Below are 57,671 nucleotides of genomic sequence, written 5' to 3' on the forward strand. Positions count from 1 at the left end.
GGAAAGTTTTTAAAAAAAATGTAGATAAAATTTGCTTGGTTTGTAGATAGCTATTGTGAATAAACAAAAAACATTCACGGAAAGGATAAAGACGCCGAGCATGACATCTACAGACACTGAAATTTCTCAAAATGCAAAGACCAAAACAAAATCTGGATATTTGATATAAGAGCGCCGGTCAGGTTGAATTGAATTCCGTTATAACCAGCAATTCCTGAATCTGGTTCCTGAAAGTTGACATCCACTCCCTCTGTTTTTATATTATAAGATATAATAATCCATAAAACAGGAGGATATCCAAATGGCCGATAAAAAGGAAAATAAAGACTACTGTGATGCAGAAGACCAGAAAAAGGTGGTTGATAAAATGGCCGACTGCGACAAGAGTGCCAAAACAGATAAAGAAAGAGACGACTGCTATTCCGAGGTCGTCAAAAAGGATGACGGCTGCATGTCCTGATATTGTTTTGTGATAATTAAATTCAGTTCATCCGGTCATATGCGGCTTCTGCCGTAACAGGATCTCCATGAGCGCCTGCTGATAATTATCCTAAACCCACCATCTAATGTTTTATTTCTCTTTTAATTCAAAAAGTTAACAAAGTTTATGTTTCACCAAATAGGTGAAACATAAATGCATCTAATCAATTAATTTTACATTAAAATCAGAAATTATATGGTGGATTTGGGATTATCTTCAGGGCTTGTGACTGACCAATGCCCAGGATTTCATTTTTCTTTTATTGTCCTAACAAAAATGCTGGGCTTGATCATAACTTCGGCCAGTTTGTGCTCATCTTTTCAGAACCTGAAAATACCGACGGAATTACAAGCGGTTAAAAGTGCCCTGAATCGGGTTCTCTCATAAGTGCCCCATCTTATGATCAACCCCAAAATAGAATGAAAGGAAGTCCACTATTTCTTTTATTAAACTTTTGGGACGGCTGATAAATGAGGAATATTTTTCCGGCGGCGGCCATGTGGGCTGTGCCCTGGCCGTTGCCCCAGAGATAAGCGCCATTAAATACAGGAAAATGAAATCCGTCATATGAGGGATCTGTGAGTTTGGTAACATTATACAAAGGGCATTTTATCGATACGCCCACACCGGGCGAATTCAGGGTGAGAAAAGACGCTGTCGCCATCGTTGAAGCGGGCAAGCTTCTCTTCCTGGAAAAGGCGGTGCCGGAACGGTTTTCTTCTCTTCCAGTAAAGGACTTGGGAGAGGGAGTGGTTATTCCTTCTTTTATTGATCTGCATGTCCATGCACCCCAGCATATGCAGATGGGGGCGGGGCTGGATATGGGATTGCTCGATTGGTTGGAAAATTATACCTACCCAGGAGAGTCCAGCTTTGCCGATGAAGATTATGCCCGAAAGATTTATCCTTTGTTTGCCGCCGAACTGCTGCGGCAGGGCAGCCTCCGGTCTGTGGTTTACGGTACGGTTCATTTGGTATCGACCCTGATTCTGGCCCAGGTCCTGGAAAAGGCCGGACTGATCGCCTTTGTGGGCAAGGTCAACATGGACCGGAATACGCCCGATTATTTGAAGGAGACCTCCGAAGCCTCGTTCAAAGTCACTGAAACCTTCTGCCGGAGGTTAGTGGGCCGGAATGGGGTCCGGCCCATCGTTACGCCCCGTTTTGCCCCGAGCTGCACGGAAAAGCTCATGGAAGACCTGGGCCGGCTCTCTCAACGGTTGGACCTACCGGTCCAGTCCCACCTTTCCGAAACCCTCTCCGAAGCCCAATGGGTCTCTCAGCTTTTCCCCGAAAGCCGCAGCTATACCCATGTCTATAATGACTGCGGCCTCCTGGGGTCAGGTAGCCTGATGGCCCACGCCATCTTTTTAAGTGATGAGGAAATTGATTTAATCATGGAACGGGGAGCCACATTGGTTCACTGCCCCAGCGCCAACATCAATTTGAGCAGCGGCATCATGCCCCTGGGCCGCTATTTGGACCGGGGCGTTAACCTGGGACTGGGCTCAGATGTGGGCGCCGGGCACACCCTTGCCATGTATCGGTCGGTTGTCCAAGCGGTACAGAGCGCCAAGCTGCTTCGGATTTTGCGGCCCGAAGAGAATCACAGAGCGGTAACCCTTTCCGACGCCTTTTATCTGGCGACCATGGGAAATGGTAAATTCTTTACCAATCAGGGATGGGGGCCTTGTGGTGCCTTTGAGCCGGGTATGAGTTTTGACGCCCTTTCCATTGATATGGGATTGCCCGAAGTGGTAGAGATGTCTCCTCTCAATCAACTGGAGCGGTTTCTCTACGCCGGGGACGACAGACATATTAAAATACGGATTTTAGCCGGAAGGGAATTATGAAAAAACGCTGTCGATTTATTTTAAACGACAAAGAGATGGAATTTTCCCTGTCGCAGGGCCGCTCGGTTTTAGACCTTCTGAGAAAGGATTTGAGACTGTACGGAACCAAAGAAGGCTGCCGGGAAGGGGAGTGCGGTGCCTGTACGGTTATACTGGGACGAAACCCCTCGGTTGCCTACCGGCCCATGCCATCCTGTCTGATGTCGGCAGGACAGCTCAACAACACCCATCTTGTAACCATAGAAGGACTTCAGGGGGAGAGGCCCAATCGGCTTCAGCAAGCTTTTATCAATCAGGGAGCGACCCAATGCGGATTCTGTACCCCCGGATTTATCATGTCCCTCACCGGTTATCTTCTGGAGGGCAGGACCGTTACCCTCCAGGAGGCTGTGGATGCCCTGGACGGGAATCTCTGCCGATGTACCGGCTACGGCTCCATTCGGCGGGTTGTGGCGGAGACCGTTACCCCCCTATTGGGTACAGTGCCCTCACTTCAGGAATTGATTGAACTGGACCTGATTCCTGCCTATTTTGCCGGCATCCCCCAGAGACTTACGACGCTGAGGTGTAAGTCCCTATCGGATTCACCAGATTTGACCTTTGACCGGTCTGAAAAAAATCGGCTCCTTATTGCAGGGGGCACCGATCTGTATGTCCAACGGGGAGACGCCCTGAATAAGTCGGCCCCCCGGTTCCTCATACCCGAATCCGAGCCGATCCGGGTAACCGATGGGATGATAGAAATTCCCGCATCGGCCACCATGGAGCAGATGCGGCGAGATCCCCACTTAATTGATCAGTTTCCCGGGTGGCATGAAAAGCTGCGGGTTTTGGCCTCCCATATTTTACGGAATCGGGCCACCCTGGGGGGCAATCTGGTCAATGCCTCACCCATTGCGGACGGTGCCGTGCTTTTGCTCGCCTTGGATGCCCAAATTCAACTGGTTTCGTCCCAAGGCTTTCGACGTCGACTTTCTCTAAGGGCGTTTTTTCTGGGCTACAAAGAGCTGGATTTAAAGAACGATGAGCTTGTGGAATCCCTTTGGGTGACAAAACAGGATGGCCCCCAATTATGGAACTACGCCAAAGTGAGCAAGCGAGAGCGATTAGATATCGCCAGCTGCAACTCTGCGGCGGTTTTTAAGGTTAATAACGGGTCATTCACTTTTGTCGGTTTAGCCTTGGGCGGTGTGGCGCCCATCCCCTTTACGGCCCGCCGGACCATGGCGTGGCTTAGGGAAAAACCCCTGACCATGGAAACATTTCTGGGCTCCCTGGAAGTCCTGCAGGAAGAGATTTCTCCCATAGACGATGTCCGGGGCAGTGCCGATTATAAAAGGCGATTGGCTTCTGCCCTTATGGCGGATCATTATCTGCACTGCTTTTCCGATATCTGTTCCTACAACGATTTTGTAAAGGAAGAGGCGTTATGATCAATCCCGATACCACCTATCATGTGATGGGGCTTACCCGCTATGTGGATGACAGGGATTTTCCCGCCCGGGGATTGCATTGTGTTGTTTTCTTCTCTCCTCTGGCCAGGGGAAAAATTCGGGATGTGGATACCTCCGCCGCCAGGGACGTGCCGGGTGTGGCGTTCATCCTTACCGCAAAAGATATTCCCGGGGTAAATCAGATCGGCGGCATAATTCCGGACGAAGTGCTCCTGGCCGAGGATGAGGTGGTTTTTGTGGGTATGCCGGTGGCCGCCGTTTATGCCTGGACCGAGGAGGCTGCCCGGGAGGCGGTGGGGCTCATTAAAATTGATATTGCCCAAGAAATCCCTGTTCTGGATCCCCGGGAAGCCTATAACCGGAATGAATTGATTGCCCCGGTACGAACTTTTACTCTGGGCGATGTGGAAGAAGCCATTGCGTCTGCAGCCTATGTGGCCAAGGGGAGGGTCGAATCGGGCGCCCAGGAGCACTTTTACCTGGAGGGCCAGGTCACCGTAGCGACTCCCTCGGAGGAGGGGAATCTCCATCTCTCTTCCGGTACCCAGGCGCCCACTTCGGTGCAGCGATGCGTTGCCAAGGTTTGCGGATTGGCCATGAATCGGATTGAAGTGGATGTTCGACGACTGGGAGGCGCCTTTGGGGGCAAGGAGGTCCAAGCCAATACCTGGGCCTGTTTTGCCGCCCTGGGGGCTCAAAAATCGGGCGTCCCCTGCCGTATGGTTTTAAGACGTTCCGACGATATGTTGGCCACAGGCAAGCGGCATCCTTATAGCTCGGATTTTACCCTGGCCCTGGATGGGGAAGGAAATTTTTTGGCCTTCAAGGTTATGTATTATCAGAATGCGGGAGCTGCGGCCGACTTGTCTACGTCTATTTTGGAACGAACCCTGTTCCATGCCACCGGATCTTATTACGTGCCCAACGTACATGCCACGGCAGCCTCCTGCCGCACCAACATAACCCCGAACACCGCCTTCCGGGGATTTGGTGGTCCCCAGGGCATGTTCGTCTTTGAATCGGCCATCCGGGAGGCCTCCCGCATCAGCGGAATTCGTGTCGAAACACTGCAGCGGAAAAACCTTCTTAAAACCGGGGATTTTTTTGCCTATGGTATGGCTGCGGAGAATGCCCAGGCCCAACACTGTTGGGACAGGGCATATGACCATTACGACCTGCCAAAACGAATGGGTGCCATTGACGCCGCCCAAAGAGCGGAGAAGGCTTCCGGTCAGGTCTCCCGCTACGGCAAAGGGTATGCCCTGATGCCCGTATGTTTCGGCATAAGCTTTACCACCATATTTTTAAACCAGGCCCGGGCTCATATCCACGTTTACACAGACGGTAGCGTGGGCGTAAGTACGGGTGCTGTGGAAATGGGTCAGGGGGTAAACCACAAAATTCGCGAAATAGTCGTCAACAGCCTGGGAATCGCTCCTGGGCAGGTTAAGCTTGAATCCACCAATACCACCCGTGTTTCCAACACCAGTCCCACCGCCGCCAGCAGCGGAACTGACCTGAATGGAGCGGCCGCCCTGATGGCCTGTGAGATGATAAAAGCGCGTCTCTTTAAATTTATGGCCGAGGAATATCAATGTACCTCGGAGGATTTTTTCCTTAAAAAAGGCCGGTTATATAAAGCGGGTAAAGCCTGTGGGGTCGCTTGGGAGGATTTGGTGATCCAGGCCTATGGTTCCCGGGTGCAGTTAAGCGCCGAAGCCCACTATGCCACGCCGGACCTGTTTTTTGATACATCTATTGAGAAGGGTCGTCCCTTTGCATACCATACCTACGGAACGGCTTATTTTGAGGCTGAAGTGGACCGCTTACTGGGCACCTACAGAATCGAAAAGGCCTATGTGGTGCATGACCTTGGGAGATCCATCAATCCCCTCATCGATCTTGGTCAGGTTGAAGGCGGCATGGTCCAGGGCATTGGATGGATGACCATGGAAGAGATGCGTTACGCAGAGACGGGCAGACCCCTTACGGCCACTGCGGGAACGTATAAAATGCCTGATATCTCTTCTGTTCCTTTGGATATGCAAGTAAAATTTTTGGAAGATGACTATAACGACAGAGCCGTTAAGGGGTCCAAGGCCGTGGGGGAGCCGCCTTTTATGTACGGCATCGGGGCTTTTTTTGCCATAAAGATGGCCGCCGGGTGTGAGACACCCTCCTATTGTGCGCCCATGACGCCCGAGCGTTTGTTTGGGGAATTGAGGGGAATGGTATAGGGTTAGATCCCGATACCATTCGATCAACGTTTACAAAGACTTGTTAAAATTTTATAACGCCGCAAATCGGCTGATCCCCGCGTCTTTTGCCTCTTGGACAGCTTTGTTGAACTCAGTCTCGGAGACAGACTTTTCTAAGCCTTTCACATGGTGTGCCTTCCCACAGGGTCTATATTGATCCATGATGTTAACATAGGTGTTTTTTGAAACATGGTTGGCAATAAATGACATCACTTTTCCAGTTCCAGCCATCCCGGAGGGCATGACCAGGTGCCTGAGCAACAATCCTCGTGTGGCAATACCGTTTTCATCAAATTGCAAATCACCAACCTGTCGATGCATTTCGGCAACGGCTTTTGCGGCCACGTCGGGATAATCCGGCGCATTGCAGGTCTGTTCGGCAATCGCCGGATCCCAAAATTTAAAATCCGGCATATAAATATCGATGATCCCCTCCAGCAGTTTTAACGTCTCCACCTTGTCATATCCGCTGGAGTTGTATACCAAGGGAATGCTTAACCCCCCGTCAATGGCCATATCAAGGGCAGACAAAATTTGTGGCACCACATGGGTAGGGGTCACAAAATTAATGTTATGGCAACCGTTATTCTGCAGGATCAACATCATCCCGGCCAACTGCCCGCGCCCACACTCCTCTCCGCTCCCCTCGTGACTGATCTCGTAATTCTGGCAAAAATTACATTTCAGGTTGCAGTGGGAGAAAAAGATGGTACCGGAACCAAAAGCCCCGACCAATGGCGACTCTTCTCCAAAATGGGCGTTGAAACTTGAAACAACGGCTTCCTCACCGGTAGAACACTCACCCAACTCCCCGGAAAGACGGTCAGCCTTACACGCTCTGGGACAAAGTTCGCAGGATTTTAACCGATGTCGCGCTTCACTGATTTTATCCCGGAGCAACCCTTTTGCTTTGGTTTTAACATAGGCTGGTTGAAAGGCTGCCATTTGCATACTCCTTTATCTTCTATTATCAATAGATTAAACTAAAAATTAGAATCACTATTTTCATATTGAAGATTATCCTAACCTCACGAGCAAAATAATGCAATTTTTGGGAATCGTCGAGCGGTTGAGCGCCATAATGCCTAAGAGTTATAACTAAGCGTCACCTGCGGATGTTGTCGTCCTGTGTGATATCCTGGGACTGTTCGCATTCAAATCCCTGCAATGGCAGCCACTGCAGCCACCATAAAACTTCTTTTCCATTTCTCTATTCGTTTTTCCTTGCTTTGTCCGCACACTTAAAGAATCGCAGAACAGGTGCTTGACGCCATGCCATGGATCTGATACGCAGAAACGTTTAGCTTGTTTCAACGGGCTTAAACCACGGAGAGGCAGGCTTTCCGGCCAAGGTATCAGCCTGCCTTTCCAGCCTTTTATGAGGGCATCAGGCAGACACCTTCCCGGCAGCAATTTGTGCAAGTTCTACAAACAGTTCCCGGGCGTCTGCCAGATCTTTTTTATCCGGGTGTTTGGCTGCCTCTTCAAGCCTGGCCCTGCGTTCCGGTGTCATGCTGTGATGGGGATCGTCTTTCATCTTTGTTTCCATCATTTTAATCAGGGCCGGGTCCACCTTGCCCTGGCATAAAAATTCCCCCAGGATTTCATTACCCTGGACAAGCTCCCTTGCTTTTTTCAGGCACTGTTTGGCATGATCAGAGTCGGGATAGGCGCCCAGGGTGCCGAACAGTCCGATTTTTTTACCTTTTACTGTTTCCATGTATCTGGCTGAACTGGCATTAGCCGTCCCCTTATCCACCCAGAAGCCCAGGGCTAAAAAATCATAGTCTGACGGGTCCGGAGCGTCTTTGGCGGAAAAGATATCTTTAGGTTCGGGTAGGGCATCATATATTTCCCTGGCAACCTTTTGGGTGTTGCCGGTTCTGCTGGAGTAAACAACTAGGGATTTCATAATTTTTTCTCCTTACGAAGTGGTGCTTATTTCTTTATAATAGTCAATCATGCCCTGGGCCAGGTTGGTCTGCCAGAATTGTCCGGCCAGGGTCAGGGTGATCCATCCTTGCTCCCGTGTGATGAGTCCAGCGCTTTCCCACTGGTCCGTCAGGGGGGCAAAAATGGTTTCAAGGTCCAGTCCCAAGGTTTTTCCGGCACCCCGCAGGTCCATATATCCCAATTCCAGACTGCCTGAAATCAGGCGGGTCAGGTTGTCATGGGCAGGCGGAGTCATGATGCGTGTCACGGGCTTGATTTTCCCTGCTGTTTCAAGGTAGGTATCAAGATTTCCGTCCAGAAAAATCATGTGTCCGTTTACACTGCCGCCTGCCCCGGAGCCATAGGCCAGGCAGTCTGTCTTTTCCTTCATGGCCAGGTTATAGATATTTCGTTCCCGAAATTTTCGACCCCAGTGGCTGATGGACAGCCTCCGGTATCTGGCCTGGGTCATACGCGTCACGCCGCTTTCAAACATCAACGCCCGCTGGGCCTGGTCCGCCAGGGTTTTGAACCGTCCCGACCTGGCGGCCTTGTCAAGTCTGCCGCCGGGGAAACGAATAAGCTGATACAAGTCCACACCGTCCAGCTCTATATCCAGCAAGATGTCAATGTCTTTTTCCCAGATCGCCATGGTCTGATCGGGCAGCCCGAAAATCAGATCAATGATGATGGCGGCATGGTTGGTTTGTTTAAGGCGTAAAAGGCTTTCTATGACGGTTTGTCTGTCTGCCAAACGGCCTAAGCTTGTCCGGATATCGGTATCAAAGCTCTGGACCCCAAGGGAAAATCGGTTAGCCCCAGCTTTAATGCAGGCTTGAATTTTTTCATCCGTAAGGTCATTGATCCTGCCTTCAACGGTGATTTCGCAGTCATTGGCCAGGGGCAGACAGCGGCGCACGGTGTCAAGCACCTGTCTTAAATCATCACTGTCAAGGGCTGTGGGCGTGCCGCCGCCCAGATAAACGGCATTCACCGGGTGGCTTTGTACCAGGTCCAGATCCTGGTCCGCCTCAAGTTCCCGAATCAGGGCTTTGGCATAGGCATGCATGGTCTCTTTTTGGGCCGGGTTGGTAAAAAAACCGCAATAAAGGCAGTGAGTGCTGCAGAAGGGAATGTGGATATATGCACAGGTTTTATCCCGGCGTTGTGTCGTTGAAAGGGTGTGCCATACCCCGGCAGTCTTTTCCTGTGGCACAGGCGTGCTCCCAAGCCCTGCATGCACCACGGTTTTTTTCTTAAATGCGCCGGTGAGCGGGTTATCGGAGATTTCGGCAAAATAATGGCGGTCAAAAGAGCTGTCGCCAAAGGTCTCCAGCAGTTTGAGTTTTGCGTTGGCATTCTGCCGAGCGGTGCTGATTTTTTGTTTCATGGTTAAGATAAAAACTCCTTTTCCGGGGTGTGGTTGAAAGGAAGATTGCTCCAATTGTTCTTCTTGGTTTTGAAAGTCATGTATAGCAAACTATATATGATGTCAAGTTGGTTTTGTTGTTTGGGCGGGCTGCTCACGATAAAATCATTTTTTGAGGGTTTCCGGAGAAAAAGACACAAATTTACCGTCAGGCCGGAGATACTGAACACTGACAATTCGGATTAATTGTTTTAGCGAACTTAATATATACCACAATCCCCCCCCCCCCCTATTATCCCCCCAAAGGGGGGAGGAGGATGCCAAGGCATGGGGCGGTTCTTGCTGTTTACCGATGTGCCTGTTCTTTTTTCAAAAAATCCTATTGAACAAGTTCATTCTTTTCTCAGATTATGTAATGATACGTGGTGTTTTTAGATGTTATGGCGGTACTGTACGGAAAGAATTTAGAATAACCTGTCGATAACATAAAAAATCAGTTTACAACCCATACAGTACAATCGGCAGCCGATTGAACGACCTTTGTCGAAACCGAGCCAAACAAAAACTCTTCAGCTTTGGTCACTCCGCGCCTACCGATTACAACTGTATCGTAATTTCCTTCTTCCCTGATCCTTAAAATATCCATACCGATACTGCGTCCGGTAGTACATATATCCGTATCATGAAATGGAGATTTGCAACTAGCAAAATATTGATAAGTTACAACATCAGCGGAAACACCTTGTTTTATGAGTGTTTGTTTTGCCAATGACAGCTTTTCAGTCATCTCAATTTCATTCTTTTTACACTGACTGACCCAAGTTTCATCATCACGGTAAAGATCCTTATCCGGTAGCCTTTCGACATAAAGAATTAAAATTAGGGATATGGGGTAATTCTTCATTATATTACCTACATATTCAACCGCGTTGAAAGAATTTTCAGATCCATCAAATGCTACCAGAATTTTATTAAGAGTCATAATTTTACCTCCCTGTTGAATTGAATAGATTTGGCGTTATAAAGACCGAATTTCTTTTAAACTTTTATTCATATCAACCAGCATTTCATCTACCGACTCATAGAAAACCGAACTTGAAGATGATAGATGCATCAAGATATTATTTAATGAGTTTGGAATATAATTATATATTTTTTTCACATTAACGACACGGTTGCCTATAACTACAGAATAATCACCTGAATTCAGTGTATTGAGAATAGAACTTTCTGTTCCGAGTTCCAGCAACGTCTGCATAGTAAAATTTGCTTTACCAACAAGATAGACAAGAATGCTTCCTAATCCGAAGATATCCAGACCGAAGGGATTTTCGTAAAGTTCAAACGCATAATCAAAGTCGATCCATCGATATGCTCCGGTTTCACTTTCAACCCACAAGTGATCACGCCGGACATCACCATGTTTTTCATCGTGGCGGTGCAAAAAATTGATTGCTTCGCACGCACCAATAAACTTTTCAAGTATATCAGGAAAATATTCATAAAAATAAGTTTTATGATCGACCGGGATATCGTGCACGACAACGTCAAGCCGCTTTCCGCGAATGATATCCAAGACCCTGACATTATTTCCTGCTATGTCATCATTAGAATATCCCTGCATGAAACGCATATCCCCTTTAACAAGTTTCAGGATTCTATCTTCTTTACGAGGGCTTCTATAACACTTGATTTCGAACGGCCCAATATGCATTGGAAATGTTTCATAAAAGGCTAATTTTAAAATTTGAGTCCGACCGGATTCAAGATGCTTAACGCGCTTTACCCAATATTTCGGGTCAACCAAACCAAACCGGCGCTCCTGCTCATTTTTGAGTACAAGAAAATGTTCATTTCCAAGTTTAATGACATCACTGTAATCAATATTCATAAATTCAGTCGTATCAGTGAAGATTTTCCCGAAACGGGACATTGGGGAATCAGGCATATATTTATGGATAAGTTTTTTAACGTCACTAGTCATAGCTACTCCTAAGATTGTATATGAAGTAACAAACACCGTTTATAAACTCATTAAAAGGTTACCACAGCAGAGTTAAAAGTAAAATAGAAAGGCTAATTTATTTCAGCTCCCAGGATCAGCCTATTTTCAGGACCTTTGCTCCCCTTATCAAAAATAAAACAAAAAATACTTTCCCAGATCGTCGAAGTGCTCGGTGTCTTCAAATTCACAGCCAAAGCTGTATTCGGAAAAAGCTTTCCGGACCCTTATCGGCCTATGAATCTCGGAGCGGTTTGGATTGTCCAGGGTAAACTTGACCTCAGCCGTGTGATCCACTTTGATAAGGGCCTTTTCTTGGGTTTTAAATTGGATGCCGTTGCGGGAGAGGTCCGTGACCACTCCGGGGTAGTTCTTTTGGTTTTGGATGAGCACTCCTTTAAGGGTGACTTCCTTGCGAAATACCCGCCGTCTTTCTAATATCACGCTGGAAGTATGCCCGCACTTGCACTTGTATTTCAAGCGGACCCGGGCTTTGTGCATAATGAATTTGGCCACATCCTTAGTATAGGACTGTCCGCATGATTCACAGGCAAAGGTGGCCGTTAGTTCCTGGGTCACGAAGATCGTTGGTATTGTCATTCTTCCTAATTCCAATATATGGTATGCGGTTATGTTTTGAACTTATGGGGTTTTTATAAAGAAGGCACCTTGGTTTCATTTTTAAGATCAAAGTAAAATTTTATTGCAAGGGAGAGTGACGCCAGTTTTGATCGTATTGAATCCCCCCTTGACGTCAGGATCAGGGGCATATCACCACATAGAATAACTCCGGCAAGTGCTGCCCCAGACTGGGTCGTCAGGGTTTTCCATAAAATATTGCCCGAATCAATATCCGGCAGGATCAGCACATCGGCATTGCCCCGGATTCGGCCTGTGTAATGCTTTTCTTCGGCAATAGCAAAATCCATGGCCACATCCAAAGATAAGGGACCTTCCACAATGCAGTCGTCCCTGTCTGCAAAATGGGCAGCAATACGTTCTGCTTCCATGGAGCTGTCCACGCTGCGGTTTACGTTTTCAACGGCAGAGATTACGGCCACCTTGGGTACCTTGATATTCAGATTGTGCACCACTTTTAATGCATTTTCAAGGATCGCCATACGTTTTTGTTCGTCAGGGTACGTGTTTAACGCACCGTCTGAAAATGCCAGCAATTTATTTCGGGTGGGGATATCCACAATGGCGGTGTGGCTCATGACCTGGCCTTTTTGAAGTTGCCCACTGGATTTCAGGTATTTAAAAACTCCTCTGAGAAGATCTTCCGTATGGATACGCCCTTTCATAAGGATATCAACCTTGCCTTGGTCCAAAAGGCTGACAGCATCTTCTACGGGTGTTTCCGTATCAATGATGGTGTAGTTGTCATTGTCAATGACAAGGTCGTATTCATAGGCCATTTGGCTGATTTCCTGGAAATCACCAAGGAGCACAAATTTGGAGATGCGGAACCGGCCTTCTTCGTTGGCTCTTTTGGCCGCTTGGATTGCCTCTTCGTTGTCCGCGCCCACAATGGCGATGGTCGGCGCATAATTTTCTTCGACCGTCAGGTATGCCGCATCAATGATATCGTCCAAGGTGGTCAAAGGGGCGCCTTTTTTCTTGAACCTGATTTCGCGTTTGAATACGGGGGTGTCAATCAATACATCTTCATCATGCCTTTTCTTTGCCAGGGCATCCCGTTCAGTTTCGTAGTCCTTAAGTGTTTCAGGGGCATAATATCCCCGGATCTGTCCGGCAGCCAATGCTTCATGTTCAAAGTAACCGGGCAGGATCACCACGGGGTAACGCCCTGCGATATTCTGCTTGACCCGGTTCATCATGTCCGGATTGGCGGCAAGTCCGCCGGTGATTGCCATTACCCTGACATCTGCCCCGTCCGCAGTAAGCTTGAGCATGCCCCCGGCAATCTTTCTTGCCAGAAAGTTTTGAACCAGGTCTATTTTTTTGCGCTGTACAGGGGTAGCGCCCTGGCGCAGGAACCCGATCATAGCATAGAAATCATTGGTGCCCACAAGGGAGATAAGTCCGCCACGGCTGTTCAGAACCTGTTCAAGGTCCCGGATGGAGATATCCTTGGATTTTATGGCTTTGATGACCCGGTCGATATCTATGGCGCCACTTCTGCTTGTTGACGGCAGGCCGGAATAGGCATCTATGAGCATGGTGACCTGTCCCTGTCTGTGCGCGGCAAGGGAGGTGCCCCCGCCCAAATGGGCAGTGACGGCGTTCACATGTTCCGGTGTCTGATTCATCAAAGATGCCACGATTCGCCATGCAGCTTTGTGACTTAAATAATGTGCCCCGGCCCCGTTGCGCTTGATTCTTACAAATCCTGTAACCCGGTCCACCAGATCTAATTCGTCACAGACAAAGGGATCTGTGGTGGTCAAAAGCAGATCCTTTTGACTGCCTGCCATCTGGGCCAGTTCCATGCCCATGGGAATGCCCATATTGCTGGCATGGGACCGTAACGGTGCTTCCACAAGGTCCCTGACCATTTCAGGGCCCACCCGGTAGGTTCCAGATGGAATGGGCTTGAGAAATCCTCCCTGGCAGGCGATGCCGTCAAAGGATGCAAGCGCAATCCCTGCGCGTTCCAGATGGGCTGCCACAGCCTTTATTCTGCGGTCTATGCTGTCTTCCTCATCGGGAAGAACATGTATTTCAAAACCATGCACCTGTTCCAGCCCCTGGAATACAGCAATTCGGGTGGAGACAGTGCCCGGATTCAGTAAAAGAAATCGCATCTCTTCCCGTTGCGCTTCCTGGGCCAGGGATGGACCGAGAAGCCGTCGTATCGCCGGGGATTTTTCCTGGCCCGCACGTTCCATTTCCAGCATCAGGGTCAGGGCATTGCCCACAATGGTATTGATATCGGGGGAAGGAGGCGATTTAGTCAGGACCTCGATGATTGCTGAAAGATCGCTTTGTATTAGTCTGGCATCTGACGCATCCACGCCTTGTTTTATCTGTTCTGAAAGATCGGCCAGCCATAATTCACTTGCCACTGTCAGATCCCTTTCGAAGGCAGACATGGAAACATTTATTTTTCCGATTTCAGCCACGGCTTCAATTATTTTATTACGAAGTTTCGCGCTCACTTTTTAGGGTTCCCTTTATTTATCGTGAATTAATTTGCAGGTTTTCGCCTCTGGACGGACATGTCAGTCCAGGGTGGCTTCTCCGGCGGCAACGCGGCGCAAAACAGACCTGAATAGTTTTCCTGTGGGGGTCTTTGGCAGCTTATCCGTGATTATAATTTTTTCCGGTACGGCAAACCGTCCGATTTTATCAGTAATATAATCTTTTATCTGGTTAATACATTTTTGTTCATCCTGGATTGTTTTATGGGGTACCATGAATACCACAATTTCCTCTCCGGAATTGCCCTGGCCGCTGATAATAGCAGCCTCGTCAACCAGGGGATGGGAGGAAAGCACGCCCTCGATCAAGGATGCGCCCAAGCTTTGCCCTTTGACTTTAATGCTGTCATCAAGACGTCCCATGAACCAGAAAAAACCGTCTTTGTCGGACCTTACCCCGTCGTAAGTAAAAAAACAGCCAGGAAATTTTGATAAATAGGTCTTTTTAAAATGTTCGGTTGTGCCCTTCGTGGCCGTTGGCATGGCCGGCCATGACCGGGCAAAAATCAGGTTTCCACTGATGTTTGTTTTACAGGGTTCACCAAAATCGCTCATGATCAGGGGCTCCACCCCTAAAGCGCCAAATCCGAGGGCACCGGGACGGTTCAGTTCCGGGGTCGGATATGAATTAAGCAGTGCGGTACCACTTTTGTTCTGCACCCACAGATTTACCATCCGTTCCGGACCGTTTACCAGTATGCCGTCTGCATATTTAACCAGTCGGGGCGGAAGAGCATTCCCACAGCAGGCAATAACGGGAAACCGTTTGGCCGTGTTTAGCTGCTCCTGCCCCAGTTGTCCCCTAAGTTCTGAAATCAAATTGGGCCGGCACAACAGCGCCGGATTTGGCTGTTCATTGAGAATTTTTTCAATGGTATTCACCCGGATATCTTCATTAATGAGGATAATACCTGTGCCATTGGTCAAAGGTCCCCACAGGCCGTATGCTTGGGTCGGTGCTTTGCACATATCCAGGGTGTTGACAATCATCTTGGGTTTGTCCTGAACAAGGGCTTTGTTGAAAATATCGTCAAAGGAGGCGTGGGCCTGGACCAGAAATCCGCCGGTTGGAAAAACAGACCCCACATGTTTATCAGCCAGGCGATTTTCATAAATAGCAAACAGGGGGTGATCCGCCCGGGGACAGGCCGGCTCAAGTCCGGAAGGATCTGCCTGGGTCATGTATTCTTCAATTGTTTGCACCCCTTCAAACTTTTCATCTGAAATAAGAATGGTTAGGTCGTCAAGCAGGGCGCGGACTTTTAGGGCATGGTCCTTTTTTTCTTCGTAAGCGTTGCTGTTTGCCATGATTACAAGTTTTGCCCCTGATGCAATGACATCATCAGCCACAATGGAAGGGGGCAGATGGCAACCTATGGGCAGGTAGGTGATCCCAAGATAAGCGGCTGCCAGGGCGCTGATGATAAATTCAGGGCAGTTGGGCAGATTTAAGGCGATGCAATCCCCCGGGACAAGACCGGTCCGGTGGAAAGCCGCAGCAAGCATGAGCACTTTGTCTTTAAGCTCATTAAATGTCAGGGTGCCGGCATGGCCGGATTTTTGATAAAAGACCAGGGCTGGTGTCTCTCCCTTCCCTTTTTCAATTATTCTGTGGAGTGCGTTTTGCGCGGCATTGATCTGTCCGTCACAGAACCAGGATACCAGGGGCTTGGAAAAATCTTCCTTGAGCACACAGGAAAAAGCAGTCTGCCAATGCAGCCGTTTTGCCTGGGTCGCCCAGAATTGTTCACGATGGTCAAGCGTGTGCCTGTGCAGCTGGCGGAATGCGTCAATACGTGTGGGTAATTTTTGGTCAAGGTCGGTGCTTTCCATGGTTTTACTCCCTAATTAGGAATATTCAAGGGGGGGGCCCTTATTGTAATAACAACCACCATCATATCATGATTGCCATCATACAAGTTAGACTAAATACCATTAAAATGGGTGTCAACACAAAACCAAATAAATATTCAACATGAAGCATTGCTTAGGAAAATACAAATAGGGTAGGAATACCTTGGGTGAGCTTTATAAAATACGAACAATGACAAAACAACTATATGGAGGCTTTTGGGGGCAGTCTCTGTGACAGTAGTGTTGTCATTTCTGCCTGAGGTTCTCTCAACATTGAAATCTTTTGCCGGATGATTATTTTTTTGAATGTATCATTTAATATGCTGCCGCAGCCCATTTACCGGAGCTAAAAGTTGAAGGTGATCCTCTATTATTTCAAAAAGAATTTAAGAAAGATTGCTGCGGGCGTTTTCTGTATGATTGTGGTGGATTTGCTCCAGCTTGTGGTCCCCCAGATTGTCAGCAGGGCTGTTGACATTCTGGCCGATGCTCATTTTGACCGTCATGTGCTTTTCGTGCAATGCGCCGTCATTGTGGGGGCCGGACTTCTCATGGCCCTGCTTCGTTCCGGGTGGCGTATGCTTTTAATGGGCTCGGCCCGGGATCTTGAGCGGGGTATTCGGGATGACCTGTATGCCCATATGCTGAGCCTGGACACGGCCTATTATGATAAAACCCGTGCCGGAGACATCATGGCCCATGCCACGTCGGACATTCTTCATGTTCGCATGGCTTTTGGTTTCGGTATCATCGCCCTGGTGGACACCCTGCTGCTCGGCAGTGCCTGCATCGGTATCATGGTCTGGACAAGTCCGAAGCTTGCAGCCCTGTGCCTGATTCCACTGCCTTTTTTGGTTTTGGTCACAAAAAATCTGGGCAACAGGATGCATCAGTATCACAACACAGCCCAGGAGGCTTTTTCGGCACTCACAGAGCAGGTCCGGGAAAGTTTTTTCGGTATCCGGGTCATCAAGGTGTTCAATTTTGAGCCCCAGGTCCGCCAAAAGACGGAAAACAGCGCCCGGGGCTATTTTAGAAAAAATTTAAAACGGGCTTATATCAATGCCCTGCTGCGCCCTTTGTTGGGACTTTTTTTTAATACCTCCACCCTGATCATCATTCTTTACGGCGGGGGGCTGGTCATGGAAAATCGGTTAAGCCCCGGAGAGTTTGTGGCCTTTATTCAATACCTGGGAATTCTGGCCTGGCCGGTGATTGCCATCGGGTGGATGACCAATCTGTTACAGCGGGGAATGGCATCCCTGAAACGAATCAACGTTCTTTTGAACACCCGGTCCGAAATCACGTTCCCGGAAGATACGGTGATGCCGGAGATTGTGAGCGGCCATATTCGATTTGAAAAGGTCAGTTTTTCCTATGATAAAAAAGTGAATGTGCTCTCTGATATTTCAATGGAGATTCCGGCAGGGGTCAGGATCGGGATTACCGGACCACCGGGCTGCGGAAAAACGACCCTGCTTTCATTGATTCCGCGCCTGTATGACCCCATGACCGGCCGGATCTGCCTGGACGGAAAAGATCTGAAAACCTTTGATCCTGAATTTTTAAGGCGTCATATCAGCTTCATGGCCCAGGAACCGTTTTTATTTTCAGGTACTCTTGAAGATAATATTCTTATGGGCGAACGTTTTTCCGGGGGCAACGCGCGTGAACTTTTGGACCAGGTCATTCATATTTGTGCTTTAGGCGACACCATTGCGCAGATGCCTAAAGGTCTTGGTACCCTGGTCGGGGAACGGGGGGTTACCTTATCCGGCGGGCAGAAGCAGCGGGTAACTCTGGCCCGGACCCTGGTGCAGCCCAAGCCGGTGATTCTTTTGGACGATCCGGTCAGCCATCTGGATACCCGTACCGCAGAGGGGGTGATTCGGGGCATCAGCCGGATGAACCGGGATGCCGTCATGGTCATGGTCTCTCACAGGCTTTCGGCCCTTGCCGACTGTGACAGAATTTATGTGATGGACAACGGCACAATTACGGATCAGGGAACCCATGAGCAACTCAAGGCATCCAATGCCTTTTACCGGACATCCTTTAAGGTCCAGCAGTCTGAAAGACAGCTCTTGGGAGATGGGTCATGAACCACCAGCCCCACGCCTTTTCCGACGAGGAGAAAAAGGTCAGTCTGGCGAACCTGGCCCTGTTTAAAGCATTGAGCCCCTATGTTCGACCCTATGCCTGGATGCTTGCTTTAACTACGTTTCTGGTTTTCATGGTCACCGGGTTTGAACTGTTTCAACCCTGGCTCATCCAGCAGGCTATTGACGGGTTCATTCTTGTTTCAGGCGATCCGGGTTTTAATATCATGGGGTTTGAAATAGAGCAGTTTTCTGTCTTTGGTCTCTGGTTTGGCGTGGTGATCCTGGCAGGTTTTATTCTGGATTTCAGCCAGGCCATGTTTATGGAGTATACGGGCCAGAAAATTATGCTCAATCTGCGGTGTCGTTTGTTTGATCATATGACGGACCTGCCCGTGGCCTATTTTGATAAAAATGCCTCGGGAAGACTTGTGGCCCGGGTGGCCGGGGACATTGAGAATATGAACGAAATGTTTACAAGCGTTCTTGTTTTTATTTTCAGGGATCTTCTGCTCATGGCCGGGGTCTTTGCCATCCTGTTTTTCACCAATCACCGGCTTACCTTTTATTTAAGCCTGATGATCCCCATCGTTTTTTGGGGTGTGGTTTATTTTTCGGGTATTCTGCGCAGGGTCTTTCGGACGCTGAGACAAAAAAATGCTGAAATTAACCACCGTTTTTCCGAAGCTATTTCCGGTATCCGGGCCATCCAGACCAGTATGGCCGGCCCGCACTTTATCCATGAATTTAAACGTTTGAATCTGGCCCATTTCAAGGCCGCCATGTCCCATATTCGGGTGTTTTCCGTGTTTATGCCCATGGTGGGGCTTATGGGCACCCTGGCAGTGGCTGTTATTCTCTGGAACGGCTCTTTTATGGTGCAAAGCCAAGGCCTGACCCTTGGTGAGCTTGTGGCGTTTTTGACCTATATGAAATTATTTTTCAGGCCCTTGAGAGAGTTGTCCGAAAAATTCAACCTTTTGCAGAACGCTTTGGCCTCAGCTGAACGGATAATTACGGTATTAAACACGCCCAAAGCCCGGCAGGATACGAAGTTAAGGGGGGCGGACCCCGGTGGTATCGGGCACTTGGCATTTGAAAACGTGTCTTTTTCATACACGTCCGGTGTTCCGGTATTGAAACATATCAGTTTCAGCCTTGAAAAGGGTAAGGCCATGGGGATTGTGGGGCAGACCGGGGCTGGGAAAAGTACCATCATCAATCTTACGGCCGGGTTTTACAGCCCCACAGGTGGGCGCATCCTCATTAACGGTCAGGACTATGTGCACATGGATATCGCCGGCATCCGGCATCACACCGCCCTGGTCATGCAGGATCCTATCCTGTTTTCGGGAACCGTGCGGGAAAATATTGTACGACTCCCGGATGGTGATTCCCGCCGGGATGATCAACGTCTTAGCGCTGCCTTGAGAAAGGCCAACTGTTCATTCCTGTTTGATAAATTTTCAGGACTTGACACCATCCTTCAGGATGGTGGCCGCCCGCTGTCTTCGGGGGAGAAACAACTGGTCTGCATTGCCCGGGCCTTTGCCTTTAACCCGGATTTGATTATCTTTGACGAGGCGACCTCTTATATGGATTCCCAGTCCGAGGTGAAAATTCATGACGCTATGAAAAAACTGATGGAAGGGCGCCTGTCCATTATCATTGCCCATCGCCTTTCAACCGTAAAATCGTGTGATCACATTTTGGTGTTAAGGGACGGGCAGATAATTGAACAGGGGGGCCATGAACAGCTTTCCCGGGCCGGCGGCGAATATGCACGGCTTCTTGAAAAGGAGCGGATGTGAAAATTTTCCGTCCATGACAAATTTATTGCTGAATTCAGAGCGGCTTGTTTTATTCAACAGTCTCGTTGATCTGGTTTCGCAGTTTACCGGAACATTTGAAGGTCACAATTTTTCTGCCACCCAGCATCATGATTTCACCAGTGGCTGGGTTCCGGCCTTTTCTGGGTGCTTTCTCGTTTACCTGGAATTTTCCAAACCCTGATATCATGATGTCGTTTCCGGATGCCAGGGTGACTTTGATAATTTCAAGCATCTCTTCCATCGTTTCTTTGGCCTCGGGTCCTGATAAATCAAGTGTTTCTGATATTTTTTCAACAATATCCATTTTGGTAAGTGTCAATATTTTTTCCTCATTTAACCTATTGAAAATATTTAAAGATTGGCCCTAACTACTGTGATTTAAGCCGGATGTCAAGAAAAAGGAATGAAACCCGGTCACAAATCGTTGCCGGTTACCGTCAACGGAACCAACGGAACCGAAAGAAAATTACAAAAGGAACAAAATGGGTTTAAAACATTTCATGAGAATTATGTATAAAGTATTACTTATTTTTGCCGATAATTAATTTTAAGAATTCATGAATACGGCCAAAAAGAAAAAGAACTGATACAAAAATAAAACCCAATGACTGCACGATATTAAGAAATGGGCCTATGCAGTCTTATGCCCATAAATTTTTAGTGCAACTTAAGGATGACGAAAGTCAGGAGTTGCAAAAAGGAGCGTTAAACTAATTATGGTATACAATGCCCTCAGTTCCTATCAGAAAGTCCAGGTCAGCAGTGAAATCAATCCACAAAAATTGATCCATATGCTTTACGACGGCGCCATCAAGCGTATTAGCTTTGCCCGGGAAGGCGTCATTAATAAAAATCCCAAGCAAAGAGGTGAGAATCTGAGTAAGGCCATTGCCATTATCTCAGAACTCAACGCGTCTCTGCGTAATATTGAGGGTGAAGAAATTTCTTTTTTAAGAAGCCTTTTTCTATCCATGATGCAGGAACTTTGTAAGGTTTCCATCACCAACGACATCCAAACCCTGGACCGGGCAACCAAATACCTGATGGAACTCAAACGGATATGGGAAACCAGTGTGATGGGGCAGGCAGATACTGCCGAAAATACCAATCCTAAGACTGCACAAAAAAAAGAAATTCCTTCCATGAGCTATTCAGGGTATGAAAGACATGGTCAAAAAACAACAAGTATTGCAATTTAAGCGGTAAGGACAATATATGAAAGATTTATCAGAGCAAATTGCAAAGCAGTGCAGTGAATATGAAAATCTTCAGAACAGACACTTAGATTTGCTAAAGGCAGAACCGTTGCCGGATTTGGCCCAGATGACCATTGAGCGCCGGGGGGCTTCGGAAAAGCTGAAAAGTGCGATTAATGAATTTATCAGTACAACGGGTCAGTTTGAATTTTCATATGATGCTCACAAGATGGCGACACTTAAACAACGTCTTGGGCTAATCCTAAAGGTTGACGGGACCATTGGGGTTGAGATACAAAGACACAAGAATCAATTGGAAAAAAGCCTTAAATCTCTCAAGCATGGAAAAACAACTCTGGAGAGTTACCGGCCGGCAAAGGGCAGCCCAAGCCTTCTCAGCATCAGCCGGTAGGAATTGTTTACCGCAGGAAGGCGAGAAACATGAATGTAACAGGAAATGCAATAACCAATACAGACAGACTTGACACCGGCATTCGGGGTCAGGAAACTGTTGCCGAGACAGTAAGTGCAAAAATTACTACACTGTCCGAGTTAAAGCAGGCTGAATCTTCTTCGGCAAACACCAACCGGACTGAAAGCCGGACATCTGCACAAAAAAGTAAGGATACCGGTAATCAGGCCCAATTGACCAGAAAAGATGTTGAAGATATGGTGGAAGCCCTTGAGGACTTTGCCAATACTGTTCAGACAAGACTGAATTTTAGCATTGATGACGATACCGAGGATGTGGTTGTCAAAATTGTGGACAAAGAAACCGATGAAGTCATCAAGCAATTTCCTGCAGAAGAACTTCTTGAGCTTCGTGAAAAAATGCAGGACTTAAGCGGCCTTCTTTTCAGTACGAATGTTTGATTTTTATTTTAAAAGCAGCTGCTGGTGTGAGTAAGGACTGCCCTGGAGGATCAGCTGCATCCCTTCTTTTCTTTCATTGTTAATCACAATCGGTGCCATAAAGTTCGCCGTCATATCTTCGGGTTTGCCTTTGGGGATGGTGATGATGACAAAACAGGAGAGCTCTTCCTTTCCAAATTCCCATTTAATCGTCTTATCAAAGTCCTTAACGGACAGTGTGTACTCAGGGTAGAAACGAAGGGGGTCCATGACCACAAATGCAAGATTCGGGTCATCCACACATTGAAACAAATAAAAAGGAAAGGTTTCCTTTTTTTCAAGAACAACATATCGTTTCTGCTGCCCGAATCCGGGAATACCATCCGGCATATTGATGATTTTATCACCATCAATACTCACTTCACCGAATTGCCTTGTATTAATTTTCATCACCTTTTATTTAGACTCCTTGTCCTTAGGGACTCGGGGAAAATAAATTCCACAAATTTTGCGCCGAATTTTTGTCTGTATCCAAGGCGCGTCAAGGGGAGCATATTCAAAATATGTGCCGTTTGGCGCAACGCGGGATACGGACAAAAAGGCAAGCAACATTGAGGATTTATTTTTTTTCGAGGCCCTTGTTACCTATCAGTTTGGCTGCGTTTGCAATATCAATGTTATCTGTTCCCTGGGAGGAAAGGATATTTTCCTTTTGAATGGCGTCAAACACCTCTTGCCGCAGAATAGATATTTCCCGGGGCGCATCAATACCTATCCGAATGCTGTTTTTGCCGGTTTCAATCACCTTTACGATGATGTTATTAGCAATGACGATACTCTCACCAACTTTTCGTGTTAGAATAAGCATAGGCGTAACAAACAATCCACCAGACTGACATTAATAATTATAGCGGTTGAATTCAAAAAGGCCTTACATGCCGCCTGCATTGATTTTTAAATTCATAACTGGACGTGCTATTGTTATAATCATATGTGCCATCAGAGTCAACCTTGTTCACGTTCAATTTCTCAAAAGGGATCTATCAAGCCATGCTACACCTGGGCCATGAAAAGGCAGTTGCTCTTTTTCCCCTGGGTCACCATCCCTTTGCCGGTATACCGGGTTTGTACAACATTATTTCCAATTAAATCCATAATGTTATCCACAACGGACAGGTGCTTTTTAACCTGAGTTTGATTTGATTTTATAAAATGGGCTACGATGTCTTTTTCCTTGTCAATGGTGCGCTTGATCTGTCTTATATCGCTTTTGCGTTTATTGGTCAGCGGCAGGGCATGTACCAGATGGTTCAGGGAAAAGGAATTGGGTTCTTTATCCATTTCTTTGTCCATGCCGGGAAAATGATTTTGGCAGGTCACAAGAATATTATTTCGTAATGTTTCGATTTTCCCGACAAGATCTTTTTTGGCCCTGGTTGTCTCCCAGATCATGCCAAGGTCAATGGTTCCGATTGCCTTTTTTTCAGCCTTTAATACCAGATGCAGCTCTTGGTAGCAGGCCAGTTTTTCATTAAGCAACGTTTGGATAATATCGGCAGCCTTTTTCATATCCCTTCTCCCTGTCTTATTAATATCAAATACGATATTCAGTTTTTAAGAACGAAATCAATTCACAAAATCAGGAAATATTTTCCGGTGTTCGCTTTTGTGTAGATATAAAAAGCAACTATTATGCCATATGTGTCAACAGGCTGTTGCAGAATGTCGATTTTTGTTCAAGCTCAAGACGTATGAAATATTTAACCATATGAATATATAACATATTTTGAGGATTGAAAATTTAATACAACGTAGAGATTGGACAAGAAGTGACGTTCTGTGGCAGCCTGTCAAGCTGAGTCCTGAAGCTGCTGGTATAAGAACTCCTTGAAGCCGGTTACACGACGGCCCTGGGATAAATTTTCCGTAAGATACTGGTCATGCAGGGACTGGTAGATGTCAGACGCATTGCTTTCGGGGAAAAGGCTGTCTCCGGGCAGGGTATCGCGCATGCCCTGCATCAAGGTATCGAGCATCAACGCTTCAAACCCCTGGCAGGCTTTTTCAAGGTCTTTTTCCCGTTGGAGCTGCCGGGCCGCATTTGTGGACTCCTGGGTATCCGTAACAGGCGTCATAACGCCGGGCATTTGAATTGACATAATTTTATTCCTTTGTTTTACCGAATCATGTGAACGACGTCTGAACACAAACCCGTGTTTGGACGGCTTGTCCGAGGCGCATGCCACAAAGTGGTCCGGCTGCAACGCCGCAGATAGGTGGTTTTGCGTTCAAACGTTAAAGTATCTCAAGACTGGCCTGCAACGCTCCGGCGGCCTTTATACTTTCCAGAATACTGATCAGATCCCTGGGCTGAACGCCTAAAGAGTTCAGTCCATTAACCAGTTCTCCAATTGTGGACGTGCCGGGCAGTTCCATAATATATTCGGGATTTTGTTCTTGAATAACTACGTTCAGATCCCCATGGGCCACGGCCACATTTGAAATGGTCACTTCACTGCCGATAACCACAGTGCCGGTTTTTTCATTAATCACGACCTTGGCAATGGTATCCGGGACCACCGAGAGTCCTTCCACGTCGGCAATAAACTCCGCCACATGCTCCTGTTGCATGGACTCAGGTACATTCAGGCGGATGGCGCTTGCATCAATGATTTTTGCAATGCCTTCCCCTAAAGCGGCATTGATGGTATCTCCTACCCGCCGGGCCGTGGTGAAATCGGGCCTGAACAGGGACAGGGTTAATTTCTCTTTTCCTTCCAGATGAAAGGGGATCTCACGTTCCACAGTGGCCCCGTTGATAATCCGGGCGGTGAGAAGATGACTGCTTCGGTCGTTCATTCCGGCGGGGATCGCAAGACTTACTGCGCCCTGGGCAATGGCATAAACGTTACCGTCGACCCCTTTCAGGGGCATCATTAAAAGGGTCCCGCCTTTAAGACTTGTGGCATCTCCTAATGACGAAACCGTGATGTCAATGCGGTCCCCGATCCGGGCAAAGGGTGGAATATTTGCCGTGGCCATGACGGCTGCCACATTTTTCACCTTGATTTGGCTTTTGTCAAAATGAAGATTCATCTTTTTAAGCATATTGGTCAAGGACTGACGGGTGAACAAAATATTGTTTTTATCTCCGGTGCCGTTAAGTCCTACCACCAGGCCATATCCGGTGAGTTGATTGGAACGGACCCCCTGGATGGCGGCCATGTCCTTGATTCGTGTGGCCATGGCAGGCACCGAAAGGGAAAGTACCCACAGCACGGTTCCCATAACGATCGTTATTTTTTTAAACTGATTGTTCATGATGCCCGCTCCTTTATTCTACAACTTTACCAGGGCCAGATATTATCAATTATCCGTGTTCCCCAGCCCGGTTTCTGTTTGTCGGCAAGGGCTCCTTTGCCGTAGTATTCAATGCGCGAGTCAGCTAAAGAGGTGGACTCCACCCGGTTGTCCGAATCAATATCGTCGGGTCTCACAATACCTGAAACCATGATGTACTGAACCTCATTATCCACTTTCATGGCCCTGCGCCCGAAGATGCTCAAGTTCCCGTTGGGCATGACTTCCGTAACCCGGGCCGCAACAGAGGCCGTTACCTGACCTGACCTGTCACTTGTGGCCTCTCCTTTGGTGGAATTTTCAAAACTGGTGTCAATGAGTTTGTCACCGACAGTACCGCCAAGATGGGTCACTTTTCCAAATGCATTCAAAGTCGGCACTCCCACCGACATGCTGGTTGTCCGTCCACCCTCGGAATTTACCTCCATTTCAGATGAGGAATTCTCCACAATATCCACGATCACCGTGTCTCCAATATAAGCGGCCTTGGTGTCATCCAGCAGGAATCTGTTCTGGGCCGTCCAAAGTGAACCTTCCGCAGGCGTCGCCATGGTGTATTGGGGTTGCACGGCGGGTGCAGGCATTGCGTCCTGTGGAACAACGCTTAAGTCAGGCTCCCGGCCACCGGATATACAACCGGTAAACATGCCGGGCATCAGAATCAGCATAAATGCCAACGTCCTTCGCATAAATTTTTTTTGAATTGACCACATACCAAACCTCCTGGCTAAAAAACGACTTCCACGGTGCCGTCTGCTGTAACAAGGCCGCGCACCAGTTTTCCCGATGTTAAGTTTTGCACTGTCACAGGCTGCCCCGGATAGCCGTCTTCCTTGCTGATCCCTAAAGTAATAATGGACAAACGATTCTTTTTGGCCACTATTTTTATCACGGCCCCTTTTTCAATTGCCGGCGCCCGTTTGAATTCGCCCTGGGTCACACAGTCCCCTTTGTCAATGGTCCGGGTTATTACCATGCCGCTGACCTGATCAACCGAAGTCATTGCATCCGGCTGCAGCCCGAACACGTCCATATCCCGCAGGGTGACATCCGCCGGAGTAATGGTCTGTCCTCTTTCCAGGCGTGTTGTCGCGACAACTACAGGTCTCATCTGTGACAGGCGACCTGTGACAGTCAACCGGTCCTCTTTGACGCCGTCCACCCAGACTTCGGCATGAATGGACAAGCGGCCATTGCCCGAAGGGGTATAGCGCTTGTCAAACACCAGGGATAAATCGCCCAGGGGATAGGTCTCAATCCCCCGGACTCTGAAGGCCTTTAGATCGAATTTCCCCTTTGGCAAAAATTCGGATAAAAATTGTCTAAGCGCCTTTTCTACGTATGAGGGTTCAAGCACCTGGCTGGCGCGTTTGATAAACACCCGTTTCGGCACTTGAATATTAATGTCATTGTCATTAAGCCCCATGGCATTTATGGCCGCTGTAATCCTTTCGCCTGAAAGCTGTTTCATCCGTCCGGCCCGGGGGGATTTTCCAAGATCAATGCGTGTCAGCTCCGCCTTGAAAAAATCAGGCGCTGTTATACTTGCAACCTCACCTAAATATATGACAGGACTTTTAACTTCTGCTGTCCGGGCAACCTCAATAAGAATTTTTCCCGGTGTGGCGGCCAATACCGGCAGGCTGAAATGGAATATGCAGGCCAGGCAGGACACTACCATCAAATATTTTTTATAAATTTTGTGGGTATTCATGGCGGTATCCATTCACAGTTCATTTAAGATTTTAATTGGACGGCTGTTGCCAGCATATCATCGGCTGTGGTGATGGATTTTGAATTGGCCTCATAGGTGCGCTGTCCTGAAATCAGACTGACCATTTCTTCCACAACATCCACGTTGGAATTTTCAATATAGTAGTTTAACACTGTTCCGGTACCGTTTTCCCCCGGTGTATTTTCCTGTGGGGCGCCCGAACCTTCGGTTTCCCTGAACAGGTTGCCACCTACGGCATATAGTCCGGCGGGATTTACAAAGGTTGTTACAAGAACCTGCTCTGTAGCCAGAATGGTATCATCGTCGGCAAACACGCTCAGAGTGCCGTCATCGTCCAGGGTAATCGTAACAGCCTCCGAAGGGATGGATATTTCGGGTTGGAGACGGTCTCCTGCCTGGGACGTAATGTATCCCTCACTGTCCAGGGAAAAATCCCCGGCCCGGGTATACATATCCTCGTCCCCGTGCAGGACCCTGAAAAATCCCTCGCCCTGGATGGCAAAATCCAGCTGATTATCCGTTTGGAGATAATCGCCCTGGGTAAATATTTTTTGAATACCCGCCGTATTTACGCCCATGCCCACCTGAATTCCCGTTGGCACCTGTCCCCCGCCGGGAGTTGTCTGTCCCGCGACCCGCTGGGTCATGTACATTAAATCTTCAAATGCTGCCCGGGATTTTTTAAACCCGGTGGTGGAAGAGTTCGCCAGGTTATTGGAGGTCACGCCAATCTGCGTATCCTGGGCCATCATTCCCGTCGCTGCCGACCATAGTGCCCGTATCATAAATTCACTCCTTTATGTAAACTGCCCGACTTCATTTATTGCCTTTGAATCAATTTCATCAAATGTTTTCATAGACTTGGTGTAAGTTTCAAACATTCGCTGATAATCAATCATTTTCGCCATTTCCTCTACGACCTGAACATTGGCCTGTTCAAGTGAACCTGCTTTAACTCTGATATTTTCAAGGGTAATTTCATCTGCGGTGTCCCCTGTATAGACAAACAGATTATCCCCGGCTTTCTCAAGTCTCTCCATATTCTCAAAGGAGACTACATCAAGGGTATCAAGAAGCTCATTGTTTAAAAATATCTGCCCGTATTCATTGATATTTACACTTGTATTGGGGTCCACAGTATCCATGAAAACGGCACCACCCTGACCCATGAGAGGATTACCGTTTTTATCCACAAGAATGCCTTCACTGCTCAACGAAAAATTGCCGTTCCGCGTGTATTTGATCCCGTCCGGGGTTTCCACTTTGAAAAGACCCTGGGGTCCTAATGCCACATCCAGGGGGTTGTCGGTTTTTATCACATTTCCCTGGGTGAAATCCTGGTCCACCCGGGCCCTGAACGCCTTATCAAAACTGACGACATCTTTTTTAAACCCAATGCTGGACGCATTGGCCAGGTTATTGGAGACTGCTTCGAGTTTTCGTTCCTGCCTCAACCCGCCCTGGGTCGGCCGCGTCATTTCAAGAATCATAGGGCAGTTTACTCCTTTGCATGATTTGCCGATGTTCCTACGGCATTGATTGGTTTAATTCTACCTTATTCACACTTTATGCAAATGGGATGCCATATTTTTTTTCAATTACGCTCAGATCCTGAACCGCGCTCTTTTCAAGAGAATCCTTATGCAACTGTGGAGATATGATCAAAGGGAACCGACCTGAATTTAAAATAATGTGCCAAAAGGCCGACATCTGAGATCGCCGAATTTGACGCACCCAGAAATTTTTTCCCACCGGTTTGGAATGGGTTCCAAAAAAACTTCATTGAGAAAGATCATTGTCAGATCCAATCAGGGGTGACAATAAAAAATCCCCTTGCATCCTGCCCCCGTTTAGGTATAAAGCAAAAACTGCATCCATTGAGGATGCAAGAAAAAATAAGAAGGAAATTTATGACCGACGAAGGCGATTACCCTGACATAGCGCATCTCTCTTTCGAACACCCTGCAGGGAGAGAGACTTCACGAACAGAATCATCTCAACATCCATCCGGCCTGGAGGAAGACCCGACGAAGCATGCGGAACAGGCGTTTAAAGATTATTTTTGTCCGTTTTGCGGTGACAGATTATTCCGGGGTAAGGTCCGGGATTATAAAATGGTCTGCCATAAATGTAACCGGCTTGTTGACAGTACAAAGCTTGAAGAATAATGATCCTGGACCATATTAGGATTTTTTTTTAAATTCCTCAGCATTGGCCCCATAAACAAAAGCAAGAAGTTCGGCCACTGCCACATATATTTCAGCCGGAATTTCCTGGCTGATGTCGAGGGACGCCAGGACCTCCACCAGGTCAGGATCGTCCTTGACCGGTACCCCATGGGCCAGCGCCAGGGCAATGATATTTTCAGCCACCTTTCCCTGACCTTTGGCCGTTACCGTCGGTGCAGCGTCCTTGAGCCTGTCATATTTCAGGGCAATTGCTTTCTTCTTGTTGTCTTTAGGTGCCATAGTCAAACCACAATATTCAGACCTTGCATATCATCGGGCGTTTTCATGGAAAGCATTAAGCTGGTTGGGGCAATCTGTTCCGGCCGGGCTACCTGGCAGTCGATATTTCCTGCCTGATATCCGATTCCGGACAGACGCTGTCTTAACTCTGAAACCTTTGGGGTCAGGTAATTACAGATTTCCTGGTTTTCCAATAAAAATCGGCCGGTAATGGTTTTGTCCAAAATGGAAAAATCCGCTCGTAAAGGACCAAGGGCCGTCATATTCAATAAAAAGGAAACACTGAGTATTTTTTTTTCTGTCTTTGTTGTGCCTGTTTTTCCCATGTCCACCATGAGCTGACCGAAATCAAAGCCATCCTCCCGCCAGACAGGGAAGGGCAGTAGAAACCGTATGCCATCCTGACTTTGTCCGCTATCCCCGGATTTAACATTTAACTGGGCAAAGTTATCCAGCGCATCTGAGATATGTTTTAATACAGTAGCCTTGTTCGGGTCGCTTTCCATGCCGGCAAGGGACAAAGAGGCCGCTTTCAGATCCTGGCCCGCTAAGTGTTTGATCACGTGGGCAACCGTTTTTTTATCCAGGGCATTTTCAAGACCGTTTGCCAGTTTTTTTTCAAAGCTTAGGCCCATATTCTCTATGATTTTGGGTAGAAATTGATCATCTCGAACATCGGATTTCAGGGAAAGTCCCATTAGGATATCATTCAGAACCGGTTCGCGAACCTGGCTAAGCGCGTCTAAACCCTGGAAAATTTTTGCCGGGGAAAAGGATTGAAAGGAAGCGGTCTGCAAAGATTTTTCGGTCCCGTTAACAGCGTTTGAGTTCGGTAAGGTGGTCGGCACGGAAGCCGTCGGGCTTTCAGTATTCATCGCAGGCCTTGCCGTATCAGTGGATGTTGGCGAAGGCGGGGTCGTAAAAAACGGCTTTAACACAATACCGTCCTGGGAACGGACAACCTTCATGGGGATATCCATGCCCAGGGTTAGAGGAAGCTGGGTGGAAACAGTCAGTTTCTGACCGCCAACAAGCAATTGGACCCGATTTGGGGCGGTAACATCAAGAACTTTTGCATTGACAATCCGGCCGGGCTTTAAATTCATGATATCTGACAGCTCGGATTTTTCCAAATTGCCGCCGATAATTTTCAGGGCCGTAATGGGCAGGCTGGGGATCATCTGGCTTTCTCCATTGCAATAAATTTTTCCTTGAGGTCAATGACAAGCGCAACCTCCCCTTTGGGTATGGAAAGCTTTTCTGCGATGGTGTCAACATCCATCTTCTGATAGTAAAAATCTATGATCCGTTGTTGCTGATCAAGGACATCGGTTTCTTTGTGAAATAAGGCCGCACCCCCCTTGGGTAGGGCATTAAGCAGGGAATTATGCTGATTTTCAAGTTGGCTGTAAAGGGTGTTGGCCCGGGACAAAAGCAGATTGATGCTGATGATTTTTGAATCCAGGGACTTATCAAGTCTTCGGGTCAGTGTCTGTTTCTCCTGTACCAGTCTCTCAAATTCCATAGCCGCATCCTTTGAGGCTTCCAAAATAGGTTCGATCATCTCAGAGGTTTCAGTCAGAACCTCCCTGGCCACAACCTGGGCTTTTTCACGGGACTGGGCGGCGATTTCTTCAAGATCATTTCCCTGGGTTAGGTTTGGATTTCGTTGGAGCCGGTTGGCCCGCCGGATAAAAAGAAACAGCAGGAAGATTAAAAACAGATCAATGATAAGTGAAAGGACGACAAGGAATTCAGTGGGAATCTTCAGCATCATGCCGTGGTATCTAAAAGTCGGCCCGGTCCATCCGGGTCCGGCGGCAGGTCATCTTTGGGGGGCTGTTTTTTTGCACGTTTGGTTTTACGGGCTTTTTGCCGTTTTTCTTTCTCTTTTTCCTGTTTCAAAGAGAGTGTTTCTTCGCTTTCCTGAACCGTTGTATTTTCCAGCACCTGCTGATTTTGATGTTGTACTGCTGCCTGATCAGGATCCGGTTTGGGAGACTGAAGCTGGTGGCTCAAATCCTGGGCAATACCGGATTGCTGAAAAATCTGGTTATGTCCATGAACTGTGGTCATTTATCCCCTGCGTTAAGTTGCTTTAAACGATTTAAAACTGATCTTGTCAATATATTGGGGCGGCAATACCTTTTTTAATGAGGCTTCCACATCCCATAGCAGATCCGCTTCAGTTACCTCATTGTTCTTTTCCGATACCAGCCGGGTCTGAATAGCTCCGTAAATTAAATCCCGGTAAAAGGCAAGGTTACTGTTTATTTCATCATAGGCCCTTTGGTCTGAATAATCAATAGATACATCTGCATACACATAGGTCATGGTCCGGCTTTGATCGGATGCCAGAATGATAAAATCTGTTAACAAAATTGTTCCTGACTTGCGGCTGGGCGGCAGAACCGGCATGTTTCCAGAAACATTAGCCTGGCCGTCCCGGATAAGATCAATTTCCGTCAAGGAGGCGGTCTGTCTTTCCGGCAGTGGCGGTGGCTCACTTGAAAAAAATAAAAAATAACTTAAAGGAACGGATATACCCATGAACAGCAAGACAGAAGCAGCAGCAAGTATTATTTTTGATTTGAGAAGGGCTTTTATCTTTTCGCTTTTTTTAGGCGATTCTGCCGACAAAGATTTTTTTTCGCCGGGAATTTCGGCTTCTTCAATGCCTTCCAGGACCACTTGATCCGAGTCGGATTCCAGGTCATCGAACTGGTCCTCCAGATCAGACGCATAATCTTCTCCGTCGATATCGCCGAGTACGTCTTCATCTTCCTGATCTGCGGCCATGAGCAGGGTGTTAATGTCGTCCTGGGATATGAGGATGTCCTCATCGTCATCCAGCAAATCATCCGTCTCATTTGACTGCTGGAGAAGGGCATCAATATCTTCCTGGGTGACGTCATTTTCCTCTTCCTGGACGTCATCATCCGCCCCTCCGTCATCTGTTGCAGACGTCAGGCCTATCCCGTCCGGCAGGTTATCCTCTCCGGCATCTGCTTCAGGTTCCCCGGTATCCCCTTCCGTAACATCCGGGGCCGGAAGGCCGGCCTTAATAAGGGCCTCCATGGTTTCCTGGGTGAGCATGCAATCCGTCACGTCTGCGGCCTGGTCTTCATCTATGGGGTCGTCAAAGGGGTCTTCTTCCTGGCCAGATGCTTCCACAACCGGGGCATCGTCAACGGTCTCGTCGTCCAAGGCCTCGGGTTCAAGTCCAGAATCGGAGGCATTCTCCTCCTGGGTATCACCACCCATGGCGCCTTGAATATCTTCCAGTGAGATCAACTCGTCATCATCACCGGAACCGGAATCCTGGGATTCATTCATGGACGGACCAATTTCATCCTGGTCCAACTCGCCAGCATCGTCCTCTTCGGGACTGTCATCGTCATCCAGAGCATTGCCCGTCATCATGCTGTCAATGTCGTCCTGGGACAGTTCGCCTGCATCCTCTTCTTCGGTGTCCCACTTTTCTTCATCCTGGTCGGGCCCATTTAGCAGACTGTCTATATCATCCTGGGATAACTCGCCGGCATCGTCATCTCCTGAAGAGATATCCAGCATTTTATCAATATCATCCTGGGAAATTAGATCGTCTTCTTCCAAAATCGGGTCTGACATAACTCCCCCCTAAAATATAAAAAAATAAAGATTACTTAAAATAAAGCAACGTTCAGGCCAAACAGATCAAATTATTTCCCATAACTATCCAGGCCGACGTGCAGTTTCACCAGAACAGCCGTATGGATCTGACAGATCCTGGATTCAGTCAAAGACAAAACCTCCCCAATTTCTTTCAAGGTCAGTTCGTCATAATAGTAAAGGGAGATAACAATCTGCTCTTTTTCCGTCAATTTTTTGATGGCCTTCACCAGAACGGATTTTAGTTCTGCCCGGTAGAAGTCCTCTTCGGGATTTTCGTCACCCCTGAGACCGGCCTGAAAACGGGTATGGGAAGAGACATCATTTCTTTTCGTCTTTATGAAATCATCCAGACTGAGGACCGCAGCCCCATGGATATCGGTCAGCATTTTCTGGTAAGTTTCCAGATCCACGCCCAAAACCTCACTTATTTCATCGTCATCGGCTGGCCGACCTTTTTCATCCTCAATGGTTTTTGCCGCTCGCGATATGTCCTGAATTTTTTTTCGCATGGACCTTGAATAGGTGTCCATGTTGCGCAATTCATCCAGAATGGCTCCCTTGATACGATACCGGGCATAGGTCTCAAGGCTGACATGTCTGCCCGGATCAAATTTGTCCACCGCATCAATGAGCCCCAGAGAACCTGCTGACATCAATTCGTCAAAAAGCACGCTGGAGGGCAGACGCATGGCAAACCGGGAGGCAATGTACCGGACCAGATACGCGTAATTTACAATACTCTCCTGCCGCCATGCTTCCCACTCCGCCTGATTTTTTTTACTAGGGTATTTCATGGAAATGTTATTGTTTCCTTTTATAAAATGACCATAATCGCTCATTGGGCCGCTGCAAACACCCGGTTCATAAAAAAGGTCAGATTTCCCTGGTTCTGGTTTGTCCTGCTGTCGTTGAGCAGCGTTTTTGCAAGGTCGGACACGGCATCGGCTGCAGGACTGTGCTTTACGGTATCCATAAGGATACTGCGATTTCGTACAGCTTTTTGCAGGGCCGGATCAAAGGGGATATGCCCGCAGTATTCCAGAACCACATTTTTTAAAAATTTATCCATGGCATTGCTCAAGGATCCGTAAACTTTTTTGGCCCCGGTCCGGTTGTCCGCCATGTTTACCACCAACTTGAAATGCTTTATTCCGTATCCTTGGGACATGACCTTCATCAGGGCATAGGCATCGGTAATGGAGGTGGGCTCGGTGGTGGCAACCACGAGGCACTGGTCCGCAGATGCATTAAAATAGAGTACATTGGATGAAATACCGGCCCCGGTGTCCAGTAAAATGATGTCTGCCATATCGGAAAACGCCTCAAATTCAGACAGCAGCGTTAGTTTTTCACCTTCACTGAAACGGGTCAAATCTGCAAACCCTGATCCTCCGGGTAGAATGCCGATGCCATGATCCGTTTTTACCATCACCTGAGACAATGTTTTTTCCCCGGATATTAGATGGCGGATGTTATATTTGGGTCTCAGGTTAAATACGATGTCAATATTGGCTAGACCCACATCCGCATCTATGATCACCACCCGTTTTCCAAGCCGTGTCATGGCAACGGCCAGGTTTCCCACAATATTGGTTTTGCCCACCCCGCCCTTGCCGCTGGTTACCGCAATGACCCTGGGGTATGAACTGCCATTGGAAGCCTTGTTCCGTTCACGTTTTTGCATCGCACTTGTCTTGGCCATCTGCCGCAGTCCTTTTGCCTGATCCACCTAATCTCCTTTGGGCTCTTTTTTTAGAATTATCTTCAAAAGCTCATGGCGGTCCGGGATAATCAAATCCTCGGGCACCTTTTGTCCGTTGGTCACCAATGACACCGGCAAGTCATGGCTTGCCACCTGGTCAAGAATTTTCCCGCATCTTTTTGTTTCATCTATTTTTGTAAACACATAGGTGTCTGGATTGAATACGGAAAAAGCAGATGCCGCTTCCTTCATATTAATCAATTCAGAGGTAACACTCAAGGTTAAATGAACGCTGACCTGGAAATCATTTTTAATCAGCTCAAGGATTTCGTCAATTTTTTCCTTGTCATAATGGCTGTGTCCGGCTGTATCAATAAGTACCAAATCCATGGATTTCATTCGGTCCAGGGCGCATGCCAAATCCTGTCGTGAAAAGGCCGGCACACAGACAAGCCCCATGATCCCGGCATAGGCCTTGAGCTGCTCAAAAGCCCCGATTCTGTAATTGTCGATGGAGACCAGCCCCACCTTCATTTTCCGGGTAAAGCTCAGGCAGGCGGCCAGTTTGGCAATGGTGGTGGTTTTTCCCACACCGGTCGGCCCTACAAAAGCCGCGACCTGGGGAAGCCCGGAAGAATTGCGCCGGGTGAAAAAATCCTTGGTGCGAAATTGATCCAGGCAAAGGCCCATAACTTTTTTTTTCAACTGCTTCATTTGTGTTACCGTATCAAGGCTTTGATCCAGATCAGCGGCTGCTTTTTGAACAAGCTTTGCCGCCAGGCGTTCGCTGACACCGCAGCGAAGCAGGGAGGCCAGCACGCCTACAGATTCGAAATGGTTGCACAAAATGGACTGCACCCCGGAACCAAAACCGGCCACAGAAAGTATGTCCTTTATTTCCGCAATATCTGACTTAAGAGATTCCACATCCTGCAGAATAGGTATTTCAGGCTTATCATCACCGGCCGAAGGGAGTGCCGCCTCAACTTCGAACATGGTCTTTGCGTAGGGATCTTTGGGCGATTTGGGCACCTTTCGGGTGGAAAGGATCATGGCATCGGGCCCCAGCTCTTCCTTGATGCGGGCTAATGCAGCCTGGATATTCGGAGCCCTGAAATTTTTTTTATTCATTCTTTAAACTTACCTTTCCGACAGCCTGCAGATTTATATCATCCACGATCTCTGCGTGGGATACCACAAATACGTTGGGAAGAGACGGCTCAATCAGTCGACGGACATGACGGCGCAATGTGGGTGAGGTCATGAGCACCGGCTGGGTATTCAATGTGATGAGCTTTTCCACCTGTTTGGATACGGCGCCGACAAATTCCGTGATCAGGACAGGCTCTAAAGCCAGGTAGGTACCATGGTCGGTCCGTTTAATATTTTTTGTTAAAATTTCTTCAAGCTTACGGTCCAATGTCATGACCTGCAGCTTTTTACCGGGCTGCAGGTAGGACGCCAGCATGCCTTTGGCAACCCGTTGGCGGACATATTCGGTTAACAGGTCCGGATCCTTGCCTGCCGGGGCGAAATCTGCCAGGGTTTCCACGATGGTTAACAGATCTCTGACCGAAATACGTTCCCGCAGAAGATTTTGTAGCACTTTCTGCACCGCGCCGACACTTAAAAGATTGGGCACCAGCTCCTCAACCACCTTGGGGCTGGTTTTGGCCAGGTTATCCAGAAGATGCTGGACATCCTGTCGGCTAAGCAGGTTGTGGGCATTGTTTCTGATGATCTCCGTCAAATGGGTGGCAATGACCGTTGAGTTGTCCACCACCGTGTATCCGGCAAACTTGGCCTCCTCTTCCCTGGACATGGGTATCCACAGGGCCGGCAGGTTAAAGGCCGGTTCAACCGTCTCAATTCCGTCAATTTTTTTGGCCGCACCACCTGGATCCATGGCCAGATAGTGATTGACCATAAGCTCTGAACCGGCGGCCTCAACGCCCTTGATCATAAGGCGATACTGGGCCGGGCTTAAATTCAAGTTATCCCGGATATGGATGGGCGGCACAATGATACCCATCTCCGTGGCAAATTGTCGGCGGATGGCCTTTATTCGTCCTAACAGCGTGCCGTCCTGCTGTTTGTCCACCAGAGGAATCAAACCATATCCCACTTCCAGTTCCATGGTATCCAGACGCAGCAGATGATCCACATCCTCGGGCTTTCCGGGCGCCTCTTCCTGGGCCTGCGTCTGGGCCTTTTCAATTTTCTGCTGTTTTTCTTCAGCTTTTTTTCCCTCTTGTCCTAAAAAATACCAGGCAATGGTTCCCATGGTAATTCCTAAGGTCATAAAGGGGATGGTGGGCAGGCCCGGAATTGCGCCCATGAGAAAAACAACCACCCCCCCCACCATGACCGGGGTAGTACTGGAAAATAGATGTTTGGCAAAGTCTTGTCCCATCTTGCTTTCTGCGCCGGACCGGGAGACCAGAAGACCTGCTGCCGCAGAGATCAAAAGCGCCGGAATCTGGGAGACAAGCCCGTCACCCACGGTCAGCAGGGTGTAATTGGTCAACGCCTCGCCAAGCGGCATACCCTGCTGCACCACGCCGATGATAAAGCCTGCGCCGATATTAATCAAAGTAATCACAATGCCAGCAATGGCGTCACCACGGACAAATTTGGAGGCACCGTCCATGGCGCCATGAAATTCCGATTCCCTGGCAATGGCGGCTCTTCGCTCTCCTGCCTCTATTTCGTCGATCATACCGGCATTGAGATCTGCATCAATGGCCATCTGTTTGCCGGGCATGGCGTCCAGGGTGAAACGGGCGGCCACCTCTGCAATACGGCCGGCACCCTTGGTGATTACCATGAAATTGATGAGCACAAGGATAATGAAAATAATCAAACCCACCACATAGTTACCGCCCACCACAAAGGCTCCGAATGACATGATGATTGCCCCGGCAGCTTCCGGTCCCTCGCTGCCATGCAAAAGAATCAACCGGGTGGATGCCACGTTCAACGAGAGCCTGAAAAGGGTGAGCATCAGAAGCAGGGAGGGAAAGATACTGAAGTCAAGTGGTCTTTGCGTATACATGGTCGTGATCAATACCACAATGCCAAGGGAAATATTCAGGGCCAGAAAGAAATCAAGGATAATGGGGTGTAAAGGCAGGATCATTGCCATCAGAATGCCGATAAAGGCCAGAACCATCAGAATATCTGATGACTCTTTTTTCATCGTGGCCATTATCCCGACGTTTTCCGTCGCCATGTATCCTCCTTGCTGATAGATGCTTGACATCTGGTGCCAAAAAATTGACTATTGTTTGAAACTAAAGTCACCCATCTGCGGCGTTGCAGAAAAATTTGCAATCCTTACAACCGAGAGGTTGCTCCGGTTACAATTTTTTCTGCGCCTTGCATCTGGGCAACTTTACGTCCAAACACGGGTTTTCGTTCATGCACTATTTATGATTTAACCCGGTTGGGTTTACGTCCCCTGACCGTTCTTAAGCCCGTAAACATAGGCAAGCAGTTCCGCTACAGTCTGGTAATATTCAAATGGAATCTGGTCACCAATATCTACTATTCTATACAAATTTCGGGCCAACGGCTTATCTTCTACGACCGGCACATCATTTTCCCGGGCAATTCTTTTGATATTTTCGGCCACGGCGCCTGCGCCCTTGGCAACAACGCTCGGGGCATCCATCTTTTCTTTGTCATACTGCAATGCTACGGCAAGGTGCGTCGGGTTGGTCACAACCACATCTGCCTTGGGCACGGCTGCCATCATGCGTTTTCTGGCTGCGGCCATCTGAAGCTGACGAATCCTGGATTTAACCGCGGGGTCTCCTTCTGTTTGCTTTCGCTCGTCTTTTACCTCTTTTTTGGTCATTTTCTGGTCTTCTAAAAATTTCCATTTTTGGAAAGAAAAATCCAGAATGGCAACCAAAACCATTACGATACAGACTTTTATAAAAATCCAGAACGATTTAATAAAAAGAAAAAGCAGGATCTGGGCTGTGGAGTTATCGTACAGGGTAAGCACCTCGGATAGGTCTCCCTTTGTGGCCAGATAGCAGACCAGTGAAATTACAGCAAGCTTGAGCAGTGATTTTACAAATTCGACGACGGCCGAGGACGAAAATTTTTGTTTAAATCCGTTAATGGGATTCAGTTTGCTTAATTTGGGTTCCAAGGCTTTCCAGGATATATGGAATCCAACTTGTGCCACGTTGGAAATGACCGCCACAACGCAAACGGCTGTAAATACAGGCAGGCACATCAAAAACATTTTTTTTGCGTGATAAATCAGCATTACGCTCAGATCTGCCGGGCCCAGTTCCGGTACCCGCTTAAAAATAAAATTATAATGAAATATTTCCACGCAGTTCTGATAGAAAAAAAATGCCGTGACATATAAAGCTGTAACACCGCCCAACACGACAAAAACCGAAGGAATTTCCATGCTTTTGGCAACCTGGCCTTCCTCCCTTGCCTTGCTGAGCTTTCGCCCCGATGCGTCCTCGCTCTTTTCGCCGCCACTCTCTGGATCTTCGGCCATCTCTTATCCTCCGCCCATATAAAACAATAATGCCAGAAATAATTTTCTGCACGGTTCAAGGTAATCCCGGGTAACAATGGCGATGATGGGCAGGGTCATGGAAAAAAAAATCAGGCCCACGACGATCTTCACCGGAAACGCCACAATCATGACATTGGTCTGGGGTGAAAATTTTGCAATCAGTCCGAAACCGGTATTGACAAAGGTCAGGGCGGCAATGACCGGAGCACTGATTTTAACGGCAGTCACAAACAACCCGGCTCCCACATCCATAATCCGGGGCATGAGTGCGGAATGCATCACAAACCCGCCCACAGGAACCAGTTCAAAGCTGTCAATCATGGACATAATAATAATATGGTGTCCGTTGAGTACAAGAAAAATGACCAGACAGACCCAGTAACCGATTTGGTCCATAATAGACACATTCTCTCCGCTTTGGGGATCCATGACATTGATCATGGCAAATCCGATCTGAAAGCCGATGACCTGGCCGGCCATCTGGATCCCTGCAAAAAAAATTCTCAGGCAAAGTCCCAGGGTAAATCCCACCAGAATTTCTGCCCCAAACATCAGGCCAAAGGTGGGGACATCCCCTGGAAAACGAGCTGGATCCACAGGTACCACCGTATAAAACAACAGGGTTAAAACCAGGGCAAGCGCAATTTTCAGGCTGTTGAGAATGGCTGATGAGTTAAAAACAGGGAACAAGAATAAAAACACGGATACCCGTGCCAGAACCAGCATAAAGGTTCTAAAGCGAATGGGATCAATGAGATCAAGCAGTTCCAAAGTCGTCCTTTCCTAACCCCAACGTTGGGTAATTTATCTGATATACATGGGAATATTGGTAATAATATTGGTTGTAAAAGCCATCAGCTTTTCCATCATCCACGGGGCGGCAAACAAAAGTCCGATAAACACGGCAAGGATCTTGGGCACAAAGGTAAGCGTCATCTCCTGGATCTGGGTAACCGCCTGGAACACACTGATGGCCAGGCCTGCAATCAGGCCTAGGCCCAGCATGGGCATGGATAAAAGAATCGTCAGGATGATGGACTGTTTGGCAAATGCAATTACAAATTCAGGGGTCATTTTACACTCCAAAGCTTTTAATCATCGAGCCTGCAATCAAATGCCAGCCGTCCACAAGGACAAAAAGCATCAGCTTAAAGGGCAGGGAAATCATAACCGGGGGAAGCATCATCATACCCATGGCCAGCAGCACCGAGGCGACGACCATATCAATGACAAGAAAGGGAACGTACAGAATAAAGCCTATGATAAATGCTGTTTTAAGCTCGGAAATCACATAGGCCGGAATCAGTGTTAAAAGCGACACATCATCCCGGTTTTCAGGTTTTTTTATGCCGGCCTCTTTGACAAACAGGGCTATGTCAGCTTCCCTGGTGTTGAGCAGCATAAATTTTCGTATGGGCTTCTGGGCCTCATCAAAGGCCGTTTCATAGGAAATTTCACGTTCAAGGTATGGGTTTAAGGCTTTGTCATACACCTCTAAAGCCACAGGTTTGATAATAAAAAAAGTCATGAACAGTGAAAGCCCTACAATCACCTGGTTGGGCGGGCTTGACTGGGTACCTATCGCCTGGCGCAGGAAATGAAACACCATCGTTATACGGGTAAAAGGCGTCATGAGGATCAAAATAGCCGGAGCCAGGCTGATGATGGTTAAAAGAGCAATGATTTCAAGGACCACCGCCACTTCTTCGGGCTCCTGGGCTGCGGTGACATTAAGTTCCAGGGAAGGAATAGGGAAGGTGACAGCGCCTGCCGTATCAACAAAACCTGCGATCATCATGGCTGTAACCACAATGAATCCTATCCATCCGGCCGGCCGGGCGTAGTTGCTCATGATATCTCTCCTTTACCGGAATCGTTACGGAGATCGGAAGAATCATTTTTCAAGGGCATTCTCTGCACACCGTTGCCTTTAATTAGACTCTTTTTGAGCAGATTCTGAAATCCTTTGGCCGTTTCGAGGGGTTCTGATGCCGTTGCCGCCTTTGGCGGCTTGTCAAAACGGGCTAAAGACGAAATGCCGGCCGGCGAAACTCCGATAAGAACTGATTCATCCTGGACAGTTACCAGAATCAGTTTTTCTTTGGGGGATAAGTGATGGACGGATAACACCTTTATCAGCGCCATCGAATCTTTGTTTCCGAACCGCCCCGAGAATCTGCGGACAAGATAAAGGGCTATCAGAAAAAAAGCCAGAACGGCAAACAGCATACCGAAACTTTTGCCAAATTCCAGCCACATATCCGCATGCGTATTCATTGATTTTCCGAAGCCAGGGATTTGACACGGTCAATGGGTGTGATTACGTCGGTGAGACGAACTCCGAATTTTTCATTGACCACCACAACTTCTCCCCGGGCAATGAGCTTACGGTTTATATAGACTTCCAAGGGTTCTCCGGCCAGTTTGTTCAATTCAATAATGGACCCTTGGGCCAGTTGCAAAAGATCGTTGACCAACATCTTGGTTTTGCCCAGTTCCACGGAAAGTTCCAAAGGGATATCCAGGATAAAATCCAGCTCCCTTGCGCTATGATCCTCGCTTTGTTCGGATTCTTCCTGTATATCTTCATCATTTATGGTGCTGTTTTCATCAACCATGTTCACCTCTTACAGTCAGTTATAATTTTATCGTTGATTTTAAATGCCTGAAATCCCCGCTGAACACCAATGAAGCCTTTCAGTTTCACAAGCCCTCCCACAAAGCAGGACAACGGATCCGATGCGTCATTATCCAGTTGGATCACATCTCCGGGCTGCATATATAAAAGCCGTTCGCCGGTGATCTCGGTCTTGCCCAAAAGAATTCTTAAATCCACCTCAGAGTTGAGAATGACCTCTTGAATCATTCGCCGCCAGTTATAATCGATTTCTTCAATTTCCGCCTGGACACCGGATGACAGCTTATTTCGCATGGGTTCGATCATGGAATAGGGATAGCAGACCACAAGATTACCTGCGGCCTGTTCCAGTTCAATTTCAAACCGGGTAACAATAACGAGGTCTGTGGGTAGTACAATGGCCGTGAACTGCGGGTTCATTTCCGAACGGATCAGGGATGCTTTTACCGGCTCTATGGGTGCCCAGGACGTTTCAATATTTTTCAGGACGGCCACCACAGCCTTTTTAATCATCACCTCTTCAATTCGGGTAAATTCGCGGCCTTCAACCCTTGCTTTTCCCAAGGCTTCTCCGCCAAAAAAAGTGTCAATGAGGTTATAAACCAGCTGACTTTCAAACACCACCAGACCATGTCCCCTTAACGGCTCCATCCTGAACATATGAAGACTTGTGGGCACAGGTAGGCTGCGGACGAATTCAGAAAACTTCAGGGTATCAAAGGGATTGGCAGATACATCGACATTGGTCCGAAGCAGTGAAGACAGTGTGGCCCGAACTTCCCTGGACAGACGTTCATTAATAACGTCAAAAGTGGGCATTCTTGCCCTGACCACTTTGTCCTGGCTGGTGAAATCATAGGCAACGACCCCTTCAACCGGCTCCTCAGCAATCTCCGAAATATCGGCTTCGGTTTCTACTTCTCCGGAATCCAGTCCGTCTAGTAGACTGTCAACCTCGTCCTGGGATAGAATTTCACTCATGGCACCATCACTGCATTATAAAATTAGTAAAATAAATATGCCTTATGGCAACTTTGGGAAAAATTTGATTAATTCGGTTGAGAAGTGCAAATTTCAGTTTCAGTTTGCCTTGGGGGCTTCGCAGCTCCATCCATCTCATTTGTCGGATCTGGGTTTCAATTATTTTTCTTATTCTGGGCTCCATGGTATACACCTGTCTTCGAAACCCGGGTTCCATCATTTCAAGGGCGATACCAAGGGATATGTAAGGCATATTTGAATCCGGTCTTAAAAATATCTGTTCAAAGGGTTCAAGTTGTACAATATCCTCAAATATTGTTTTGTTCTGGTCTTTCAGGGCTGCCTGAATGCTTTCCGCGGTCACGACATCTTCACCAACCGGTTGTTCAGGGACATCTTTTTCCTTGTCGCTGAACAGAAAAAAGAACACACCGGTACCAATTCCACCCAATAAAAGGAGAAAACAAATCAGAATAATGATCAGTTTTTTTTTCCCTGACAGCAGTTTGCCGATAAATCCATTTTTGACAGCGTCTCCATTTAAATCCCCGCCACCATCGTTTATGGATTCGGCCAGTTTATCACCTTCGATTTTTTCCAGCAGATCTTCAGCCACAATACCTCCCAAAATAATTTGGTCGTTTGCCCAGCCGGCCCTTGCAGGCTGAATCGTGAATATCCTTGATAAATCAGGTTTTATATGAAAGTTCCAATAGGTTACTGAATTATTTTCATACTTTGTTGTGGGTTGAGCCTCGGTATTGATAGACCAAGTCAGCCCATGGCTATTATAAGACAGTCTGTGTAAGCGACACAGGTTTTTCAACTTTCGTTGTAGGCTGAGCCTGGGTATTGATAAACCAGGTCGGCCCATGGCCGTTATAAGAAATGACAGCAAATCTTATGCCAGTCTGTATTGGTTTTTACCTGGATAGTGCGGATAACAAAAAGCGTATGGTAAAGATTATAGGAAAGAAGAATTTTTTGCAAAATTATTTATTTTAGGAGGGCTGAATAACAGCCATGGACGAATTGGGTTTTTCACCGTGGTTCAGCACATAATGAAAGTTGTAAGATCTGTGTAGGTCACACAGACCTTTTTTTTATAAAAAAAGAAACCGAATATAGCCTGCAAGCAATATCCCGGTAAAAAACGTCACTTCTGCCATGGATCTGTCAATGTTTTGACAGATCCATGGCAGAAGTGTGCCTCTTACGCAACAAAGTGCAGCGATCCGCCGTCATTTATAACAGCGGCCTGACCCGTTAAATTATCTGTCGCATCTTCCTGGGTATCGTCACCGGCCCCACGCGTTGCCTGCTTCTTTCCGGCTGACTGATCCTGGGTCCGGGCATCGGCCATGGATTGCTGGAAATCGCTGCTCATATCAACGTCAAAACTCTCAAGATTGATACCCGAGGAGGAGAGCATGGTTTTGATTTCATTGACATTGGCTGCCAGAATATCTTTGGCTGACTGGTGTTCAGTAATTATGCTGACCTTCATGGAACTGCCATTATGGTCAATACTCATGTATACCCGGCCTAATTCAGACGGTTTCAGTTGCATCCGGATGGTGTCGTTACCGGTGTTGATCGACTGAACAATGCTTTTGCCCACTTGCCGGGTGACAAAGTCGGGCAGTGTGGAAAAGGCCTGTTGGGTGCGTTGGGTGCCCGAAGTTCCCAGCGTCGACGTTGTGGTTGATTTCTCTACGCTAAAAATAAAAGGCTGGGTTTCTGGATTTTTGGACGTTGTTTCCCCTGACAGGGAATTGGTGGTGGACGCCATTTTTTCCAGAGCCGCAGCATCGGCCTGGGCTGCTTTGATGGACATCTGTGATGTCGATTCCTTGGTTGTTCCTGCTGTGTCAGAAAAACGGTTGGCTATTTTAAATGTATTATCAGAATTGGTTTCTCCTGTTTGCATATCCGTGGATACCGTATTGCCAACCGCCTGGGTATCAGCCGCTGTTTTTGTGCTCGCGTCACCCCCTCTGATTTGATCCATGAATTGAACCTGTATCCGGCCCTCAATTTCCTTGACCATGGCGTCTGAATTTGCGCTAAGCGTTATGGCGGAATTGACGGTTGTCTCGCTGTCTTCCTGAAGATTCAGTCCGGAAAAAAGCTGGTTTAGCAATCCGTGCCGGCCGGACTGGGTTGCAAGTGCATCAAAAGAATCCGTTGTAAACATGTCTGGTATGGATTGTTCAGTTTGGTCTGATAGATTATCTTCTATCATATCAAGCTTCTGGGCAAAGGCATTGATTAACGTGCTCAGGTTCAAAGGCGTGCCGGATTCTTCAATAAAAGAATCCAGATCAAGCTGTTTTAAAAGGGTGGTATATGCGGCGTCCTCACCATCTGTCTGATAGGTCCGGCCGGATTCATCGGCTGTATTCAAAAGCTGCTCTAACTGTTCGATAAAATCGTCAAAATCAAACCCCCGGCTCCCTTCAGAGGCGTTATCCATGATTGAGGTAATTTGCGGCTCATCCACACCCATTGTTGACAAAAGGGATTTGATATAGGGCAGATCAGAGGTAGGCATGAGCGTCTCTGCCTGGGTGATATCCTCTTCTTCGGCAAGGGGCAGTTCAAACAAATTATCCATGAAATCGGATACGGATATCAGACCGGCTTTCTCTTCAAGGGCAAGGGTCAAATCCGACATCAATGCCTCAACAGACGCCTGGTCAAAACCTGCCTGAACAAGTAGATCGCCAAGGGCTTCAAGCCCGTTTTCATCCAGGGATAGATTGTCCAGATCGCCATTGGAAAGGGATAAAAGCAGATTTTTTAATTCCGTTAGAAATTTTGGGCCTCCGCCATTTTCAAGCACATCTTCAATGTCTGAAATTTTCTGTTTAGTTGTTCGGACAATAAAATTAGATTTTTCCACCGTGGACATTTCAGTGTTCTGTTCACCCGTGGACAGATTGGGCTTTTGCGCATTGGCAAGCGGTGAGGCCTCCGCCTGAACACGAGTATCCCCTGAAAGGCCGACCCCCGTGTTTTTCCCAACGGCGTTGACTTCACTTGTATCTTCCATGCCGGAGTTCTGCGGTATGGCCTTGTCTAACTGCTCTTGAAATGCCGATATCGCAAAACCACTTTTTGTGGAAACTGTGCTGTTGGTTGCTGCCATGAGGGCGTCTGAAGAACTTCCTGTCATTAACGCATTGATGTTTGAAGTATTGGATAACATGCATCACCTTTAATTTAGTGGCCTTTTTCATTCGCTTTACTGTCAAAAAAAAGCAACCATCATGCCAATGAATTAATGCGTAGAATTATATTAATATTTTCAATGTGTTATATGACTAACATCTACGTATAAAATTAAAAATGTCACAGTCATTGGGCAGGAATTTCCCATAAAAAAATCGCAAGGGAAATAATTACCTGTTTTCCTGGTATCTACCCCGGTACACCGGGATGTTAAGGCCATGTTGGTAAACTATTATGAATTTAGCGTTGTTTTCACAGGGGTAAAGAACCGAAAAGTACTCCCCTTACCGCGTTTGTTTTCTACGGTAATGACACCATTGTTTGCCTGTGCAATCCCCAGCACAACAGGTAACTCAAGCCCTCTCCCCGTGGCCTTGGTCGAAAAAAACGGATCGAATATTTTTTCGATGTTCTGTTCCTCAATTCCACAACCGGAGTCGGTGACCTCCAGGCAGGCATAGTCATCTTGCCCGGGCATCCAAGCTACAGGGAAACGATGCTTTTTAGGTATTTCGTTGGCAAGGACAGTCTTTAAACTAAGATAGATGGTGCCTTGTTTTTGATAAGATTCCGCGGCATTGGTAACAAGGTTGGTGACAAGCTGTTGAATTTGATTTTCATGCCCATAAATCATGGGGCCCTGGTTCGGAAAATCTGTTTCCAGAACAATATTTGATGACAATGAGACCCGAAGAAGAGGTATGGTCATACTGCAGACCTTGCCCATATCCATTTGTATTTTTCCAGAAACGTTTTTTCCAAGGTAGGTAAGCATCAAACCATTGACTTTGGCTGCCGTTTGAGCAACCTGCATGGATTTCATTATATTTTTAAGAGGAGATTCCCCCCTCTCGATTAATTTAAGACTCAGCTCCAGATTTCCCATGATCGCCATCAAGTGATTATTGAAGTGGTGAGCAATCGCACCTGCCATTCGGCTAAGACTTTTCTGTTTTTTGAGGTGCCAATTTTGAATCTGCAGTTCTTCCATATCCCGCTGCGTTTTTTTTTGTTCAGTGATATCATGAACAATGGAATGGAGATATTTTTGGCCGTTCATTTCAACACCGCTGCTGAACACCTCAACGTCGCGTATCGAACCGTCGGCCAATCGGTGTTGAAAATCAAAATGAATGCGTTTCTGGTTCTTCGCATTGCTCATTAGCGTTTTAATTTCGTCAAGGGATTTTGTGTTGATTTGATTAATATTCATTTGTGCAAGTGTTGTGCAAGGCCATCCATAGAAATTCTCTGCAGCCTTGTTGGCCGCTATAATACGGCCTGTGTCGGGATCAATAAGGAGCTTGACGGCGGCATGATTATCAAACAGATTTCGAAATGCCTGTTCACTTTTTCGAAGTACTTTTTCTGCATGTTTTCGATCGGTAATATCTATGACATTACCAAGGACTTTTTCAACCGTATCGCCTTTCCAAATAGGTTCGGCTACGGTTTTAATCCATATTTTTTCCCCTGACGATCTTCGAAGTTCAAACTCCAGTTCATACGCAACCCCTTCCTTTTCACATCTATGGAAAGCATCCAATAGTTTGGGTTGGTCTTCAGGGCTATAGCACTCAAGACTTGTATTAATATGGTCAGGCGAACCAGGCTCAAACTGACTTGGCTCAAATCCATGCAGCCGATACAACTCTTTTGTCCAATACATCTTTTGTCGTTCTATATTCCATTCCCAGCCCCCCGTTTTTGCCAAGCGTTGAGTGTTCGCAAGCAGTTGTTGGCTGCGATGTAATTGATCAGATAGCCTTTTGCTGTCGGTAATATCCGTGATGATGTGAATATATTTTGAGGGCCTTCTCCTATAATCGAGAATCGGGTTTACAACGATCTCAAACCATCTCTCATTAATTTGGAGTTCAATAGATTCTTGTTGTAAGCTTTGGCCGGCTTTTAAAACAGGGCAGTCTTTAATCGGTTGGGCAGTGCCATGCACAACTGTCCAGCATTTTTTACCGATTATTTTTGAATCGTTTTTATTGAATAACCGCTCGGCAGCACTGTTGGATTTTAAGATATAGTGATCTTTGTCAATAATCAAAACAGCGGACTTCATGGCATTGAAAGCAGAATACAATTCCTTTTCGGACTTTAATTTCTGATTTTTCGCTGCAGAGTCCCTTAACACTTTAATTTTAATTTTTTTAAATAATGATTCCAACAAAATGTTTTAATTACCGAGAATATTTATGATTTTTGTCAATCCGTTTTTTGATAGCGGCTCATTTGCTCTCCCCTATCTTCCGTACGGGTTTAAAATAGAAATACAGGATGAATAAATTTAGCACAAAATTAATAAACGTTCCTAATATTATTTTTTTTTCAAGTATCTAAGTCCCTGATCAGGTCAAGTATCGCTTCAATATCTGCCACGGCTTTTTCCTGGCTGACCTCCTGCCATCCCTGCTCTCGAATTCGGGTCAGTTCTTTGAGAAACCTTCCCAGAGACTGGGTGTATTTTGCCGAAAGCCCTAATCCGTCGGTCTCCTTGCCTCTAATTTCTCCACTTTCGCGGCGTTGGGCCTGGACTTCGTTAAAGGCCTTGTTGATGGATTTTTCACCGGCCTGAATCTGTTCCTGGATATCGGGGCTGCCATATTCCATTACCTTTCTGGCTTTGTCCACCTTCTGCGGACTGATGCCCAGCTCTTTGGCCCGGATTTCGTTTTCCGCCTTGCGTGTGGTTTTTTGATCCGCTTCCTCTTTTTTGTGCACAACATCCAAAAGCGCCAGGCACTTTACAATGTCATCATCTGACATATTGCGTCGGTTCCGTTGGGCATGAAAGCTGTAAAGCAGGGCGTCATCCTCATCCTCAAAGGATTTATATACTATCGGTACCTGATCCAGTTTCATGTTTTTGGCGGCTGCAAATCGGGTATGGCCGTCCACGAGTACATTTCCCTCTTTCCAGACCACCAGGGGGAATACCGGGTCAAACCCATTTACCTCCATGTCCTGGCTTATGGCCGATAGGGTTTCCTCCTGGATGGGGAACAGTTTTTCAAAAGGTTGCCGGGTGGTTAAGACATCAGGGCTTACAAAGGTTGTGTTTGATTCCATTATTTTTTCCTGAATGAAGGTTGAAGTCGTTTTTGGGTTAGAGACCTAATTTTTCTTTGATGGTTTGGATCCCTATCTTTTCAACAAAACGGGACGTTCTTTTCTTGGCCGGAGCTGTTTCACAGTAAAAGTCGAGAAATTTCTGGCAAAGCTCAAGGGCTTTTTGCGTGGACAGCTCTTTTGCCAGTTCATCAGCGATTCTGGGTTTCATGCCTGAATTGCCGCCCACAAACATGCGCCAGCCTTTGGGCGTGCCGATGAATCCAATGTCCCGCAGTCGCGATTCTGCGCAGCTAAAGGTGCAGCCGGAAATGCCTAATTTGATTTTGGCCGGTGTTGGAAGGGATCCATATTTTTCTTCAAGGATCTGGGCAAGCCCCATGGCATCCTGCTGGCCAAATTTACACCACTTTGTCCCCGGGCATGCCTGGACATAGTGTCCGCCGGTTCTGAACGGCATGGCGTCGCATAGGCGGTGAATATTTTCCCTGCTCAGTCCGTAAAATCCAATGCGTTGTCCCGAGGTCAGCTTCACCTCCGGTACGTCATAGGCCCTGACAAGTTCAGCCATTTTTTCCAGATCCCGGGCGCTGAGTTTTCCGGAAGGCGGCGTGATCCGGGCGGCAAATGTTTTACCGTCCCGTTGCAGGATTACACCGGGGGGACGGGGGGTCTCTTGTGGCATATGTCGGATCTCCGGGTTTTTTTTGTTGCAGGTTGACGTTATGTAGCAGCCAGTTGCCTTCGGCAAAACTTCGATGGAATATAATTCGATATTCTTCAAAATCAAGGCCTCGAGTCTCTTTTGGCCTTGTTCTGTCACGGGGGGCATGGGGTTACTTTGATGCGCTGCCTTGAAAATATCGGTTGATACATATATAAATAGAAAAAGACACGATACACATAACAGCGCTTATATCTATGCCCCGATCCAATTGGCTTTTTCAGCTACTGCTTGTTTTTTTAATTATCCTGGTTCCCCTTCCCGGGAGACCCCATCCCCATGTCTTTATTTCCCAGCGCACCGGTTTTGTTTTTGATGATCAGGGGCTGGCCGGTTTCAGGGTGAACTGGACCTTTGACGAGATGTTTTCCGTCATGATCAGCGAGGATTTTGACTCAGATCATAATCAGACTCTGGATGCCAAAGAAGTGGCGGTGATTAAGGAAAAAGCCTTTGGTTATATTGCCCCGTACAATTATTACATCCATGTCAGAATAGACGGCAAGCCCTTTGAGGTGAAGTTCATCAAAGCGTTTAATGCATGGCTTGATAATGGAGTAGTCTGTTATGAATTTTTTATACCCTGCCATGTCTCTGCTGTGGATACACCCAAGCAGGTCGTGTTATCTCCCTATGATCCGGAATACTATTCCGATATCTATTTTCCGGATAAGGCGCCTTTGAACATGGAAAACGCAGATGCCTTTTCCACTAAGATACAGATGGCCAGGGACCACGCCACCCTGATTTATTATGATACGGTAAATCCCATGGCAATTTTTCTTTCGTTTAAACGAAAATAAATTTTCCAAAGCTGACGTCAAGACGCCCCTGCAACGATATCCCACAAGGCCCGGACCCGGGGATTGGAAAGGTTCGTGTTTCGTGTGCAAAGGGCTATTTTATAAGGAGGCAGTTCCGGCATATTGTCCAGTGCAACAATATCCCGGTAAAGTGGGCTTTTTTCAAGAACCAGCCGGGGCACAAGGCCGATACCGAATCCGAGGTTCACCAGAGCGATAATGGCTTCATGGCCTGTAACCTGGGAATAAATGCGCGGAACCACGGCATTTTCAACAAACCACTTATCAATACGTTCCCGGCTTAAACCTTTGTCCGCGAGAATTAAAGGGAATTTTTTCCAGTCCGGCCCCCCCTTGCCATCTTTTATCAGGACATCTGGATAATGTTTGGCCCCTATAAAAACCAGGGGACTGACAGCCATATTCAAAAAACTGATCTGGGCGCCGGGTTGTTCCGGCAGGGCTGCAATGACCGCATCTGCATCCCGGTTTATCAGTCGATGTATCGCCTGGGCAGGGTCTCCTGTTTCAAGGTGAATCTGCACCCCGGGGTGCACGGCCCGGTAGCGGGGGATAAATCTGGGCAGGATGCTGTAAGCGGCGGTCACCGAGCAGTAAAGGGAAAGCTGGCCGGACAGGATCGCATCCTTTGATAATTCCCCCTGGAGCCGTTCAAAGCGGCTGAGCACATCCTCGGCATATTTTTTTAAGACCTGTCCGGCATAAGTCAGCTCCACACAGCGGTTGTCTCGGATAAGAAGCTGTTTTCCCACATCTGTTTCCAGGCGCTGAATCACCCGGGTAAGGGCTGAAGGTGAAATATTGCACGCCTGGCTTGTCCGGGAGAAATGTAAGGATCCGGCCAGGTGGTGAAATAATTCAAGGGTGCGTATATCCATTTTTATTTTTTTACCTTAACATGGTCAATGATCGTGTTTTTGCTTATTTTAAAAGAGTCTTTCATTATCTGCAATATGAAATTGCAAATGATTCATTTGACGCAACAATAGTTTTAAGACATTTTATTTACAACACTTACCTAATGTTTGGACGAGAAGTTACCCATATACAAATTTTTCTACAACGCGCAGATGGGTGACTTCTCGTTCAAACACTAAAATTAAGGAGACAAGATATGGGAACCAACTATTTCAATACCCTGCCATTACGGCTGCAACTTGAAGAACTGTCCCAGTGCCGGTTCATGGACCCTTCGGAATTTAACGGGGTTGAGGCACTCAAGGGGAAAAAAATTGTAATTGTGGGATGCGGGTCCCAGGGCCTGCACCAGGGCCTGAATTTAAGGGACAGTGGCCTGGATGTATCCTATACGTTAAGGGAAGCCGCCATTTCCGGAAAACGCCAGTCCTGGAAAAATGCCACGGAGAACGGCTTTGCCGTAGGCACCTATGAACAGATGCTGCCGACAGCAGATCTGGTCATCAACCTGACCCCGGACAAACAGCACTCCAATGTCATTGAATCCGTCATGCCTTTGATGAAAAAGGATGCCTGCCTTTCCTACTCCCATGGGTTCAATATTGTTGAAGAGGGGATGCAGATCAGAGAAGATCTCACCGTTATCATGGTGGCTCCCAAATCCCCGGGAACCGAAGTCAGAGAAGAGTACAAAAGAGGCTTTGGCGTGCCCACCCTGATTGCCGTACACCGGGAAAACGATCCCAGAGGAGAGGGGTTTGAACTTGCCAAAGCCTATGCAGCCGGCACAGGCGGTCACAAAGCAGGTGTATTGCAGTCCTCGTTTGTGGCCGAAGTGAAATCGGATCTCATGGGCGAGCAGACCATTTTATGCGGGGTGCTGCAGACAGGCGCACTGCTGTGCTATGACAAAATGATTGAAAGCGGCATGGATGAAGGATACGCATCCAAACTGGTTCAGTATGGCTGGGAAACCGTGACCGAAGCCCTGAAACACGGTGGCATCACCAACATGATGGACCGGCTGTCCAATCCGGCTAAGATCAGGGCCTTTGAATTAAGCGAGCAGCTCAAGGAAATCTGGGCACCGTTGTACAACAAGCACATGGACGACATCATGACAGGTACTTTTTCAAAAACCATGATGGAAGACTGGGCCAATGATGACGCCAACCTGCTCACATGGCGGAACCAGACCCAGGATACGGCGTTTGAAAAATCGACTTCCCAGGACGCAGACATCCCGGAACAAGAATATTTTGATAACGGCATTCTCATGGTGGCCATGATCAAGGCCGGCGTGGAGTTAGCCTTTGATACCATGGTGTCCGCCGGCATTATTGCCGAATCCGCTTATTACGAATCCCTGCATGAGGTGCCCTTGATCTCCAACCTCATTGCCAGGAAAAAACTGTATGAAATGAATGTGGTGATTTCAGATACTGCGGAATACGGTTGTTATCTGTTTGCCCATACCGCAGTTCCCATGCTCAAAGATTTCATGGCAGGCCTTGGTGCCGATGTGATCGGTAAAGGCCTGGCTCTTGAAGACAGCAGCGTAGATAACATCCGCCTGATCCAGGTCAACGATGCCATCCGGAATCATCCTGTTGAAATTGTGGGTAAAAAATTGCGTGGATATATGGGGGCCATGAAAGCCTTGCGTTAATCTGCGGTCCTTAACATATCGCTTTTTTGTCCAATCTTTGGATGAACCAGCGTTCTGTTTTAGTTTTCAGCATTCTGTTGCTGAAACCACATCTTGCCAGATGCGACTTAAGCGTTGGTGCAGCCCTCCTGCACCAACGCTTGTTCAAAAAAATACAACACGATTCAAGAAACGCGAAAAGTTCAATAACGGCCATGGGCTGAGCTGCTCTATCAACACCGATACTCAACCCATAACAAAAGTTGAAAGATCTGTGTAGATTGCACATACTTTTTTATAAAAATTTTTTCAAGGAGGAAGAGATGAAACAGATAGCTTCTATTATGGTAGTGTTTGCAGTGGCCGGGTTACTGATTTTTGGTTGCGGATCTACCCCGGGTGATGATGCCGCTGATGTTATTAAGCAGCATGCAGATGTTACGGAACAATTTGTGAACACCCTTGAAAAGGCGAGCAGCGCCCAGGATGTGGCCAAGGCCGTTGACGCATATACATCCGGTATGCAGGAGCTGGTTCCCCGGATTCAAAGCCTGAATGAAAAATATCCTGAATACAAGGACGGAAAAGTCCCCGAGGCGCTGGAAAAAGAGGCGAAAAGGCTGGACGATATGGCGGTGAGAATGCCGGCAGCCATGATGAAAACCGCGTCATACATGATGGACCCGGCGGTTCAGAAGGCCATGGAAAATATGAGCAACGAAATGGCCAAAATCGGGCAATAGCCGGGTAAATTTATCTCGTGTCTGAACGAAAATCTGGAAATTTTGCATTGGGACCAAATGATTTCAGGACGAAATCAGCATAATGCTGGACAGGTGTGTGATTTGTTCCCTATCTTTTTGTGCCAAATTGTGGGAATAAAAACAATAATTGTAATGAAATCAAATAACTGATTATTATAACTTATGACTCACGAGACGTTTAAGTAAAAAATTATGACCAGTAAAAATAGCAAAGATATCGGTAAATATCAGATCAACGCACTTCTCGGCAGTGGCACCATGGGCCGGATTTATCGCGTCACCATCCCGGTGCTTGAAAAAACAGCAGCTTTAAAATTGTTCACCCCTAGCCCGGCGTTGATTAAAAAGGTCGGTTTAACATGGCTCAGAGAGCAGTTTATTCATGAGGCAGCGGTGATTGCAAATATCCGGCATCCCAATGTGGTGAGCATCTGGAGTCTTGAAGAGACAGCAAATGAATTGTTTTACCTGATGGAATATTACTGCCGGAATCTAGGACAACTCATTGGAGAATCCTATTGGGCAGACAGGCCCTCCAGAAAGGTGTCCGTTGACAAAGCCTGCCATTACATGACCCAGATTATTGAAGGGCTTTGCCGCCTGCACGAAGCGGACATCATTCACCGGGATATAAAACCCTTTAATATCATGATTGAAGATACAGGAACGGTGAAGATTGTTGATTTTGGTCTTTCCAAACGAAGGGGTGAAAAGCGATTGCTTAGTGCAGAGAAACTTACCATTGGCACACCGTTTTATAGTGCTCCGGAACAGATTGATTCTCCTGAAACCGTGGATCAAAGAGCAGATCTGTATTCTGCCGGGGTGATCCTTTATCGGATGGTAACAGGTCATCTGCCCGATAAAAATCCAGCCCTGCCCAGTGAATTAAATGCGCAATTGGATCGCAACTGTGACCGGTTCATTCTCAAGGCGATTGCCCCTCATCCAGATGAGCGGTTCCAGACAGCGGAGGCAATGTCAGAGGAACTAAAGGCGTTTTCCGTACTATATAAGAATGCCAGGCAGAGGGAATGTTTTACTCCCGCTGATGTTTCTCAGGAAGAAAAAACGGCTCCTCAGATCAAAACCACTCTCCCCATTAGATCCGAATCGTCCAGAATACTTGCAAAAAACGCGAGGATGGTTTTTAACCTGGATGATCTGCACCAGCCGACGGTCTTTGTTGAAAATGCGTTTCAAAAAATAAGTGATACCACGGTTATAGACCAGGCCACCAATCTGATCTGGCAGCAATCCGGTTCCCGCTATCCCATGATGTGGGATCAGGCCCAACGTTATATCCAGATGCTGTCCGAATCCGGATTCGGCGGATATCAAAACTGGCGAATGCCCACCATCAACGAGATGCTGTCACTGGTAAACCCAATGCATGATGACAATTTCTGCATGGAGCCTGTATTTTCAGCCAATCAAAAGTGGCTCTGGAGCAGTGATACCCGTTCAAAAAAATCTGTCTGGACCGTGGATGCTCAAATGGGATTTGTGACCTGCAGCGATCTTTTTGATTATAATTTTGTCAAAGGGGTCTGTTCTGTAAATTAAAAGCCTGTTTAAAAATAGATGAATCGGCTGCAATCACATGAGAATGGCCCCAATCCCCTAATTTTTAAACAGGCTCTATAGAAGAGAGGGGCTTATTTTTTTATGTCCGGATCTACTGCCTGGGCATATTTAAACGGCAGGCCTGCGGCCAGTATTTTTCGGGCGGCTGTTTGATTGTCATAGTCTATATACCGGATGTCCAGACAATATCTTTCCGTATCCCAGATCACATATTTGGCTCTTGGGTCGCCGTCACGGGGCTGGCCAACACTGCCGGCATTCACCATATGTTTTTTATTTTTTTTAAGCTGAGTCAACCCCGGATTCAATGATTGAACCTGAATGTCGCCATCTTCAGAGGAAATAAGGCTTAATTTGTGGGTATGCCCTAAAAAACAGATGGATTCTTTTATCTGCCCAAACGCGTGGAGCAATTCAGAGTTGGGTATTTGGTGAAGATAATGTCGCACAGAATCCGGCCAGAACCCATGGACAAAAAAAGCCTGATACTGAGAAAGATTGACGGGTAATTCCTTTAAATAGTCAATAGATGATGGTGACAATTTGGACAGGGTGTCATCCAGCGATTTTTTTACATCCCCGATATACCACTTATACACTTTTTTATTTACACAGGCCAGTTCATGATTGCCAAGAATCGATGGTATCCTGCGTGCGATTATTTGCTGGATAACCGCCTCGGAATCCGCGCCGTATCCGATATTATCCCCCAGGGAAATAATTTTATTGACCGCCTGAAGTTCCATATCTTTCAGCACCGTTTTAAATGCCTCAAGATTACCATGAATGTCCGAAATGACAGCGATTCGCATATTGTTCCCATGTTTATTTTAATCAAAGAATAAATGTAGCATGATGGATGAATCTTAACAACATTACAACAAACTATTGTCGCGCAGACTGATCCTCCCCCAAAAAATCGTAAGTGGATGTTTGCCCGTTTTTCGTTCATTGATCATTTATAGAGAGATTGAGTTTTAAAGTTAAATAAAAGTTGCTATAAAAAATAAACGTCACCTAACAAATTTATAGGAGGTCTATCGTGAAGAAAACACTATTGATTGTAATCATTCTTTTTTTACCGGCTGTTATGTGGGGCGGTGAGGGGAAAACGGTTGAATATACGGTAAACGGGAATCTTTATGAAGGATATGTTATAAACCAGAATAGAAAGGCTCCCTTGGTTCTGCTGATCCATGACTGGGACGGCCTGACCGACTACGAAATCAAACGCTCCCGAATGCTGGCGGAGCTGGGATATTCGGTCTTTGCCATGGATCTGTTCGGAGCCGGGGTCAGGCCAACGGAAATCAATGACAAACGTCGGCTTACTGGGGAATTGTATAAAGACAGAGAAAAAATGAGATCCCTGATGAAAGGCGCCCTTGAAAAGGCCAGGAGCCTGGGGGGCGACACCGGGAATGCCATGGTTGCCGGATACTGTTTCGGGGGCGCGGC

The 57,671-nt window shown here is 47.3% G+C and carries 56 protein-coding genes (1 of these 56 cut by a window edge); 15 read left to right on the top strand and 41 right to left on the bottom strand.

Annotated elements, in window-relative coordinates:
- The first annotated feature begins 301 nt into the window (after positions 1-301).
- From EYB58_RS23115 to EYB58_RS07660, 4 genes are all read left to right on the top strand, one after another.
- Positions 302-460, top strand: a complete 159-nt coding sequence (locus EYB58_RS23115) for a hypothetical protein (RefSeq protein WP_163354304.1) — start codon at positions 302-304, stop codon at positions 458-460.
- A 599-nt stretch (positions 461-1,059) separates the two neighbouring features.
- The gene (locus tag EYB58_RS07650; protein WP_111954432.1) at positions 1,060-2,334 is read left to right on the top strand and encodes an amidohydrolase family protein; all 1,275 of its coding nucleotides are present in this window, start codon (positions 1,060-1,062) and stop codon (positions 2,332-2,334) included.
- The gene (locus EYB58_RS07655) at positions 2,331-3,767 is read left to right on the top strand and encodes an FAD binding domain-containing protein (RefSeq protein WP_111954434.1); all 1,437 of its coding nucleotides are present in this window, start codon (positions 2,331-2,333) and stop codon (positions 3,765-3,767) included. The genes EYB58_RS07650 and EYB58_RS07655 overlap by 4 nt, the downstream gene beginning before the upstream one ends.
- A complete protein-coding gene (locus EYB58_RS07660) occupies positions 3,764-6,025 on the top strand; it encodes a molybdopterin cofactor-binding domain-containing protein (protein WP_111954436.1) in 2,262 nt (753 codons plus the stop codon). Before EYB58_RS07655 ends, EYB58_RS07660 begins: the two co-directional genes overlap by 4 nt.
- Positions 6,026-6,076: 51 nt before the next feature.
- Here the strand turns inward: EYB58_RS07660 and EYB58_RS07665 are convergent, their stop codons facing one another.
- From EYB58_RS07665 to EYB58_RS07700, 8 genes are all read right to left on the bottom strand, one after another.
- A complete protein-coding gene (locus EYB58_RS07665; protein ID WP_111954438.1) occupies positions 6,077-6,991 on the bottom strand; it encodes a radical SAM protein in 915 nt (304 codons plus the stop codon).
- Between the two features lie 442 nt (positions 6,992-7,433).
- Positions 7,434-7,958, bottom strand: a complete 525-nt coding sequence (locus EYB58_RS07670; RefSeq protein WP_111954440.1) for a flavodoxin family protein — start codon at positions 7,956-7,958, stop codon at positions 7,434-7,436.
- Between the two features lie 12 nt (positions 7,959-7,970).
- The gene (hutW, locus tag EYB58_RS07675; RefSeq protein WP_111954442.1) at positions 7,971-9,368 is read right to left on the bottom strand and encodes a heme anaerobic degradation radical SAM methyltransferase ChuW/HutW; all 1,398 of its coding nucleotides are present in this window, start codon (positions 9,366-9,368) and stop codon (positions 7,971-7,973) included.
- 472 nt (positions 9,369-9,840) lie between these two features.
- Entirely contained in the window at positions 9,841-10,329 is a 489-nt protein-coding gene (locus tag EYB58_RS07680) for a universal stress protein (protein WP_111954444.1), read from the bottom strand.
- A 36-nt stretch (positions 10,330-10,365) separates the two neighbouring features.
- The gene (locus tag EYB58_RS07685) at positions 10,366-11,331 is read right to left on the bottom strand and encodes a serine/threonine protein kinase (protein ID WP_111954446.1); all 966 of its coding nucleotides are present in this window, start codon (positions 11,329-11,331) and stop codon (positions 10,366-10,368) included.
- Positions 11,332-11,478: 147 nt separating this feature from the next.
- Positions 11,479-11,949: a PilZ domain-containing protein gene (locus EYB58_RS07690; RefSeq protein ID WP_111954448.1), complete on the bottom strand. Its 471-nt coding sequence runs from the start codon at positions 11,947-11,949 to the stop codon at positions 11,479-11,481.
- Positions 11,950-12,002: 53 nt separating this feature from the next.
- Complete coding sequence (locus EYB58_RS07695) at positions 12,003-14,471, bottom strand: phosphate acyltransferase (RefSeq protein ID WP_111954450.1); 2,469 nt, start codon at positions 14,469-14,471, stop codon at positions 12,003-12,005.
- Between the two features lie 63 nt (positions 14,472-14,534).
- Positions 14,535-16,346: an AMP-binding protein gene (locus tag EYB58_RS07700; RefSeq protein WP_111954452.1), complete on the bottom strand. Its 1,812-nt coding sequence runs from the start codon at positions 16,344-16,346 to the stop codon at positions 14,535-14,537.
- A gap of 380 nt (positions 16,347-16,726) precedes the next feature.
- Between EYB58_RS07700 and EYB58_RS07705 the strand changes: the two genes are divergently transcribed.
- Together EYB58_RS07705 and EYB58_RS07710 are read left to right on the top strand one after the other, a co-directional pair.
- Entirely contained in the window at positions 16,727-18,469 is a 1,743-nt protein-coding gene (locus EYB58_RS07705; protein WP_242637649.1) for an ABC transporter ATP-binding protein, read from the top strand.
- Positions 18,466-20,277, top strand: coding sequence for an ABC transporter ATP-binding protein (locus tag EYB58_RS07710; protein ID WP_111954456.1), 1,812 nt, complete (start codon positions 18,466-18,468; stop codon positions 20,275-20,277). The genes EYB58_RS07705 and EYB58_RS07710 overlap by 4 nt, the downstream gene beginning before the upstream one ends.
- Positions 20,278-20,326: 49 nt before the next feature.
- Here the strand turns inward: EYB58_RS07710 and EYB58_RS07715 are convergent, their stop codons facing one another.
- Positions 20,327-20,617: an integration host factor subunit alpha gene (locus tag EYB58_RS07715; RefSeq protein ID WP_111954458.1), complete on the bottom strand. Its 291-nt coding sequence runs from the start codon at positions 20,615-20,617 to the stop codon at positions 20,327-20,329.
- 397 nt (positions 20,618-21,014) lie between these two features.
- On the opposite strand from EYB58_RS07715, the gene fliS reads away from it, so the two are divergent.
- From fliS to EYB58_RS07730, 3 genes are read left to right on the top strand one after another with little or no spacing between them, the layout of a single operon-like run.
- Complete coding sequence (gene fliS, locus EYB58_RS07720; protein ID WP_111954460.1) at positions 21,015-21,497, top strand: flagellar export chaperone FliS; 483 nt, start codon at positions 21,015-21,017, stop codon at positions 21,495-21,497.
- A gap of 16 nt (positions 21,498-21,513) precedes the next feature.
- A complete protein-coding gene (locus EYB58_RS07725; RefSeq protein ID WP_111954462.1) occupies positions 21,514-21,906 on the top strand; it encodes a hypothetical protein in 393 nt (130 codons plus the stop codon).
- A 29-nt stretch (positions 21,907-21,935) separates the two neighbouring features.
- On the top strand, positions 21,936-22,367 hold the full coding sequence (locus EYB58_RS07730) for a flagellar protein FlaG (protein WP_111954464.1): 432 nt from the start codon (positions 21,936-21,938) through the stop codon (positions 22,365-22,367).
- 3 nt (positions 22,368-22,370) lie between these two features.
- Here EYB58_RS07730 and fliW read toward each other — a convergent pair whose 3' ends face one another.
- From fliW to EYB58_RS07775, 9 genes are all read right to left on the bottom strand, one after another.
- A complete protein-coding gene (fliW, locus tag EYB58_RS07735; protein ID WP_111954466.1) occupies positions 22,371-22,796 on the bottom strand; it encodes a flagellar assembly protein FliW in 426 nt (141 codons plus the stop codon).
- Between the two features lie 169 nt (positions 22,797-22,965).
- Positions 22,966-23,214 carry a carbon storage regulator CsrA gene (gene csrA / locus EYB58_RS07740; protein ID WP_111954468.1) on the bottom strand — a complete coding sequence of 83 codons (249 nt, stop codon included), beginning with the start codon at positions 23,212-23,214 and terminating at the stop codon, positions 22,966-22,968.
- Between the two features lie 185 nt (positions 23,215-23,399).
- Positions 23,400-23,915: a flagellar export chaperone FlgN gene (flgN, locus tag EYB58_RS07745; RefSeq protein ID WP_111954470.1), complete on the bottom strand. Its 516-nt coding sequence runs from the start codon at positions 23,913-23,915 to the stop codon at positions 23,400-23,402.
- 281 nt (positions 23,916-24,196) lie between these two features.
- Entirely contained in the window at positions 24,197-24,505 is a 309-nt protein-coding gene (locus tag EYB58_RS07750) for a rod-binding protein (RefSeq protein ID WP_111954472.1), read from the bottom strand.
- Positions 24,506-24,641: 136 nt separating this feature from the next.
- Complete coding sequence (locus EYB58_RS07755; protein WP_111954474.1) at positions 24,642-25,667, bottom strand: flagellar basal body P-ring protein FlgI; 1,026 nt, start codon at positions 25,665-25,667, stop codon at positions 24,642-24,644.
- Between the two features lie 26 nt (positions 25,668-25,693).
- On the bottom strand, positions 25,694-26,419 hold the full coding sequence (locus tag EYB58_RS07760; protein WP_111954476.1) for a flagellar basal body L-ring protein FlgH: 726 nt from the start codon (positions 26,417-26,419) through the stop codon (positions 25,694-25,696).
- Between the two features lie 14 nt (positions 26,420-26,433).
- Positions 26,434-27,420, bottom strand: a complete 987-nt coding sequence (gene flgA, locus EYB58_RS07765) for a flagellar basal body P-ring formation chaperone FlgA (RefSeq protein WP_111954568.1) — start codon at positions 27,418-27,420, stop codon at positions 26,434-26,436.
- A 23-nt stretch (positions 27,421-27,443) separates the two neighbouring features.
- Entirely contained in the window at positions 27,444-28,226 is a 783-nt protein-coding gene (gene flgG, locus EYB58_RS07770) for a flagellar basal-body rod protein FlgG (protein WP_111954478.1), read from the bottom strand.
- A gap of 12 nt (positions 28,227-28,238) precedes the next feature.
- Complete coding sequence (locus EYB58_RS07775) at positions 28,239-28,931, bottom strand: flagellar hook-basal body protein (RefSeq protein ID WP_111954480.1); 693 nt, start codon at positions 28,929-28,931, stop codon at positions 28,239-28,241.
- A gap of 420 nt (positions 28,932-29,351) precedes the next feature.
- Between EYB58_RS07775 and EYB58_RS07780 the strand changes: the two genes are divergently transcribed.
- The gene (locus EYB58_RS07780; RefSeq protein WP_111954482.1) at positions 29,352-29,609 is read left to right on the top strand and encodes a hypothetical protein; all 258 of its coding nucleotides are present in this window, start codon (positions 29,352-29,354) and stop codon (positions 29,607-29,609) included.
- 15 nt (positions 29,610-29,624) lie between these two features.
- Here EYB58_RS07780 and EYB58_RS07785 read toward each other — a convergent pair whose 3' ends face one another.
- The 21 genes from EYB58_RS07785 to EYB58_RS07885 all read right to left on the bottom strand — a co-directional run bounded on the left by EYB58_RS07785 (position 29,625) and on the right by EYB58_RS07885 (position 50,433).
- Positions 29,625-29,909: an EscU/YscU/HrcU family type III secretion system export apparatus switch protein gene (locus EYB58_RS07785; protein ID WP_111954484.1), complete on the bottom strand. Its 285-nt coding sequence runs from the start codon at positions 29,907-29,909 to the stop codon at positions 29,625-29,627.
- A gap of 2 nt (positions 29,910-29,911) precedes the next feature.
- Positions 29,912-31,090: a flagellar hook-length control protein FliK gene (locus EYB58_RS07790; protein WP_111954486.1), complete on the bottom strand. Its 1,179-nt coding sequence runs from the start codon at positions 31,088-31,090 to the stop codon at positions 29,912-29,914.
- Positions 31,087-31,686, bottom strand: coding sequence for a hypothetical protein (locus EYB58_RS07795; RefSeq protein ID WP_111954488.1), 600 nt, complete (start codon positions 31,684-31,686; stop codon positions 31,087-31,089). The genes EYB58_RS07790 and EYB58_RS07795 overlap by 4 nt, the downstream gene beginning before the upstream one ends.
- Positions 31,683-31,985 (bottom strand): hypothetical protein, encoded by a 303-nt coding sequence (locus tag EYB58_RS07800; RefSeq protein WP_111954490.1) that lies wholly within the window; start codon positions 31,983-31,985, stop codon positions 31,683-31,685. The genes EYB58_RS07795 and EYB58_RS07800 overlap by 4 nt, the downstream gene beginning before the upstream one ends.
- A gap of 12 nt (positions 31,986-31,997) precedes the next feature.
- Positions 31,998-33,539 (bottom strand): putative sodium/potassium/calcium exchanger, encoded by a 1,542-nt coding sequence (locus tag EYB58_RS07805; protein WP_111954492.1) that lies wholly within the window; start codon positions 33,537-33,539, stop codon positions 31,998-32,000.
- A gap of 71 nt (positions 33,540-33,610) precedes the next feature.
- Positions 33,611-34,357: a FliA/WhiG family RNA polymerase sigma factor gene (locus EYB58_RS07810; protein WP_111954494.1), complete on the bottom strand. Its 747-nt coding sequence runs from the start codon at positions 34,355-34,357 to the stop codon at positions 33,611-33,613.
- A 41-nt stretch (positions 34,358-34,398) separates the two neighbouring features.
- On the bottom strand, positions 34,399-35,292 hold the full coding sequence (locus EYB58_RS07815; RefSeq protein ID WP_111954496.1) for a MinD/ParA family protein: 894 nt from the start codon (positions 35,290-35,292) through the stop codon (positions 34,399-34,401).
- Positions 35,293-36,396, bottom strand: a complete 1,104-nt coding sequence (locus EYB58_RS07820; protein ID WP_111954498.1) for a flagellar biosynthesis protein FlhF — start codon at positions 36,394-36,396, stop codon at positions 35,293-35,295. It lies immediately after the preceding gene.
- On the bottom strand, positions 36,389-38,497 hold the full coding sequence (gene flhA / locus EYB58_RS07825) for a flagellar biosynthesis protein FlhA (protein ID WP_111954500.1): 2,109 nt from the start codon (positions 38,495-38,497) through the stop codon (positions 36,389-36,391). Before flhA ends, EYB58_RS07820 begins: the two co-directional genes overlap by 8 nt.
- 219 nt (positions 38,498-38,716) lie before the next feature.
- The gene (gene flhB / locus EYB58_RS07830; protein WP_111954502.1) at positions 38,717-39,793 is read right to left on the bottom strand and encodes a flagellar biosynthesis protein FlhB; all 1,077 of its coding nucleotides are present in this window, start codon (positions 39,791-39,793) and stop codon (positions 38,717-38,719) included.
- 3 nt (positions 39,794-39,796) lie between these two features.
- Positions 39,797-40,585, bottom strand: a complete 789-nt coding sequence (gene fliR, locus EYB58_RS07835) for a flagellar biosynthetic protein FliR (RefSeq protein WP_111954504.1) — start codon at positions 40,583-40,585, stop codon at positions 39,797-39,799.
- Between the two features lie 33 nt (positions 40,586-40,618).
- A complete protein-coding gene (gene fliQ / locus EYB58_RS07840; RefSeq protein ID WP_111954506.1) occupies positions 40,619-40,888 on the bottom strand; it encodes a flagellar biosynthesis protein FliQ in 270 nt (89 codons plus the stop codon).
- A 1-nt stretch (position 40,889) separates the two neighbouring features.
- Complete coding sequence (gene fliP, locus EYB58_RS07845; RefSeq protein WP_111954508.1) at positions 40,890-41,666, bottom strand: flagellar type III secretion system pore protein FliP; 777 nt, start codon at positions 41,664-41,666, stop codon at positions 40,890-40,892.
- Positions 41,663-42,091, bottom strand: a complete 429-nt coding sequence (gene fliO / locus EYB58_RS07850; RefSeq protein WP_111954510.1) for a flagellar biosynthetic protein FliO — start codon at positions 42,089-42,091, stop codon at positions 41,663-41,665. Before fliO ends, fliP begins: the two co-directional genes overlap by 4 nt.
- Positions 42,088-42,432: a flagellar motor switch protein FliN gene (gene fliN, locus EYB58_RS07855; RefSeq protein WP_111954512.1), complete on the bottom strand. Its 345-nt coding sequence runs from the start codon at positions 42,430-42,432 to the stop codon at positions 42,088-42,090. Before fliN ends, fliO begins: the two co-directional genes overlap by 4 nt.
- 2 nt (positions 42,433-42,434) lie before the next feature.
- Positions 42,435-43,433, bottom strand: coding sequence for a flagellar motor switch protein FliM (fliM, locus tag EYB58_RS07860; RefSeq protein WP_111954514.1), 999 nt, complete (start codon positions 43,431-43,433; stop codon positions 42,435-42,437).
- Positions 43,434-43,440: 7 nt separating this feature from the next.
- Complete coding sequence (locus tag EYB58_RS07865) at positions 43,441-44,049, bottom strand: flagellar basal body-associated FliL family protein (RefSeq protein ID WP_242637591.1); 609 nt, start codon at positions 44,047-44,049, stop codon at positions 43,441-43,443.
- A 597-nt stretch (positions 44,050-44,646) separates the two neighbouring features.
- A complete protein-coding gene (locus EYB58_RS07870; protein ID WP_111954518.1) occupies positions 44,647-46,644 on the bottom strand; it encodes a flagellar hook-length control protein FliK in 1,998 nt (665 codons plus the stop codon).
- Positions 46,645-46,899: 255 nt separating this feature from the next.
- The gene (locus tag EYB58_RS07875; RefSeq protein WP_242637592.1) at positions 46,900-48,846 is read right to left on the bottom strand and encodes a PAS domain-containing sensor histidine kinase; all 1,947 of its coding nucleotides are present in this window, start codon (positions 48,844-48,846) and stop codon (positions 46,900-46,902) included.
- 161 nt (positions 48,847-49,007) lie between these two features.
- Positions 49,008-49,748: a ParB/RepB/Spo0J family partition protein gene (locus tag EYB58_RS07880; protein ID WP_111954522.1), complete on the bottom strand. Its 741-nt coding sequence runs from the start codon at positions 49,746-49,748 to the stop codon at positions 49,008-49,010.
- Between the two features lie 37 nt (positions 49,749-49,785).
- On the bottom strand, positions 49,786-50,433 hold the full coding sequence (locus EYB58_RS07885; protein ID WP_111954570.1) for a nitrite/sulfite reductase domain-containing protein: 648 nt from the start codon (positions 50,431-50,433) through the stop codon (positions 49,786-49,788).
- Positions 50,434-50,669: 236 nt separating this feature from the next.
- Between EYB58_RS07885 and EYB58_RS07890 the strand changes: the two genes are divergently transcribed.
- Entirely contained in the window at positions 50,670-51,275 is a 606-nt protein-coding gene (locus tag EYB58_RS07890) for a DUF1007 family protein (protein ID WP_111954524.1), read from the top strand.
- Between the two features lie 17 nt (positions 51,276-51,292).
- On the opposite strand, the gene ilvY is transcribed toward EYB58_RS07890, so the two are convergent.
- Positions 51,293-52,174, bottom strand: coding sequence for an HTH-type transcriptional activator IlvY (gene ilvY / locus EYB58_RS07895; protein WP_111954526.1), 882 nt, complete (start codon positions 52,172-52,174; stop codon positions 51,293-51,295).
- A 236-nt stretch (positions 52,175-52,410) separates the two neighbouring features.
- On the opposite strand from ilvY, the gene ilvC reads away from it, so the two are divergent.
- The 3 genes from ilvC to EYB58_RS07910 all read left to right on the top strand — a co-directional run bounded on the left by ilvC (position 52,411) and on the right by EYB58_RS07910 (position 56,192).
- The gene (gene ilvC / locus EYB58_RS07900; protein ID WP_111954528.1) at positions 52,411-53,883 is read left to right on the top strand and encodes a ketol-acid reductoisomerase; all 1,473 of its coding nucleotides are present in this window, start codon (positions 52,411-52,413) and stop codon (positions 53,881-53,883) included.
- Between the two features lie 302 nt (positions 53,884-54,185).
- Positions 54,186-54,605, top strand: a complete 420-nt coding sequence (locus EYB58_RS07905; protein ID WP_111954530.1) for a hypothetical protein — start codon at positions 54,186-54,188, stop codon at positions 54,603-54,605.
- 213 nt (positions 54,606-54,818) lie between these two features.
- Positions 54,819-56,192, top strand: a complete 1,374-nt coding sequence (locus EYB58_RS07910) for a protein kinase domain-containing protein (RefSeq protein ID WP_111954532.1) — start codon at positions 54,819-54,821, stop codon at positions 56,190-56,192.
- A gap of 92 nt (positions 56,193-56,284) precedes the next feature.
- Here the strand turns inward: EYB58_RS07910 and EYB58_RS07915 are convergent, their stop codons facing one another.
- The gene (locus EYB58_RS07915; RefSeq protein WP_111954534.1) at positions 56,285-57,025 is read right to left on the bottom strand and encodes a metallophosphoesterase family protein; all 741 of its coding nucleotides are present in this window, start codon (positions 57,023-57,025) and stop codon (positions 56,285-56,287) included.
- A 230-nt stretch (positions 57,026-57,255) separates the two neighbouring features.
- Here EYB58_RS07915 and EYB58_RS07920 point away from each other — a divergent pair, with 230 nt between their 5' ends.
- Positions 57,256-57,671 carry the 5' portion of a dienelactone hydrolase family protein gene (locus tag EYB58_RS07920; RefSeq protein WP_242637593.1) on the top strand. It continues 328 nt past the right edge of the window, so 416 of the gene's 744 nt are visible here — the first part of the coding sequence; the start codon lies at positions 57,256-57,258; the stop codon falls past the right edge of the window.

The organism is Desulfobacter hydrogenophilus, assembly GCF_004319545.1.
GTDB lineage: Bacteria > Desulfobacterota > Desulfobacteria > Desulfobacterales > Desulfobacteraceae > Desulfobacter > Desulfobacter hydrogenophilus.

Coding starts and splice junctions, on each gene's coding strand:
- EYB58_RS07890 (WP_111954524.1), top strand. CDS start 50,670: ATGCCCCGATCCAATTGGCTTTTTCAGCTACTGCTTGTTTTTTTAATT.
- fliN (WP_111954512.1), bottom strand. CDS start 42,432: ATGGTTGATGAAAACAGCACCATAAATGATGAAGATATACAGGAAGAA.
- EYB58_RS07655 (WP_111954434.1), top strand. CDS start 2,331: ATGAAAAAACGCTGTCGATTTATTTTAAACGACAAAGAGATGGAATTT.
- flgN (WP_111954470.1), bottom strand. CDS start 23,915: ATGAAAAAGGCTGCCGATATTATCCAAACGTTGCTTAATGAAAAACTG.
- flgG (WP_111954478.1), bottom strand. CDS start 28,226: ATGATACGGGCACTATGGTCGGCAGCGACGGGAATGATGGCCCAGGAT.
- EYB58_RS07665 (WP_111954438.1), bottom strand. CDS start 6,991: ATGGCAGCCTTTCAACCAGCCTATGTTAAAACCAAAGCAAAAGGGTTG.
- EYB58_RS07885 (WP_111954570.1), bottom strand. CDS start 50,433: ATGCCACAAGAGACCCCCCGTCCCCCCGGTGTAATCCTGCAACGGGAC.
- fliS (WP_111954460.1), top strand. CDS start 21,015: ATGGTATACAATGCCCTCAGTTCCTATCAGAAAGTCCAGGTCAGCAGT.
- EYB58_RS07910 (WP_111954532.1), top strand. CDS start 54,819: ATGACCAGTAAAAATAGCAAAGATATCGGTAAATATCAGATCAACGCA.
- ilvY (WP_111954526.1), bottom strand. CDS start 52,174: ATGGATATACGCACCCTTGAATTATTTCACCACCTGGCCGGATCCTTA.
- EYB58_RS07915 (WP_111954534.1), bottom strand. CDS start 57,025: ATGCGAATCGCTGTCATTTCGGACATTCATGGTAATCTTGAGGCATTT.
- fliQ (WP_111954506.1), bottom strand. CDS start 40,888: ATGACCCCTGAATTTGTAATTGCATTTGCCAAACAGTCCATCATCCTG.
- EYB58_RS07810 (WP_111954494.1), bottom strand. CDS start 34,357: ATGAAATACCCTAGTAAAAAAAATCAGGCGGAGTGGGAAGCATGGCGG.
- EYB58_RS07905 (WP_111954530.1), top strand. CDS start 54,186: ATGAAACAGATAGCTTCTATTATGGTAGTGTTTGCAGTGGCCGGGTTA.
- EYB58_RS07710 (WP_111954456.1), top strand. CDS start 18,466: ATGAACCACCAGCCCCACGCCTTTTCCGACGAGGAGAAAAAGGTCAGT.
- EYB58_RS07820 (WP_111954498.1), bottom strand. CDS start 36,396: ATGAATAAAAAAAATTTCAGGGCTCCGAATATCCAGGCTGCATTAGCC.
- flhB (WP_111954502.1), bottom strand. CDS start 39,793: ATGGCCGAAGATCCAGAGAGTGGCGGCGAAAAGAGCGAGGACGCATCG.
- EYB58_RS07725 (WP_111954462.1), top strand. CDS start 21,514: ATGAAAGATTTATCAGAGCAAATTGCAAAGCAGTGCAGTGAATATGAA.
- EYB58_RS07670 (WP_111954440.1), bottom strand. CDS start 7,958: ATGAAATCCCTAGTTGTTTACTCCAGCAGAACCGGCAACACCCAAAAG.
- hutW (WP_111954442.1), bottom strand. CDS start 9,368: ATGAAACAAAAAATCAGCACCGCTCGGCAGAATGCCAACGCAAAACTC.
- csrA (WP_111954468.1), bottom strand. CDS start 23,214: ATGCTTATTCTAACACGAAAAGTTGGTGAGAGTATCGTCATTGCTAAT.
- ilvC (WP_111954528.1), top strand. CDS start 52,411: ATGGGAACCAACTATTTCAATACCCTGCCATTACGGCTGCAACTTGAA.
- EYB58_RS07690 (WP_111954448.1), bottom strand. CDS start 11,949: ATGACAATACCAACGATCTTCGTGACCCAGGAACTAACGGCCACCTTT.
- EYB58_RS07775 (WP_111954480.1), bottom strand. CDS start 28,931: ATGATTCTTGAAATGACGCGGCCGACCCAGGGCGGGTTGAGGCAGGAA.
- EYB58_RS07730 (WP_111954464.1), top strand. CDS start 21,936: ATGAATGTAACAGGAAATGCAATAACCAATACAGACAGACTTGACACC.
- EYB58_RS07800 (WP_111954490.1), bottom strand. CDS start 31,985: ATGACCACAGTTCATGGACATAACCAGATTTTTCAGCAATCCGGTATT.
- EYB58_RS07805 (WP_111954492.1), bottom strand. CDS start 33,539: ATGTCAGACCCGATTTTGGAAGAAGACGATCTAATTTCCCAGGATGAT.
- fliP (WP_111954508.1), bottom strand. CDS start 41,666: ATGAGCAACTACGCCCGGCCGGCCGGATGGATAGGATTCATTGTGGTT.
- EYB58_RS07680 (WP_111954444.1), bottom strand. CDS start 10,329: ATGACTCTTAATAAAATTCTGGTAGCATTTGATGGATCTGAAAATTCT.
- EYB58_RS23115 (WP_163354304.1), top strand. CDS start 302: ATGGCCGATAAAAAGGAAAATAAAGACTACTGTGATGCAGAAGACCAG.
- flhA (WP_111954500.1), bottom strand. CDS start 38,497: ATGGCGACGGAAAACGTCGGGATAATGGCCACGATGAAAAAAGAGTCA.
- EYB58_RS07760 (WP_111954476.1), bottom strand. CDS start 26,419: ATGTGGTCAATTCAAAAAAAATTTATGCGAAGGACGTTGGCATTTATG.
- fliW (WP_111954466.1), bottom strand. CDS start 22,796: ATGAAAATTAATACAAGGCAATTCGGTGAAGTGAGTATTGATGGTGAT.
- EYB58_RS07795 (WP_111954488.1), bottom strand. CDS start 31,686: ATGATGCTGAAGATTCCCACTGAATTCCTTGTCGTCCTTTCACTTATC.
- EYB58_RS07880 (WP_111954522.1), bottom strand. CDS start 49,748: ATGGAATCAAACACAACCTTTGTAAGCCCTGATGTCTTAACCACCCGG.
- EYB58_RS07790 (WP_111954486.1), bottom strand. CDS start 31,090: ATGATCCCCAGCCTGCCCATTACGGCCCTGAAAATTATCGGCGGCAAT.
- flgA (WP_111954568.1), bottom strand. CDS start 27,420: ATGAATACCCACAAAATTTATAAAAAATATTTGATGGTAGTGTCCTGC.
- EYB58_RS07785 (WP_111954484.1), bottom strand. CDS start 29,909: ATGGCACCTAAAGACAACAAGAAGAAAGCAATTGCCCTGAAATATGAC.
- EYB58_RS07750 (WP_111954472.1), bottom strand. CDS start 24,505: ATGTCAATTCAAATGCCCGGCGTTATGACGCCTGTTACGGATACCCAG.
- EYB58_RS07700 (WP_111954452.1), bottom strand. CDS start 16,346: ATGGAAAGCACCGACCTTGACCAAAAATTACCCACACGTATTGACGCA.
- EYB58_RS07685 (WP_111954446.1), bottom strand. CDS start 11,331: ATGACTAGTGACGTTAAAAAACTTATCCATAAATATATGCCTGATTCC.
- EYB58_RS07755 (WP_111954474.1), bottom strand. CDS start 25,667: ATGAACAATCAGTTTAAAAAAATAACGATCGTTATGGGAACCGTGCTG.
- fliM (WP_111954514.1), bottom strand. CDS start 43,433: ATGAGTGAAATTCTATCCCAGGACGAGGTTGACAGTCTACTAGACGGA.
- EYB58_RS07660 (WP_111954436.1), top strand. CDS start 3,764: ATGATCAATCCCGATACCACCTATCATGTGATGGGGCTTACCCGCTAT.
- EYB58_RS07870 (WP_111954518.1), bottom strand. CDS start 46,644: ATGTTATCCAATACTTCAAACATCAATGCGTTAATGACAGGAAGTTCT.
- EYB58_RS07780 (WP_111954482.1), top strand. CDS start 29,352: ATGACCGACGAAGGCGATTACCCTGACATAGCGCATCTCTCTTTCGAA.
- fliO (WP_111954510.1), bottom strand. CDS start 42,091: ATGAATACGCATGCGGATATGTGGCTGGAATTTGGCAAAAGTTTCGGT.